The following is a 57,671-nucleotide window of genomic DNA, read 5'->3' as shown; positions in this document are numbered from 1 at the left end:
TCACCTCACAAGCAAGCTTTGGATTTTTACATAAACTTAAAAAATCACCTGCTTTGGCTCGAACCTCACGATATTCAGGAAGATATCGTCCTGCTTGACGCATAATCCAAACTGGGGTTCGTTCAACAGGTTTACGTTGTAAACTCCGGATAAATAACGATTGAGTGATATCAGACATAATAAATCATCATAGATACAATAAAGTGTTTAAATTTTAACATGAATCGTTACAAAATTTAGATTTTTCTGATATCGAACTGACGTTAATTAACGATAAGGTTCTTGTATATCCAACCAGCAAACTATACGATCTTTTTATCCTAAATTCGGCAGTTAAATCGTGGAGGTAGATTTAACTGCTGAATTTAGGTTTATTAACACTTATAAAGGAATTACGATGGATAAGCTCGAAATTAACGCCTTAAGCATTACAACGCATATTGGGGTTCATGCATGGGAGCAAAAAATCTTACAGCAGGTTTTAATTGATTTATCATTCCCTATCGATTGCGCTTCAGTCCATGATGAACTGAAAAATACCATTGATTATGATCAAGTCTGTCAGCGAATTACCGATTTTGTAGAATCCAATTCGTTTCAGCTCATCGAAACGGTTGCTGAAAAGGTAGCTCAACTCGTTAAAAATGAGTTTAAAGTAACCCAATTGAGTATTCGGGTTAGTAAACCAAGTGCTATAAAAAACGCAGCGAACGTTAGTGTACACCTAGAGCGCTAGGATTATGTTTGTTTGTGTCGGTAAACTCACGAGAGGGTTGGTTAGAATGCCATAACACCTCATGAACTGGCGTGGGTTTTAAATCGAAATCACTACTTAGTGAAGGACTTAGTCCGCTTTTAGCCATATACCCATAGCTCTCACCAAAACTAGGTGTTGCTCCGGGCTCGGGGGCACTCATAAAGGACAATGCCTTTTCTTTAATACGATACGCATTGAATAAAATTAAACTGCTCTGCAAAATCATCAGCGCCGCACCCACAGCAGGATTGAGCATAATCCCAAAAGCAAGAAGCAGGCCGCCAGCTATCAACATAGTGGTTAGATTATAACCGAAACTCAGCAGTAAATTTTGTTTGATGTGATTCACGGTTTGTTTTGCAACCGTTAAAGCCGTCAGCACCCCTTTCAATGATCCGTTCTCAATTACAGCACCAGCCTGTTCTTGCGAGACTCGATGTCCAATATCGTCCCCTGTGTTGAGTGCTATGCCGACATCACTGGCGGCCAAGGCAGGTGCATCATTCGGGCCATCACCTACCATGGCTACGCAATGCCCTTCATCTTTTAAGGCTCGGATAAAACTCATTTTAGGATTTTTATCATCCGATTGTGAGCCACGAAGACCAGCACTAATATTGCTTTCTGCAATACCGAGTTCGGCAGCATATCGTTTGGCGGTTGATTCATCTGCCCCAGTACATACACAAACAGTTTTACCATGCGCCTTTAAATAATTAACAACAAAACGTGCATCCTCCCTAAGTGGATCAGTTAAGTGTATATGGCCAATGATCTTATTATCTTTCGCTAAGTAAACCAGACTATCCCCTACTTTTAAGTCTTGGTTTGCCTGTTCGATATCGATACCAGCTTGAGATAAGAGGCTTTTGCTTCCTAGAATAAAAAGGCTTCCGTTAATAGTTGCTGTAATACCAGGGTTCATTTGTCGCAAACCAGCTAGTTTCAAAGATTCATCGAGTCTCACGGGTTTCTTTGCAATGTAGTTACGTATTGCGTTTGCAACTGGGTGAGGAGATTGCTTTTCTAATATTGCCAAATATGACAGAAACTCCGTTTCTGTCGTACCGCTATCAGAACGAATTACAATGGATTTAACTTCAGGCTTACCTTCAGTTAACGTGCCATGAAGATCAAACACAACGGTATCCACTTGATTGGATAGCTCACCGATTTCTTCTAAGATTTTCGTACTTTTATATTCAACCCCGTGCTTCGATGCTTTATCCATTCCAATTTTAACAGCAAGAGGAATGATCATTCCAAGTGTACAAGGACAAGCAGAAACCAATACGGCAATCGCACACTGTATCGCCAATGTTACTGGAAAAAAACAGCTGATAATGGTCAAAGACAATAGAGAAAGCAACAACACAGCGGGAATAAAGTAGTGCAATATTTTTTTGGCTATGGTCTGCAAAGGAGGCTTTTGATTAGCTTCTTGGATTTGTTGATCAAAACGTGCTAGATAAGAATTGACTGGCAGCTTCATTACCCGCATTCTTAGTGGAGCTGAGTCTGCGGCTAAAAACATACCGGCCAATAGACCCTCATCTTTCTTAAGTGATCGAGGCATTCGTGCGCCGGAATCAATGGTATCATAAACGGATACTTCATCAGATAATGCTATCCCATCAACAGGAATTACCTCTCCAGGTCTAATTTCAATAATCTCATTTAAATGAACTTCAGCAAGTTGTTTAAGTTTATTGTCACCTTTTCCAACCACTCGAACGGTACGCGGGATATAATCTTTAATACTGAGTTCGGAAATAACGGATTGTTTAAGCGATTCTTCAATCGCGAGCCCTAAATGCCGGAATCCAAAGATCATGAGACCTGCATCAAAAATCATTGGCAACCAAGGAAAGAAAAATGCACTAATAGATACTAGAAGCACGGTTAATGTGCTGATAGAAAATAAGGTGTTCATGTTTAATTCTTTCGACTGCTTAAACACCTTAAAGGCATTAGAATAAAATTCCCAACCAAGATAGAGAGTAAACACCGTGCTTATCGCAGCAATTGCAATTAAGGCAGGTAAACTGAAATAAACCCCCATTAAAGATAAGCTCATTAATAAGAGTCCACTCGTAGTACCTAAAGCACCAAGTAACCAGCGTTGCCACAAATTTTTTTTAGGAGGTGTTACAGCCTGTGCTTCCTGACAGACAAATCCTATTTCATCGACCGTTGAAATCACTTTGTTACGAATGAAACTGGGATGATAACGAGAATCAGCAATAATGGTTAATTGCTTTGTGATGGGATCACAACTCACTGAGGTAATTTCATCCAGTTCTTTTAAAGCGAGCTCAATACTTGAAGAACATCCCTTACACTTCATGCCTTCAACAGAGAACTCATAGCAAAGGCCATCTAAATTCTGGAATTTATTAGGTTTGGGCATATATAACCTTACTGCATATAAGACACTAGGCATCCATTTTTCGTATCATTCCCATTATGTTTTCACTACGCGCCACAGCAACTTGTGCCTTTTCCGCTTGAATGCGAGACTCATAAGGCCCAATAATGACACGATACCAGGTAATATTATCCCGTTTTACGGGTGTAATGATAGCATGAAAATCTTTCAAAATGAGCGAAGCTTTCATGCGCTCAGCATCTTGTTTTACTTTAAAAGAAGCAATTTGAACGTAAAACGAACCTTTTTTTTCAGCCGGCATATTGTTCAATTTTGCTTGAGTTGAAAGAGGCGTTGAAGACACCTGTGAAGGCATTTTATTATTCAAAGGCTCCGAATTTGTTGAAAGTTGCGCAGTTTTTAAAGGGGTTTTATTAACAGAGCTGGGAGTTGCCGTATGCTCCTTCGCTAATAAAGTGTAAAACTCAAATTTAGGTTTAGGTAGCTCATGATGTTGCACCATTACATGAGCTTGCGGTTTGCTTTGGCTGGGTATCAAATGATGCCCAAGCCAATCTCGAACCTGTTCGATGGTCACAAAAGACGCCATTAAATAACCACAGATAAAAGAAGCCAGAATAAAGCTTACTGATCTAAATATGCCATTAGACTGAGTGGATCTTTTTTTACTGTTATATTCTTTTGCCATCTGATATTCCACAATATTTTGCGCCACCCTCCCCTAAAGAACTTCAACCTTATTCCCCCTCGCTTCGGAAGCGGGGAAAGGGTGCCCGTAGAGAGGGAGGGCTCTCGCCAAGTCCTTTCTTATGTAACTAATAAGCTCCTAAACCAAAACTCCATCTGACGTAACGCATTCAATTTCCCTACATACTTTCTGGTGCCGATACCCCCACAATAGCCATGCCATTTTTTAGCACTTGTTGAACCGCTTTTAATAAGCACAACCGAGCATATCGCAATTCCTCTGGCTCACACAGCAAAGGTACTGCGTTATAGTAACTATGTAAACCGGTTGCTAATTCTCGTAAATAATACGCAAGCTGATGCGGTTCAGAAGCTTTTGCGGATGCTTCTATGACTTCAGGGTAGCGGCTAATGAGCGCGATGAGATCCATTTCATGAACTTGGACCAACAAATCGACCTGTTCAAGCCCTTTTTCTTGATCCCAACTAAGACCTCGTTCTTCTAATTGCCTTAATACACTGCAAATTCGGGCGTGAGCATACTGGATATAATATACTGGATTTTCATTTGATTTTGATTTGGCCAAATCCAAATCAAAATCCATATGCTGTTCAGGTTTTCTAATGACATAAAAAAACCTAGCCGCATCATTACCCACTTCATTTCGCAATTCACGTAGCGTTACAAAGGAACCACTGCGCGTAGACATTTGTAAGCGCTCGCCACCACGGTACAAAATAGCAAACTGCACCAGTAATACGTCTAATGCGCGTTCATCATGACCAAGAGCTGTAACGGCTGCACGCACTCGAGTCAGATAACCATGATGATCGGCACCAAAAATGTCAATCACGCGATCAAAGCCTCGATCATACTTATTCCAGTGATAAGCCACATCCGATGCAAAATACGTAGTCTGGCCGTTAGCGCGAATTAATACGCGATCTTTTTCATCACCAAACTTCGTCGCTTTAAACCATAGGGCGCCAGCTTGCTCATAAGTATGGCCATGATCCACTAAGGCTTGAATGCCTTTGGCAATTGAACCATCGTCCATTAAGGATTGTTCTGAAAACCAACAATCATACTCCACACCAAACTCGGCTAAATCGGCTTTTATATCCTGCAATACATAGTCGAGGGCTGCACGATGAAACACCAGAAAACCAGATTCACCTAAGAGTTTTTGAGCCGATTTGATCATCGCATCGATATAATGTTCTTTATCGCCACCTTGTGGCTCATCAGGGGGCAAATCAGCCGAAAGCGCGTACCAACTATGTACGTAGTCTAATTCATGAAGCTCGAGCATTTGACGAGCAATATCTTTTACGTATTCACCCTTATATCCGTTAGCAGGGAAAATGATGGGTTGCTCAGCTAATTCAAGATAACGTAACCAAACACTCACCGCCAAAATATTCATTTGACGGCCTGCATCATTCACATAATATTCGCGACTCACCTCAAAGCCTGCCGCACTTAAGAGATTTGCAAGGGTTGCGCCAAAAGCAGCACTCCGCCCATGACCAACATGTAAAGGCCCAGTAGGATTGGCAGAGACGTATTCTAAAATGACTTTCTGCCCTTGACCTAACTGAGATTGTCCATAGCGCTCGCCTTCTGATAATATGGTCGCAATAATTTGAGCACGTTCAGCGGCTTTCATAAAGAAATTAATAAATCCAGGTCCGGCAATTTCCACCCGCTCCACAAGCGGATGCTCTGGAATGGCCTTAACCATAATCTCTGCCAATTGCCTAGGCGACTTTCCACTTGGCTTTGCTAAGACCAAAGCAAGATTAGAAGCATAATCCCCATGACTTTTATCTTTGGTGCGCTCAACTTTAATATCCACTGAGACGTCTTGGGGTATTAACTCCGACTGTTTCATGTCGAGAACTACATTGGCCAGAATTTCTTCAACCGTTGCTTTCATGCCTTTTATTCATCTATAAAAAAAGTAGTTATTATGCGCTTTTTTCTAACAGTTGCAAAGGACTTATCCCAGGATTTTTTACATCTTTGCATAACTATTTTTTACGTAACCATCTTGCGATAATAAAATAGCAATGGGTCTGGTTGCTTCGAAATGCGCGAAAACAATCATCATCATAACGGTGATGGGAACCGATAAAAACATGCCTAAAATTCCCCAAATGGCCCCCCATAATCCCAAAGCAAATAAAATCACAAGCGGACTTAGATTTAATGATTTACTTAAATAACGAGGCTCCACAAAATTTCCAATCACAAACTGAATCATTACAATACCCGAGGTTACAATGAAAAATGGCAGCCAAGTTTCGAATTGAATGAGGGCAAGCAGAGCAGGAAAAGCCGTAGCAATAATGGCTCCAATATTCGGAATATAATTAAGAAAAAAGATTAACAAGGCCCAAAACTCTGCAAAATCGAGTCCCACCCATTTCATAATGATCCAACTCGCCGTCGCCGTTAAAAGACTCATGAGCGTTTTAATACCCAGATAGGTTTGAGTATCCTTAACAATGTGGGTAATGATGCTATCCACCACTTGACGGTGAGCGGGTTGTGGAAATAACGCGTGGATTTTTTGGCTAAAGTAATGCTGCTCGATAAATAAAAAGACGATGTATAAGACAATAAGTACCGCAGAGCCTGTAATCGTAGTAAATACCCCATAAATATTAAGTAAAATTCCCTGAACGCTTAAATTTTTGAAATAATTATCCAAACTCGCAAGCAGTTTGACGTGTAAACTCGTATCTAATGAATTCAAAATGTTCGTGAGATTTTCTTGATAACGCGAAGACGCGATAATGACTTCATTGACGTTGTTGGTAATAATGTCAATTAAAATCTTAACAAAAATTATAACCACCATTAAAGACAATACCATGCTCAACCAATAAGGAAGTTTCGCCCCTATTGCTGGTGTTCGCTGGATGGCATTGTGTATGGTGTTTAATAAATTCCAAATAAAAATCGCAATGATTAAAGGAATTAAAAGACCTCGACCGGCCATCAAAAGATAGCCCGTAATCCAGACAATCAAAAGACCCGCCGCAATGGATAACGTGCGATTCATTTCGCAAAACTCCTTTTAAAAAACATCACCACCTAATATCAACTAGGCTCCCTTACTGAGCAGATGAAAATTCTACTCATAAGGTTTGTTGCTGCCCACAATCCTGCTATTATTTTTCTTTTTGCAATGATTCGTATCATACCGTGTTGACATCCCCTTGTGAAACATTACCCGGCGTAGGCCCAACGCTTGGAGCAAAACTCGCTAAATGCGGTATTCATACCGTCCAGGACTTATTATTTCATCTTCCCTTTCGTTATCAAGATAGAACGCGCATAACGCCGATACAAGACCTACGCCCGGACCATTGGTGCGTCATATCGGGGCGTATTTGTAAAACGGAAATCAAGTACGGTAAGCGCATGATGCTTTATTGTTATGTTGAAGATAAAACCGGTGTGTTAATGCTTCGCTTTTTTCACTTTAATAAGCAACAGATTAAACACCTTAATGAAAGCCATACGGTGCGTGCGTTTGGTGAAGTTCGAGAATTTGCGAACCAATTTGAAATGATCCATCCTGAATATCAACTTCTAAAAGAAGGCGAACAATGCTTAGTCGAAGAAACGTTAACCCCCATTTACCCATCGACACAAGGTCTTAGCCAAACAAGGCTTAGACAGTTAGTGAAACTAGCGCTTAACGCATGTCTTCAACAACTAGACCAATTGGAGTGGATGGATGATACACTTTTACACAAGCAAATGATGATGCCCATCGGGCAAGCGATTCAATGTCTACACACTCCACCTCCCGATACGTCTATTCACATGCTCGAAACGGGTAAACACCCTGGTTTGAAGCGACTGGTATTTGATGAGCTGCTCGCACAACGCTTAAGTATGCAATTTGCTCGACAACATCGAAGAAGCTTGGTTGCTCCAAGTTTAGCGTTCAACCAAGACCTTCTAGAGCAATTTATAAAGTTATTACCTTTCTCTTTAACCGGTGCGCAACAGCGAGTTTATGAAGAGATTAAGGAAGACCTTGCTTCCACAAAACCCATGTTGCGATTAGTACAAGGTGATGTTGGCGCAGGAAAAACCGTGGTTGCAGCCCTCGCTGCTTTGCATACGATAGCAAATGGTTTTCAAGTCGCTTTGATGGCCCCTACCGATATTTTGAGTGAACAACATCACGAAAATCTAACACGCTGGTTTACCCAACTTGGATTATCCGTTCGACGTTTAAGTGGAAAAATGAAAGCTAGAGAGCGCAAAGAAGCTTTAGCTGCGCTCCTAAACCATGAATGTCAATTAATTATCGGCACGCACGCCTTGTTTCAATCGGGTGTTGAATTTGCCAAGCTTGGACTTGTCATTATTGACGAACAACATCGTTTTGGGGTTGAACAACGACTGGCTTTACATCAGAAAGGCCTTGATGAAAACCACTGTCCGCATCAACTACTCTTAACTGCCACGCCAATCCCACGCACACTAGCCATGACACAATTTGCCCACATTGATTTATCCATATTAAATGAATTACCCCCAGGACGAACCCCGATAATCACAGCCGTTCTTAACCAAACCAAACGCCAACGAGTTATTGACCGGCTAAAATCGGCAATCGTTGATGGCAAGCAAGCTTACTGGGTCTGCACGCTCATCGAAGATTCTGAAAAACTGCAATGTATGGCTGCAACCAATACCGCAGAAACCCTACAAACTTTGCTGCCTGAAGTTAGGGTTGGCCTTCTACATGGCCGAATGAAATCTAGTGAAAAAGAGGCAACCATGTGCGCCTTTAAAGAAGGTGAGATACAATTACTTGTCGCGACAACTGTAATTGAAGTGGGCGTTGATGTTCCTAATGCCAGTTTGATGATTATAGAAAACGCTGAACGATTAGGATTGTCTCAGCTCCACCAATTACGAGGCCGGGTCGGGCGAGGAAGTAAGCAATCTCACTGTCTTTTGCTATATCAAGCGCCTTTATCAGAAGTTGGCCAAGAACGTTTAAAACTGATGCGTGAAACGACCGATGGTTTTCTTATTGCTGAAAAAGATTTAGAGCTCCGAGGTGCAGGAGAAGTTCTTGGAACACGACAAACAGGTTATCGTCAATTTAAAATTGCTGAATTATCAAGAGACAAAGACCTTCTTCCCATGCTTGCGCCTATCGCAAAACAATTGGTTGAAGAACACCCTGAAACAGCCGACCACATCGCTAAGCGATGGTTAGGTGTATTTGAAGGGTTCTTAGGCGGCTAAGCCTTGTTAAATTCATACTTCTTTTCAGCTCCTTGATTTGAAACATTTCTAGTAGCTTATTTTTTGAATGACCTGACTATCCTTTCTGTGGATAACTTTCGCAGTTATTTTACGTAATAATTCCATAAGATCCATTGACATTCATAAGCTACTGTTTTTTAAGTTAATTTATAAAAAACATACCCTTTGCATGCCGTACATTATCCACAAATTCTGTGGATAATCCTGTGCAAACCATATGAAAATTAATTGCATGCATCATTTATATTTGCCAGTGCGTTCAAAGGAGAACTCGCTGATCCTTGGCTGAGATCTTGAAAACCGCTAAACTAAGTTGAGTTCGGATCATCTGAAATTCGGCAGTTGAATCGTCGCGAGAGCAGCTAATGGGCTGAAAATCTCTTGAAGATTCAGTGCAGTCGCTGTTCGAAGTAGAGTTAACTGGCCGAATTTAGGATTAGGTATCCATGTCTTCTTTGATATTAGAACATCCACGGATGTTCTGATGTTAGACACATTAAACTAACTACAATTTTCTAAAGAGTTCAACGTGACCCACGACGAGCGATATTATCAAGCAAAAAAAGTGACTCTTATTGGTGCTATAGTGAATGCTCTTTTGGGTCTTTTTAAAGTAACTGGCGGCATTCTCTATAACTCGCATGCCTTGATAGCGGACGGAATTCATTCGTTTTCCGATTTAGTGACGGATGTCATGGTTATATTCGCATCAAAATTCGGCAGTCAAGAAGCGGATGAATCCCACCCTTATGGTCATCAACGGATTGAAACCGCAGCGACCTTGTTATTGGCACTCTTTCTTATTTTGGCAGGCACAGGTATTGCTTGGGATGCTTTGATTGAAATTATAACCAAAACGCACGATCAACCCGAATTTTTAGCTATTCCAATCGCCTTGATTTCTATTCTTGCGAATGAAGGGTTATTTCATTACACACTAAATGTGGGCCGTCACATCCAATCGGATTTAGTGACAGCTAATGCCTGGCATCATCGCTCTGATGCCGCTTCTTCTATAGTTGTATTGGTAGGGCTTGCGGGGAGCCTTGCTGGATTTTCGTATCTTGATGCCGTAGCTGCCATTATTGTGGGCGCTATGATCATTAAAATGGGACTAGATTATGGCTGGAATAGCGTGAAAGAATTGGTGGACACGGCCGTTGAGCCGGATACCCTTGAGCGCATTCAAACGATCATTAAAGAAGTCGATGGCGTAAAGCGGATCCATCAACTACGCAGTCGAATGATGGGTAAAGACATCCTCGTGGATGTGCACATTCTTGTAGCACCTAAAATCTCCGTTTCAGAAGGTCACTTCATTGCCCAAAGGGTTCATAATTGCTTGGTAGAGCAATTAGATGAGGTTAAAGACGTGACAGTCCATGTTGATCCCGAAGACGATGAAGTAGTTTGCCCTTCAGTAGATTTGCCTAATCGTCAAATCATTGAAAAAAGCTACTTACTCCCCTGGCAAAAAAAATTTCCTGCCATTCAATCCTGGAAAATCCATTATTTAGATGGAAAACTCGAGATTGAATTGTGCTGTGAGGCACAGTTTACTGATTGGGATTCTTTAAAAAAACAAGTCAAACACGATCTTAAAGACAACCAAGATTTTAGAAGCGTAAGCTTATTAAATAAAGAACATATAATCGAGTTTTAACCTTGCCCTGGCTCTGAAGGATTATTTCACGACAAGAGATTTGCTTTAGAAAAAGCTTGCTAAATACAGTTTGTGAAAATATTATTCACAATTTTATATGCTGTCAAACGCATTGGAGTTCAACGCATGGCGACTGCTTCTTTAAAGCTTTTTTTTGCAATTAGTATTTTTGCTGTCATTCTAATGGCAGGTTGGTATCCTTTAAAAAAACGTCTACTTAAGGAAGAACATTTTGATTTTCCTCTTGGCGAAACACTAGCTACCGGTGTGTTTTTAGGGGCGGCATTAATGCACATGTTGCCCGAGTCCAATGCGATGTTTTTAAAGATGGGTTACGCTTATCCTTACGCGTACATAATAACCGGACTGGTCTTTCTAATTTTTCTATGGTTTGAGCATCTTGGCAAAGAGCTTTATCATCATCATGATGCAGATCATCCAGCATTTGCCTTATTAGCCTGGGTAATGCTGTCTTTTCATTCCCTGGTTCTCGCCACAGCGTTGGGCTTTAGTCATGAGTATCCCGTGGTCATCATGTTATTTTTGGCAATCATTACTCATAAATGGGCTGAAAGTTTTGCCATTGCTGTGCAACTCAGTAAAAGCAGCTTAAGTCCTCGAACCAGTGTGATTTTCTTCCTTTTATTTGCTTTTATGACTCCTCTTGGAATTTTTATTGGTTGGTATTTCAATCAAGGCGTAGAAACCGATTCATTAATTGATCCTATTTTAGTAGCACTCTCTGCTGGAACCTTCTTATATTTAGGCACATTACATGGTTTGGAGCGTTGTGTTATGGTTGAACGGTGCTGTAATTTACGACACTTTAGTTTTGTAATTATTGGATTTTTATTAATGGCATCGGTTGCAGCTTATGTCTGATCTGATTCATCAAGCACAACTCATCTTAGCTTCGGGCTCAGTGCATCGCCATAAACTCTTAAAACAAGTTGGTTTAAGCATTGAGACCCATCCTTCAAAAGTCGATGAAGATGTGATAAAAAAAGCGTTTCGCGGTAATGAGTATAGTGAGTTAGCCCTTCAATTGGCTCGAGAAAAAGGTTTATCGGTTAGCGATTTTTTCCCCAAGGCAGGAGTAATTGCAGCCGATCAATTGTGTCTTTGTGAAAATACCATTCTTGATAAACCGCTTACTCATGAGAGAGCGCACGCACAATTAAGTTTTTTAAGCGGCAAGACCCACCATCTTCTATCTGCCGTTTGTCTTGTTTATCAAAAATCCGTTGTATGGCAACACTTAGACATTATCACGCTCTCCATGCGTTCCTTATCATCTGACGTTATTGACCAATACTTAAAACTAGACAAACCTTATCAAAGCTGTGGATCGTATCATTTTGAAGGATTAGGGAAATGGCTCTTTGAAGAAGCTACTGGTAATGAAGCAGCGATTGTTGGCTTACCCATTTTACCCTTACTCAATGCGTTAATCGAACAAGGGTTTGTTCATTTCAAGACTTAAGAAGCCTTGATTCCTAACTAGGAACACGAATATTTAAGGGCTCAGCGTTTACCCCTTCTTTAATCGCATCATATCCCTCGCGATGATTGGCGATGTAAACTAACGTCCATTCACTCACCATCGAAGCATCTCCAAATACACAAACTCCAGCCTGTCCCAGATGATTGACAAACCCACCGCTGGTGATAAAGGTAATTGAAGCTCCACCGAGGTTTTTACACACATTTGTACCAGGATTACTAAATTCTCCTTTCCATAAAGGAGAATCTATACCGATTTCACCCAAACGCTTAATATAAGTAGCAGCAATACTCGGTTTATCAGAAGAAAACGTTTCAAGCCCGACAGAAGCAAAGTAATTTTCACCATAAAAATTACAAAAATCTTTGGACGCCCCATTCACATAACGTCCTGGCACCAAGTATTGTGCAGGCATCGACTCAACCACCCCACCTTTCTCTTGGCAATACCGCGCGTGGTCATCATAATCATTGGCGAAAACATGCGCTGAATAAACCAACGTAGAAGAGAACAGTACGGCCAGACCGATGTTTTTTACTTGAAACATATTACCTCCAATCAATAGCTGGGTTTATAGCTAAAAACCCGACTTTACCGTCGTTAGATTTAAAAATAAGTTTTTAGGCACGTTAACCTTTCGAAATGATTTGCTTGCCACCCATATAGGGCTGTAATACCTCAGGAATTAAAATATTTCCCTCTTCATCCTGATAATTTTCTAGGATAGCAACCAAAGTTCGCCCCACAGCAAGTCCTGAACCATTTAGCGTATGAACTAATTCAATTTGCTCCGTTTCAGGACTTCGAAAGCGAGCCTGCATTCTGCGAGCTTGAAAAGATTCCATATTACTGCAAGAAGAAATTTCACGATACGTATTTTGACTTGGCAACCACACTTCCAAATCATACGTTTTAGCAGCTCCTGCGCCCAAATCTCCCGTGCATAAGGTCATGACCCGATAGGGCAAATTTAATCGTTGCAAAATAGCTTCAGCATGCGAAGTTAATTGCTCTAAAGCATCATAAGATTGTTCAGGCTTCGTGATCCAAACGAGTTCTACTTTCTCAAATTGATGCTGACGTATCATGCCTTTCGTATCTTTGCCGTAAGAGCCTGCCTCACTACGAAAACAAGGCGAATGACATACCAAACGAAGGGGAAGCTCTTCAGCAGTTAAAATTTTATTACGAACCGTATTGGTGACTGGAATTTCCGCTGTTGAGGTTAAGTAATAACTTTGTTCGCCAGCAAGTTTAAATAAGTCTTCTTCAAATTTAGGTAATTGACCCGTCCCTCGTAAGCTATCTGCATTCACAATATAAGGAACGTAAATTTCAGTATAAGCATGATTCAGGGTATGAACATCGAGCATAAATTGGCTCAGTGCACGATGAAGTCTAGCCAACTCAGCTTTCAATACTACGAAGCGACTTCCTGTAATTTTTGCTGCGAGACTAAAATCCATTTGATCTAGTGCTTCTCCGAGCTCATCATGAGATTTAATCTTAAAATCCATGGTTGGGATAGCACCCCAGCGCCGCATTTCGACATTACCTTCTTCATTTTCGCCAAGAGGAACGGTTTCGTGGGGTAGATTGGGAAGGCTAAGATTAATGGCTTCTAACTTCTCTAACACCTCATCCAACGATTTCTTTTTCTCCTCAAGCTCAGCACTCATTCGGGTGACTTCTTCGCGCATGGGCGTAATATCTTCATTTCGAGCTTTAGCTTGTCCAATGGCTTTTGAACGAAGATTGCGCTCATTCTGCAGAGCTTGGGTCGCAATTTGCAATGATTTTCGTTGCTCTTCCAGTGACTTATACGCTTCCACATCAAACGAAAACCCTCTCGTGGCTAACGCCATAGCAACCTGTTCAGGATTGGTTCGTAATAAATGGGGATCTAACATCTTAACTCACCTCGGCTAGCCATTGTAAAATTCTTCCCTTCTCCAGTTTATCCTTAAAATGCGCAATAACTTCATCCACTCGCTTCGGTTCATCAAAAAACTCAAGAACCATGGGTAGATCAAAATGCAAGTCTAGTAAACTGCTTTCACGCGTTTTGCCACTAAGCCCAAATCCTTTCACTCCACGATAAATCGTAGCCCCTTTAATTTTTTGATCATGAAGATAATTAAATAATTCCGGTAAAAGGGGTGATTCTTCACTTAGATAGACTCTAGTTACTTTAACCTGCATTAGCCTCCTCCTATCATTCTTTCCGCTTGAATCCCTAGGATGACCATGAATAAGCTTCCTAAATTGTTTAAGAATAGATTCATTAATGCACCTACCCACTGCTCGTTATGGTAAAGCGCTAAAGTTTCCCAGGCAAAACTCGAAAAAGTGGTGTAAGAGCCTAAAAAACCGACCACGAGAAAGAGCCGCCAATACTCTGCACCAAACGCCATACGCTCTATTAAAAAACTCATGATAAAACCAATGAGAAAGGAACCTAGACTATTAACAAACAGGGTTCCCCAAGGATATCGTGTTCCTAGGGCTAACTGAATCAGTGAGACCGAACCGTATCTTGATAAAGCGCCTAATGCTCCTCCCACAGCGACAGCGAGTGCAGCCTGAAGCACCGCTTATCTCACAATTCCGCGAGTGGCTTTTTGAAGGGCTTCAATCATAGGCTCCACCTCGATGCAATCTTCTCTTAATATTTGCAATTCTGCTATGGCTTGAGCGACAGTCAGCCCTTTGCGAAAAATAATTTTATAGGCACGTCGTAAACAATCAATGGCTTCGGAAGAAAAACCTCTTCTTCTTAAACCCACTGTGTTTATGCCACAAGCTGAGGTCGAATGGCCAGCAATCATAACATAAGGCACCACATCTTTGGTGACATACGTCGCTCGAGCAATAAAGGCATATGACCCTACATGGCAAAATTGATGAATAGCCGCATAAGCACCAATATTGGCATAGTTTTCGACTGTTACATGACCGGATAAAGCAGAATAATTCACCATGAGGTTATGATTTCCAACCATGCAGTCATGTCCAATGTGCGTGTACGCCATTAGAAAATTATTATTTCCTATGCGAGTTAAGCCCCCTCCTTTAACGGTTCCACGACTAATCATCGTAAACTCGCGGATGATGTTGTTATCGCCAATTTCTAGGCGGGTAGGCTCGCCCTTGTATGTGATGTCTTGCGGTGCATCGCCTACAGATGCGAACTGAAAAATCTTATTATGCTTACCAATGATTGTTGGCCCCTGAATCACCGCATGCGGTCCAATCCACGTGCCTTCGCCAATTTCAACCCCTTCCCCAATAATCGTTCCAGGACCTACCGAGACCCCCTCAGCTAATTTTGCTTTGGGGTGAATAATTGCATGCTCACTTATCACGTTTAATTTCCTTCGCCGCACTCATTAATTCCGCAGAGCAAACCACTTTGTCATCAACATAGGCTTCCCCCTGCATGCGCCAAAAATCTCTTTTTTGTCCAATCAATTTTACTTCTAAACGCAACTGATCCCCTGGTACGACAATTTGTTTAAATTTAGCTTTGTCAATGCCCGCAAAGAAATAAAGAAAATCATGACCATCGGATGGCGTGCGTGATAAATTAGACAATATAGCGCTGGCCTGTGCTAGTGCTTCTAGCATTAATACACCAGGCATAATGGGATTACCAGGAAAGTGGCCTGTGAAAAAAGGTTCATTAATCGTGACGTTTTTCAATCCAACTAAATAATCAAATTCTTTATAATCTAAAACCCTATCCACCAAAATAAATGGATAGCGATGAGGCAATAAATCCAGCACCCTCGTGATATCGATGGGATCTTTCATAAGAATCTCACTCGTTATTTCTCAATAATGGGAGATTGTAAACTCTCTCCGAGTTAGATGCCAGGAGAAGAGCATAAAAAAATCGCCCAGAATCACTGGGCGACTTTTATGACTACTTCATCCGCTAAGGGATACCGATTGTTTCTTACACCGTTTCCCCATAATGAAGGTTATTTAATCTCCTTCATTACCTTATCCGTCACATCAAGCTTATCAGCACTGTAAGGAGCGGCATCTTTTTGTAAGACAATGTCATATTTATCACTTTTCGCTACTTTTACAATCGCATCACGAATCTTATTGTAAAAAGCTTCCATTTGTTCATTGTGCGCTGCACTTAATTCCTGTTGATATTGTTGGCCTTCACGCTCAAATTGTTGCTGTGCCGCAACAATTTTTCTTTCCAGTTCTTTCCGCTGCTTTTCACTCATCACAGCACTTTCACGCTTAAACTTATCCATATCTGCTTTTAGACTTTCTTCAGCAGCTACTAGCTTGTCACGTCTTGGCTTAAATTCTTTTTCAAGCTTTCCTTGAATTTCTTTCATATGAGGTGAATTTTGCATAATTTTTTGTAAATCAACCACGCCAATTTTACTGCTATCAGCAAAGGCAGCTGCGCTAGAAATTGAAAATAATACGGCTAACAACAACCCAAATCGCTTCATGTTTTCACTCCAGATTGAAGAATAAAAAGAATAATTATTACCTAGGAAATATCCCTAGATGTATTATGAAAAACTAAGATTTTAGACACACGAATTTAATTCATACGCCCCTCACCCGTTACTCAATAAATGCTAGCACAATTCTTTCAGGGATGCGATAACCTTTGACCTGCAACTAGGGCAAACGCAAACGTTAACTTTCTAAACCATAATTTCATCATTTAATACATTAAAAACTTGAAGACAAGGTAAATTGAAAGATTTGTTCTTCGTCTGTTGGCTGCTTGTTCAAAGGTTTCGCAACACTAAAGGCTAAGGGTCCAAAAGGAGAGCGCCATTCCACAGAGACACCACTAGAATATCGTAAGGGGCCTGAAGGTGTTCCAGTTAAAGCAGCAGGTGTATCCTTGGCAAACACGTTTCCTGCATCGGCAAAAATGCTGGTTCGAATATTATCGCGGCTTAAAGGATAAGGAAGAATAAGCCCTATACTTCCATTAACCAGTAAATTGGCGCCTAGGGCATTTCCAAATCTATCTTGTGGGCCTAATGAGTAGCTCTCATAACCACGAACCTGCCCTGGTTGCGCAATACCGCCTGCGAAATAGTTTTCAAAAAACGGTAAACCGGTATCTCTTCTAAAGCCATTACCATACCCAACGTTTCCTAAGAGGGTAAATATAAAACCACGAGTAATTGGGTAGTACATTCTTGCTTGATACGACGCCTTGTAATAATTGAGCGAGTGATCATTTGCTGGCAATGACAACATTGCTCCAGCCTGCTGATTTATTCCCTTGGTCGGATAAGGCATTTGATCATAAGAATTGCGATTCCAACCCGCATTTAATCGGATCTGGCTGAAGTTACGGCCATACAAAGTCACAAAGTTTTGAACCTGTTGCACTAGACCTACCGATTGGATATTTAGGCCTTGATACCCATACCCAAATTGAAGACTATCTTTTTCGCTCAAAAGCATGTTGTAGTTGACTTCACCCCCGAATCGATCGGATGAATAACTAGCCACATCAAGATTCTGTGGGTCAACCTTCTGGAAATATAAACTCACACCTCGGCCAACTCCGGTGTTGGTATAAAAAGGATTATAATAATTGAAAGAGTAGTCCTGCCCCCAGTAACTCGCATTAAAAGCCAAACCAACGGTTCTTCCTGTCCCCATAAAATTATATTGGTTAAAGGATGCATTAAATTGAGGCCCTGTAGTGCCGTAACCTAATGAAGCGCTCGCTTCTGCTGATGGGGCTTCTTCAACCGAAATATCTAAATCTACTTGATTGTTTGCACCAGGCACTGGGGTTGTTTTTACATCTATGTTTTTAAGATAGTTTAATAAACGCAATTGCCGTTCAGATTCTTTAATATTATGTAACGACAAAAGCGCGCCTTCATCTTGGCGAATAATATTTCTTAAAACATAATCACCCGTTTTTGTATTGCCGTGAAAATTTATGCGGCGAACGTAAACGTGGCGACCCGGATCCATCACAAAGGCGATAAACACGGTTTTATTTTCTTCATTAATTCTTGGCTCGGCATTGATAGCTGGAAAACCGTAACCCACATCGCCTAAAGCCATACCAATGGCTGAAATACTCTCGGTAACTTTCTTACGGGAAAATACAGCCCCTTTTTGAACTTGAATCAAAGCGCGTAGTTTTTCTTCAGGAAGTACCGTTTTTCCTACAATCTCATATCCAGAAAAGCGATATTGTGGACCTTCTTCGATATGAATATTGATAAACACATCTTTTTTATCTGGCGATAATAGCACTTGCGAAGAAATGATTTTGAATTTCAAATACCCTCGGTCTAAATAAAACGATCGCAGCGCCTCCAAAGATGCATCCATTGCCGCCTTCGAATATTGATCTTTTTTCGTGAAATACGTAAACATGGTGCTGCTGGATAATGCCAACTGCGATAAAAGCTCATTTTCTGGATAATGATGATTGCCAATGATTTTTATTTCTTTAATGCGAGATACACGACCTTCAGAGATAGTCACATTAATGGCCACGCGATTTTCTGTTAACGTTGTGACGTTACTATCAATTCTTGCGTTATATTTACCGCGTGCATTATAAGCCTGTTTTAATTCCTTCTCTAATCGCTCAAGAGAAGCACGCTGATACACATGACCTTTAACTAACCCAAGCTCTTTTAAAATCTCTTTCATTTTATCACTGGGAATTTCTTTATTTCCCACAACATTAATAGAACCTATTGTGGCACGCTCCACAACATTGACGATTAATGTATTACCTTGACGTTCAAGTACAACTGATTGAAAAAAACCAGTGTCATAGAGCGCTCGAATGATTTTAGGGGTTGAAGATGGGCCAACTTCTTCGCCCACTTGTACTGGAATATAATTTAGGACAGTTCCAACGCTAACTCTCTGTAAGCCGGTGATTTTAATATCACGTACAACAAAACTATCGGCGCCAAAGGCTTGGGTTGATACAAATAGCGCGGCTGAACAACAGGCGCTTAATAAAAAATTTTTACTCATTTTATTCATTATTATTATTTAAATCCGGAACATCTTGCCTAGAAGGGCTAATCAACCTACCAGGAGTTAGTGAAATATCCGTCGCACGTTTATGGTTCAAACTAAATTAAATTGAACCCTTTTATAGGAACTCATTGGCTGTGTCAAGAAAAGGTAACCAACCAACAACAATTCTCGCCCCGAAAGTTCAGCGCAGGGAAAGTCTATCTGCTAGGAGTCAAAATAGACGTTATTTATCCCATTAACCTAGAAATATCGTTGCTGAGTGCAACAACCATCAATGCCATCAACAACAACAAGCCAAGATACATACCCGCCGATTTAACCTCTTCTGACAGTGGCTTTCCTCGAATTGCTTCAATGAGATAATAAAGAAGATGGCCACCATCCAGTACAGGAATAGGCAGTAAATTTAACACAGCTAAACTAATACTCACCAGAGCTAAAAACGATAGATAATACGACAACCCTCCACGCGCTGATTCACCTGCGCCTTGTGCAATACCAACTGGGCCACTTAAGCTCTGGATAGGAAGCTTCCCTATCGCTAAGCGCCCAAGCAACACAAAAGTCGCCCCAGTTAGCTCCATGGTCTGGCTAAAAGACTTTCCTACCGCATGAAACGGGTCTTTTTGCTGTACCCTTAACCAACGTTTAGGCCAATCTACGTGCTGTGATTTTACCCCTAAAAAGCCTTCTTTCTCTCCTTGGCGTTCAGTTAGTCCAATCGTAACGGGAATGGTTTTGGTTTTTTGGCCTCGCATAACCTCTAATTGAATCGTCTGGGCGGGGTGTTCTTGAACAAATTCAACCAACTCCAGCCAATCGGTAATTGTTTTTCCATTAATCGCCGTAATCTTATCCCCAACTCTAAGTCCTGCTTTGGAAGCAGGCGCGTCTTTAACTACCTCACCGACCACTGGGGGAATACTCGGAACAAAAGGAACAATACCAAGACTTTTCAAGAGATCAGGTTTTTTAATTCCGACCTGCCAATCTTTTAAAGGGAGCGTTACAGTATTAATCGCGCCATTATTCAATGATTTAACCTTCAGGTTAATGGACGCATCGCTCCCAAGATAAGGCATAATAGCGTACTGAAAGTCGCGCCAACTATCAATGGATTCATCACCCAGCGCTAGGATTTCATAATTGGGTTTTAACCCCGCCAAATACGCAATGCTCCCTGGCTTAACTTCTTCAATCATAGGCGCTAAAGACTTAAAACCAATAACCCACATGAGCCATAAGGCGAAAAACGCAAACAAAAAATTAAAGAACGGGCCTGCAATGACCACGGCTACTTTTTTCCATAAAGGCTTGTTGTTAAACGCTAGATGACGCTCATGCTCTGGAACCTCACCTTCCGTTTCATCGAGCATTTTGACATAACCGCCCAGCGGAAAAACTGACCAAGCGTATTCGGTTCCCTTCTTCCCCTTCCAACTAAACAATATTTTCCCAAACCCAAAGGAAAAGCGAAGTACCTTTACTCCGCAAAGCCGCGCAACAATAAAATGGCCATATTCATGCACGACAATAAGAATGAATAACGCTAATATAAAATAAAATGCGGTCCACATACTAAAAGCCTGTTGTCAGGACTTGAACGCCCCAAAAGAAAAAGGGAGCAGCAGCAATTAAGCTGTCTAAGCGATCTAAAACCCCACCATGACCTGGAAAAATATGCCCAGTATCTTTTAATTGACACCGGCGCTTCAAGATACTAATGAATAAATCACCAAGCACAGAAATGAGCGCAGTAAACCCCGCTAACAAAAACCAAGCCCCTGGATTCATCGGTTTAAAGTAAAAATAAGCAACAGCTCCTACGACCAAAGATAAAAAAACCCCACCCATCACCCCTTCAATTGTTTTTCCAGGACTAACCTGAGGGATTAACTTTCTTTTTCCGAATGCTTTACCAATCAGATACGCACCCACATCGGCAGCCCAAACCAAACACAATAAGTAAACAATTAAATCTTGACCATTGGGTAATAAGTAAATTGCAGAAAGACTCGCTGCAAAAAGAGGAAGTAATAAAAGACAAGCACCCGCAACCACAATAGGAAAACCCCAGTAAGCTTTAGAAGCTGGGAAAGTAACCACGGCGATTAAAATTAAAAACCAGGCAAATAATCCCACATAAAGCCAATCATGAAGCCACCAGAAGGAAGCACCAACCATTCCAACTAAGCCAAAGATAAAAAAGAGCTTAATCCAAATCGATTTAACCGGCATCAGTGGTAACCATTCCCATCCACCAGCCACAACCAGCGCGAGTAAGACGAACCCGAGTAACCAAGGATAGGCAAAATAGATAGCCAGTAAAACTAAAGGAATTAAAACTAGGGTTGTCAACAATCGTTGCTTAAACATGGTTTTGCTCATGTAGTTGCTTTGAGATTTGGCCGAACCTTCGCTCTCTTAAGCTATAATTTTGTAATGCTTTTTCAAACTCCTCTTCTGAGAAGTCTGGCCAATGCACATCGGAAAAATACAACTCGGTATAGGCCAATTGCCACAAGAAAAAATTACTGATTCGTTGTTCTCCACTGGTTCGAATCAATAAATCAGGATCGCTTAGCTCCCCGCTAGATAAATGCCTGGAAAAGAGTGTTTCATCCATCTCATCCAGGGTGATTTTTTTGTCGGCAATTTGCTCATAAATGTGCTTGGCCGCATGTAAAATATCCCATTTACCACTGTAATTCATCGCCACATTTAAAATCAGTTTTTGATTTTGATCGGTTAATGTTTCGGAAGCATGCATCTGTTGTTGCAACGCTTGAGAAAACTGCGACCGATCACCAATAAACCGCAAAGAAACACCATTCTTGTGTAAAGAATGAATTTCTTTTTTTAAGACGTGTATGAATAACTTCATTAAACAATCCACTTCCTTTTCAGGGCGCCTCCAGTTCTCCGTGCTAAAAGCAAAAAGACTTAATATGCCGATGCCCCTAGCTAAACAAAAATGGATAGTCGATTTAACTTTTTCAATACCCGCACTGTGCCCTTCAACACGTGGTAATCCATGACGTTCAGCCCATCGTCCATTTCCATCCATTACAATCGCCACATGATTGGGAATTTTTTGTTTCAAAATGGAATCTTCGCTTATCGATAAATGGCTCATAGTCTACCCTTTTTATTACAAAAGATTAAGCGAATTGGTGCATGAAGTATGGCCAGCGTCGTGATTTGTTCACTCAAAGAACAATGTGTATTAAGCGAGACTTGTGGTCTAGTCTATTTTAGATCTTAGCCCTTTCTTATTTGTAATAATTGTTATCGCTCCTCATTGAGTCCAGAATCGAAAGTCATTAGTATTAGGGTCTATTAGGTTTATTTGGAGAAGTCATGCCCCACAAATCCCCTCTTGTTTTGCTTATTCTAGATGGTTGGGGCTATCGCGAAGATTCTGAATACAATGCCATTGCCAAGGCATCTACCCCGCAATGGGATCAATGGTGGGAAACCTGCCCACATATCATGCTTGAAGCCTCGGGGAAGTGTGTGGGGCTGCCCGATGCCCAAATGGGTAATTCTGAAGTAGGCCATATGCACATTGGTGCAGGCAGAATTATTCCGCAAGATTTCACGCGCATCAATCAAGCGATTGAATCAGGTGCGTTTGCGAGCAATCCTCTCTTTAATCAAATGATTGAAGAGATGAAACAACGCGATAAAGCCATTCATGTGATGGGCCTTTTTTCACCAGGCGGTGTTCACAGTCATGAAGCCCATCTTTTCGAATTTATTAAACTCTGTGCTGCCAAATCGTTTGACCGCGTTTATTTGCATTTATTTTTAGACGGTCGAGACACTCCACCAAAGAGCGCTCTTGAGAGTTTTGAACGGCTCAATGCGGTATTAGAAGCCTTCCCCGTAGCTACGATTGCATCGATTAGTGGTCGTTATTACGCGATGGATCGCGACCAACGCTGGCAACGTGTTGAGCCTGTTTACCGGCTTCTAACCCAAAACGAATCTCAACAACAGTTTAAATCCCCTGAAGAAGCGCTCCACCATTTTTATGAAGAATCGATTTCAGATGAGTTTATTCCCCCAACCAAGATAGGTGAGGGAAAAGCGATTGAATCAGGTGATTCGGTTTTCTTTTTCAACTTCCGCTCCGATCGAGCCAGGCAGCTTTCACATGCTTTTTTAGATGATGAATTCAAGGGATTTAAGCGCGAAAGACACCCATCGCTAACCCATTTTATCAGCATGACGCGATATAGCCGAGCTCTACCTACAGAAAGCGCGTTTCCACCCCCTGAATTAACCAATACCCTTGGAGAAGTTTTAGCAAATCAAGGACTTAGCCAATTGAGAATCGCTGAAACTGAAAAGTACGCGCACGTTACTTTTTTTCTAAATGGTGGCTCTGAGCATGTTTATCCCCAGGAAGAGCGACACTTGATTCCTTCCCCTAAAGTAGCCACGTATGATTTGCAACCTGAAATGAGTGCTCCGGCCTTAACCGATGCCATTGTAAAGGCCATTCATGCCCAACAATATGATGTTATTATCTGTAACTATGCCAATGCCGATATGGTCGGTCATACCGGAAACTTCTCTGCTACGATTAGAGCCATTGAATGTTTGGATCAATGCATGAGTCGAATTTGGGAAGCGCTCCGGTCAGTTAAGGGAATGCTCTTGATTACAGCCGATCATGGCAATGCTGAATTGATGTATGACACAAGTACCCAACAAGTCCAAACCGCCCATACCAACCTACCTGTCCCGCTGGTCTATGTCGGTGGAGGTTGGGCATTTAAAGATACGCATGGGAGTTTAATCGATATCGCGCCCACTATGCTGACGTTGCTTAACATTCGTCCTCCTGAAGAAATGACAGGCCGATCATTAATGGTAAACGCTTATGAAACATCCAATTAAATGGCTATTATTAGGCATTTTTTTTATCGTTCGTTTAAGCTACGCTGAACCCGCCTCGGTTTTAAAAACTAAATCTCAGTTGAAGGTGTTGGAACAAAAAATCAGTCGCCTTGAAAAGGCGTTAACTGAGAGCAAAGATAAAAAATCGATTTTAATTCAAGAGCTGGCTACAACAGAAAAAGCAATCAGCGCCTGCATTCAGGATTTAAGTAAAACGCACATTGCCATTGAAAAAAACCAAGATAAGATTAATCAATTAAGCCAGGAAATCACTACGTTACAGCAAGAGCTTAAAATCGAACAAATTCGTTTAGCTAAACAAGTACGAACTCGCTATAAGGTGGGTGAGTATCAACCTTTAAAATGGATTTTAAATCAAGAAAACCCTGATTCTATCAGTCAATTACTCACTTACTATCAATATTTGATTAAAGCCCATCAACAAAGCATCACAACGGTTAAAACCCTTCAAGCCCAGTTAGCCACTCGTCAAAATGCCTTAAGTCAAGAGCGACAGGAGCAACAAGGCCTAGAAAAAAATTTACTGGCAAGACAAGAGAAACTCGAAGGCGAAAAACTCTATCAAACTAAATTAATTAAAGATTTAAATCAGGATATTAATCATCAACAACAAGCTTTAATCGATGTTCAAAAAAACAAAGAAAACCTATCTCGATTGCTTCGAGATTTAGCGAAAAAGAGCGTCCTGTCAGCTCAAACTGCATTTGCGAAGCATAAATTACCTTTTCCAGTTGCTGTCACCCGAAATCACATCAATCGCATCAACCAAGGGGTGATGTTTTATGCTAAAGAAGGATTATCGGTAGATGCCGTTTACCCCGGGAAAGTCGTGTTTAGCGATTGGTTAAAGGGGTATGGGCTATTGATTATTATTGATCATGGTCGTGGTTACATGACCTTATACGCGCATAACCAAGCCTTGTTTAAACAAAAAGGAGAATCCGTGGAACAAGGTGAGCAAATAGCAACAGTTGGACATAGCGGTGGACTTAAAGAAAACGGTCTATACTTTGAGGTAAGACACCGTGGAAAAGCAATTTCTCCACTAGATTGGTTGTCTTAATTGTTCTCTGGCCTGTTTTTTGCAGCAGAAACAAGAATAACAACATCAAGGCAAAATACCGGCACGGGACGCCGTGATTGCAAGGAGAATTTTATATGTCGGCAAATAAATTATTATCAACTACTATGGCAGGCTTACTTGCAGTCGCCGTTGTTTTACCAATTTCCGCCGCTGCAGAAGCCACGAACAGCCAACGCATTCCTATGGAAGAAGTGCAACGTTTTTCCAATGCGATTAGTCAAATCAAAAAATATTATGTCAAACAAACGGACGATAAAGAACTCTTTGATAACGCAATACGAGGTATGTTAACGGGGCTTGACCCTCACTCAACCTATCTAAATGAAGACGATTTTAAAGAATTACAAACTGCAACCAATGGTGAATTTGGTGGTTTAGGTATTGAAGTCACCTTAGAAGGTGGTGTAGTTAAAGTCGTAACTCCACTGGTGGATACTCCAGCATTTAAAGCAGGCGTTAAAGCGGGTGACTACATCATCAAACTCGGCGATAAATCCGTACAAGGCATGGAATTAAAAGATGCAGTTCAGATTATGCGCGGAAAACCAGGCAGCACCATTGATATTACCGTTCTAAGAAAAGGTGAAAATAAACCTCTAAGCTTTACGTTGGTACGGGAAAAAATTCTTATCAAGAGTGTAAAAAGCAAGTTACTAGATAATAAATTTGGTTACATTCGTCTCACGCAATTCCAAGCGTTGACCAGCAAGGATATGTTGGATGCAATTGCGCAGCTAAAACAAGAATCCGGCGGCAAGCTGCAAGGTTTAGTTTTAGACCTTCGCAATAATCCAGGCGGACTTTTAGATTCAGCTATCCAAATTTCCGATGCCTTTATCAATAATGATAAGCAAGGGGAGGAAGAGAAAATTGTGTATACCGAGGGAAGACTACCGGGTACGCAATTCACCGCATTGGCTAATCCTGGTGATATCTTAAATAATGCACCTATGGTCGTGCTAATTAATAATGGTTCCGCTTCAGCTTCAGAAATTGTAGCGGGTGCGCTTAAAGATAATAAACGAGCCGTCATATTGGGAACACAAAGCTTTGGGAAAGGTTCTGTGCAAACCGTTTTACCATTAGATGATAAACGTGGAATTAAATTAACCACAGCACTCTATTATACTCCTGCTGGAACCTCCATCCAGGCCAAAGGCATTACCCCTGACATTATTGTCGAAGAGGTATCTATACCTAAAGCTGAAGATGAAGCTAAGTTTACAGGATTTACCGAAGCTGATTTAAATGGTCATTTGCTCAACAACAACAGTAATGATCCAAAAGCTAAGGAAAAAATACTATCCTCCGCACCAACGACTGAAGACGAGCAAGATTTGATACACAATGATTATCAATTGTATGCCGCTTTAACCATTCTAAAAGGCTTAGCGATTGCTCATCGCTAAATAATGGTTACAGACTTATTTTTGTAGGCGTAGTTAGATTGTATTGCAACTACGCCTTTTTATTTGCGTCCTAGCAGTATAAAGCTTCGTTGGTGGCGCTATATTGGGATTTAGAAACTCTTAATGAATACGTGTCGTCGGCTAAAATTCCAAGGATACTATTGTACGAAAGCGCAATATTCGATTGACCTAAAACCAGAATGGAAGGTTCATACGCTATAGAGACCACAAGCTCAAACTCCATCAATTCCATTAAAGATTTATTTATTTCAGAAATGAAGACAGGAGCTATGGTTCCTCCCGGAAAGAGGGTTAACGCATATTTCAAACGATGAGGCCCCGTATGTATTTCAATCTTGCTACTGCTATCATAAATATGATCTCCCAATAAGGAATTTTCTCCTAACCTATACTGTTCTCCCAGTGCTTGAACCTCATCTAACCGCACCCAATCTGGAATACACTCCTTAATGTCCCATTTAAATTCAGGCAGGATCATCTGGCAAAGATTTATCATATACCCAAGACTCCCTGTCGCGGCATAAAACGTTTTATCTGCTAAAGTGGGAACTGGTTTTTCTTCTTCTAATCCATGAAGCATTATGTATTGCTTATCTAATCGAAATGCCTGCCAAGACAAATACAAAAGTGCATAAAATCTGTGATTTAAACTATCTAGAAAGGCTTGTATACATGCTCCACCATCACGTTCATTTAAACATAATTCGTTGAAATAAGGCGGTAATGGAGAATCCACTCCATATAAGCCCATAAACTGGCATGCAATAATCACCTCGTTGGGAGTTTCGATAATCTTTGCCACATCACGAACAGGAAATTCTAAGGATGAAACTGTTTTTAACGTCAATCTTTTTTGCGAGATAAAGACTAATTCTTCATCAGGGGGACAGTCATTAAATATAGATAAGAGCGTATGAAAAAAATCATTCGATGTCGCCTCTTTTGCGCTCATGGTATATCCCAAATAAATACCTGGCCAGAGGGTTTAAGTTCGATATGGGTTTCGAGAAAAAAATTGATGGGCTTAAAATAATGTAACAACCTATGCAATTGCTTCCCAAATAAGGCAACTTCTCCCAAAATAGCTTGTTCATAATTCATAATCACTTTAAACAAAACACCTTTTTGCACGATACCCTGTCGGACTCGGTTAAAGAGATTAAAATGAATTGCGCTGATACTCTCGATTAAATGCGTTGCTACGTTACGCTCGTCGTGAAGCGATAATAGCCGCTTTAAAAATAAAACCGATTTAAAGCGCTCCAAATTTGCGTTTATCAACATCAAAATACTGGGGATCCGCTGAGGATCAAGCTTTGGCAGTTGGTATTGGTTGGGTCTAGTTATGTTGCTAGCTTCAAGCTGTAATGAAACACGCTTGTCGTTTAAATACAAATCACCCCCATTGAGGTATTGATTGGGATAATAACCATTACAAGCCAAAGCATCAAAGCTTACCAAAAGGAGATTGTTTAAAGGTCCTGAAAAAACAAATTTACTCTGAATTACCTCTTGCTTTTCATTGGTTTGCATTAAGCGGTAATAGAAACCTTCAGGTTTAACCGCCTCAGTACGGCAGAGATCTTCAAATTCAATCTGAGAAGGGTGATGTTTAGTAATACCTAAAACGCGCGCTATGGCATAGAGTTGCTTGCTTACCGAATGCTCCTGGCTTAACACAATCGGATACTCGCTATGATCATTTCGACACCGAATAGGCTCTCCAGACATTAAGAATAGGTTAATGGCCGGAACACAATGTAATTTGAATAAACCTCGGTGAAGGCGTAATGTAACTGGATTTGAAAACTCAATCTCAACCGTAAACTGTTCTTCCAAAAGCACGGATTCTTTTAGGTCAATCGTTACAAACTGCTCACCTAAAGAAAAATGAAAATAACGACGAAGCGAATGAAACGGATTGTGCTCACTCTCAGATAACCATGCCTCAGATGAACGCTCACATTCCCTCTCTTGGATGATCTCTTGCCCTCCCAAATACGTCTTCTTTCCAGAGGCATAAATGAGGTTCACACGCTCGACTTGCCTTGTTAAAAAATAATACCATTCATAAGCCTGCGTACTGGAGGCATGAATATAAAGCGATAAATGACGGATGGTTAATGTAGAAGGCAGCACCCCATCATGAATGTTAAAGACGAGTTGAAGGCGTTGTTCATGAAGCTCTATGGTACTGAGATGGATAGGATGAACGTCCATAGCATAAAGGGTCTGAAATTCACAGCTGACCTGTTCTTCGCCTACGGGATGGGATATCAATTTAATACCAGAGGGTATATGCTCTGAACTCGTAAGCCGATTATGCGGACTTGTAAATTCTACTATAGTCATGGCGGGTTGAGGCGCTAAATAGACAGGGGCAAGTTGTCTTAAAACAGCCTCACCAATATGGTTCACACCCACATCAATTTGTTGTTTCACCCGAGCTGTTAAATAAGCACATCCCTCCAGCAACCGCTCGATATGAGGATCACGCCCTTGTATTGTATCCAGGTGTAAGTTGGCTGCATTTTGAGGATAGGACTTGGTAAAATGGTGTATCGACTCGTTCAACAATTGAATTTCATTTTGAAAATAATCCTGGATACTTTTGCTCATATATCGCCCATAATCCTAATTTCACCATTTTTTAAAAGCTGTGCCTGAAAATTGATTGCTTCCATTACCTTCAAATCAGCCTGTATAGAGACTTGCAAGACACCGTTTCTAGTGTCATTTGTTATCCCTTCAATGATTAAAGAAGAAACTCTTGGCTCGAAACGCTCAATGACGGTTTTTAAATCATCGACAAATTTTTTTTGCATTTCAGCAAAACCTTGATGAATCGGATATTCCGATAACCCGTAATCAGGAAGATGAAGCAAACTTCCTTTTCGCGCATTCAAAAGGTATTGAATATGACTTAAAATCGACTCTTTGAGACTACATGACTTCCCTAAAAGCCGGTTTATAAAATCGGACATGATTGGATCTCAACGAGGTTGAAACTGGAAACCACTATTTAAAACGGTTAGGGTAAGCTATTGCCTAAGTGTTTAGGCCATGTTTCACGGCCTAAACAACGTCTTCAACTAGCTTCTCACCAACCACGTATCAGAGTGTTCAATATTCCCATCGTGATGTTTGATGGTAATTTTGCCAAACCGTAGATCGATAATATCTTCGTGAACATGCGCATCGTTTTGGTGGTCCTTGGTGTGCAATAATTGTTGGCGATATGAAACCACTTTCACATCATCTAGCACATGAATAAAGTACTCCTCCTCTTTACCGCTCTCATTGATGCGATACCATTTAATAGTCATTTGTTTGAGTGTTTTGCCATCACAGGCTGCTTTAAATAAAACTGGACTTGTGGGATCGTACGGTTTGGTTATGGTCACTGTATCGTGCTGACGTGTACCATTAGTTGCACCGTTAAATTTATCAACAGGCATCGAGACACCATATTTAAATTGAAATATTTCAACACTCCCCTCTCGTTCCTTAACCTTACATTCACCTTTCACTTCATTGCCTTGATCATCAACGATCCACACATACGCGGGACTTGCCATAATATATCTCCTTATTTTTCCCTGATAAAATGCTTATTAGTAACACTCGCTCTCACAAAAGATTACTTATTCGTTGCTATTTGGAATTTGTCCTACTAAGGACAGTCTTACGTCCATTCCTTCCACTTGAAAGTGAGGTACCGCATATAAATTAATGCGGTAATAGCCAGGGTTATCGGATAGCTCTACAACCTCAACCCGTCCATCTCGAAGCGGATGAACTGCTGCCAGTTCAGGACCTGGATTATTCATTTTAGTAATCAACGTTTTTAACCACTGGTTTAATTGCTCTTCTTGTTCACTACGACTGATGGATGAGCCAATATTTTCTCGTTGCAGCACTTTTAAGTAGTGTGCGATTCTAGAGCTTAAAAATATATAAGGTAACCGAGCATTAATTCGACTGTTGGAAGTCGCTTGCTTATCAAGGTAGCTCAAGGGTTTCTGGGTTGAATTCGCTGAAAAAAAGCATGCATAATCGCTATTTTTGTAATAGGACAAAGGAATGAAGCCAAGATTCGCTAAGCTTAATTCTTTGGTTTCGGTAATCATTACCTCAGTAGGAATTTTTGTTTGCAATCCTTGACCAAAATCATATTGATGCAACGGAAGATGTTCTACTTTACCACCCGATTCAGGCCCACGAATATTCACGCACCAACCATACTTTAGAAAGCTCTCACATAAATTTGCAGCAAACGCAAAACTAGCCCGCCCCCACAAATATTGCTCTGCTGAGGCCGTCACAGACTCATGATATTGGAATCGTTTGACTGGGTTATTTTCACCATAAGGCAAGCGAAGCAAAAAGCGTGGCAGGGTTAATCCTATATAACGCGCATCTTCTGATTCACGAAAGGAATTCCAACGAATATATTCTGCCCTTTCCATATAGTTAGGCAAGTCTTCCAATTCAATAACGTCTTGAAGGGATCCTTTATTAAAAAAAGTCTCACCGACTGAGCCAATAAATGGACAATGTGCGACTGCGGCCACTTTAGAGATCTGACGTAAGAGACTCAAGCCCACTGCAGAGGCATCAAACTCATAAGATGAAACCATCGCTGTGAACGGCTCTCCCCCCGGGGTATCATATTCACGCTCATACACTTGTTTGTATAAACCCGACTGAGATGTCTCTGTAACCTCTTCAAAATCTACAATCAGCGTCTCTTTATCAACATCCAGCAATTCAATCTTGATATTGGCATTAAAATCTGTTCGATCCACCACGTATTTCAAGCCCATCCATAGTGATTCAAGTTCTTGAAACATGGGATGATGGAGTATTTCATCGAGCTGTAACGAAAGCAGCTCATCGATTTTACTGATGTAGCGATCCAACAATACTTTATCCACCCGTTCAATAGGTGTATCTTGTGCGATGGCCAAAGACAAAATAACCTGTATCGCTGCTGCCAATCGTTCGTTGAACTGTTTATTCGCGAGTTTTTCTGCTTGAGCAAAATGACTTAAATCCAGTGGCTCAGTAAACGGTTCAACTTCGGCTAAATGACATAACTGTTGATAAGCAGAAAGCACTTCCGTGCCCTGCATTTCTTGATAGGTCGTCTCCATGGGTTCTCCAACTACTTGCTATTTCTCTAGGCGGACTTACTTAATTTCTTTTTCTACGAAATCACTTTAATTCTTAAAGAGTATCTTTAGAAAGATGGGATAAGAGTTTTTGTGCTTCATTGGAATTTTGCATAATTTTTTCCAATGCTTTACGAAAGGCTTGGTTATCAATAACCGACGATTTCAAATCTTTTAATAAATTTCGCATTGCCATTAAACGTTGTAATTTCGGCACCTGCTCTACAATATGTTCTGGCTTAAAATCTTGTAAGGATCGAATTTCCAGCGCTACATTTAAGTCATCAGGCTCATCGCTGAGCTGATTCTTGACCGATAGTTTAAGCTTTGGAGCGAGGCTAGCGAGAATATGATTAAAATTTTGTTTATTAATATTCACTCGCTCACGTCTTGAAATAGGGCCCAGGGCTTGTCCATGACTAAAGTCGCCAAGCATAAGTAATTTCATAGGGAGTTCTTTTTTAGATTTGGAGCCGTTGGATTCAACATCAAGCGTGATATTGACGCGGGCTAAAGGGATTTCATGTTGATAACTTTTGGACATGATCGCTCCATCGTTGGTTGGATTTTTTCCTTAATGGGGCAGAGCGTATCGTAAACTAAAAAAATTTGCACGTATTTTTTAAATTTTTTTCCTTGTGTAGGCAAAATATGAAATAATCGTCTTATTGTCTAGGATTTGTCTATGTTTATGAATTTGATTAAATATTTCGTTTGCAGTGCATTGCTTCTTCCTTCTTTATTAAGAGCCGACGTTCATCAACATTTCGATGCCATAAAATCCGATCCGAATGCGTTATATGCTTTTTTTAAATCGATGCCCAAAGGAGGCGAGCTTCATTATCATTTAGCCGGTGGTGCCTATCCAGAAACGATGATAACTCTGGCCGGTCAAAATCAATATTGTCTTAATAAAAAAGATTTTTCAGTCAAAAAAACTGAAACGGCTTGTTATGAGACCAGCATGGATAAAGTCATGAATCAAACCGAGCTTTATGACCGAACTCTTCGTGCCTGGTCTATGAAAGACTTTATCCCAACACCCAATAAATCAGGTCATGACCATTTCTTTGAAACCTTTCCGAAGTTTCTTTCCATCGTATCGGATTTTAGACCTCAATTATTAGCCGAAGTAATGGAACGCGCTGCTGAACAAAACGAACTTTATCTGGAAATTATGATATTGCCTGATAACGCAAGTTCCGCGGAGTTTGGGCAAGTGGCAGCCAAGCACGATTCTTTTAATGAAAAAAGAAAGGCTTTGCTTGCTGATAAAGCCTTTCAATCCAATATTAAATTAATCGTTTCGGAGACCCATCGAATCTTAAGGGAAGCTAGAAAAGAGCTGGATTGTGATAACGATACCACAAAACCCGCTTGTAACCTTGTGGTGAAATTTCAGTATTACACCTTACGTGAACAATCCCTAGATAATCTATTTGCTCAAGCTTTGTGTGGCTTTGAAGCGGCCTCCCAATCCAACGACTTAGTCGGTATTAACTTAGTGCAGGCAGAAGATGGTATTATTTCTTTACGTGATTACCGTAAACAAATGGCTATCTTTCAATATCTTCACGAACATTATCCCAAAATCCACATTGCGTTGCATGCGGGGGAATTAGCTCCTGAATTGGTAAAACCTGAAGATTTACGCTTTCATATTCACGATGCTATTTTTATCGGTCAAGCCGAACGCATTGGCCATGGAGTAGATATTGCTTATGAACACAACGCAGAAGAATTGGTGAAGACCATGGCTAAAAAGCCAGTCCCTGTGGAAATTAACTTAACCAGTAACAAGAAAATATTGAATATTTATGGCAAATATCATCCTTTAAACTACTACCTACGTCATCAAGTACCAGTGGTGCTCTCCACGGATGATGAAGGTGTATTGCGGACTGATTTAACGAGAGAATATGTAGAAGCCGCTATTCATCATGGGCTGGATTACTCAACGCTCAAAACAATTACTCGGAATGCCTTAACTTATAGCTTTTTACCAGGCCAGAGCTTATGGGAAAATCCTCGTACCGGGTTGGCCGTTCAAGCTTGCCAAAACTTAGACAGCTTAACGTGTAAATCTTTAATCGCTAATAGTGAAAAAGCTCGTTTGCAATGGAACTTGGAGAAAAAATTAGTTGAGTTCGAAAAACGATTTAAGTGAATAAGAAACAAAAGATTACTCGTGCAAAACAATAAAAAAAGGGGGGCTCCTATCCTCTCTTGAAAGCCATTGATGACTTGATTCAGATCACGTATCATCATAGTTTCTTATTGATTTTCTGCGACTTTAACAGGACTCACCATTAGGAGTTACATCATGATTGCCGAACCCTATTCGGCCTCGCTTGTAAGCCGATTTGCAGTTCCTGAGAAGCATCGTGTTCCTCAAGGGTATTATCGTTCAAAATTATTTATTGCCTCTTCGGCAACAAACCCTGTCATCGCAGCAGCCGGCCCTCTTTTTTCTTTACTTGAACGGCTTTGCGTAACTCAAACTATGCCGCCTGTTGAAGAAATTCGAAAGAATATAGAACATGAAATTCATGCCTTTCACAGCCGGCTCCTTGGTCAAGAATATGCCAATGAATTGATTATCATTGCAAAATATCTTTTGTCTGCAACCATTGATGAGTTACTTGGAAAAAACTACTTGCGGGTGTATGGGACTCCGGCGGAATTTAAAGCATTTACTCCTTCCGCTCTGGATGATGAAGGGCCACAGAAACGATTTTTTGAAATTACCCTTTATCTAAAAGATCACGCCAATCAATATTTGGACTTGTTAGAGCTCGCCTACTATTGCCTAATTGCAGGGTTTGAAGGCGAATATCATTTAAAGCCAGATGGCCGGCAAGCCTTAGATAATTTAATTGAAGAAGTCTATCAAGTCATTCAAATACACCGAGTTCATAAACCGTTGCATTTATTTAAAGAGCAAAGTGCAACAACACATACGTCTTCGAATCATAAGTCACTCTTGACCGTGGGAGTTTTAGCCGTAGGTGTTTTGATCGCGGTATATTTATTCAGTAATATTCTTCTTGAACATAAAGCAAAAAATGTAATTAAAGGACACACTTTACTGGCTAGTTTGGATTATTAATGGATCAATCATTAATCGCATTATGTAATGCCCTAAAAAAATTATTTACGCAACTAAAATCACAGGAGCAAGCGTATTCCTTTACCCTGGTGATTGGGAAAGCAGCACAAGGAAAATCAACCCTTCTTCGTCAAAGCAACTTGCAGCATATCTCAGTTGATTCAAGTATTTCATCGGAAATTTATTATAACGAAAACGGAATACTGATTGAACTGAATGAAAACTGGCTTAATCAAAGCAAACATTTATTGCAAAATTCATTAAAACAATTAAATCGTTGTCATCGCCATTTCAAAATAAACGGGATTCTTTTGTGTGTTGATATTAATGAGCTCTTTAACAGCACCCCAGATCATCTTACTGAAATGAGCCAACATCATGTTCAACTCTTAAAACGCTTTGGCAGTAGTTTAGGTTACTCCGTTAGCTTAGCTATTTTATTTACAAAACTAGATAGCCTGGCTGGTTTTTGTGAATTTTATCAAAACGACCATCACAACGAATTGACTAAACCGTTAGGATTTTCGCTGTTCCTGCCTAAAGGACAAACGTTATTTTTAAAACAATACCGTGAGCAATTTGATTATTTAATTGAACGGCTAAATCAACAAGTTATTTCAAAAGTACATCCTGTACGCTCAAGCATTAAGCGCACGTTAATTCGGGAATTTCCCTTACAATTCAGCAGCTTGAAATTGTCGATCCAGCTATTTCTTCAGGCCATTCCGCTTCAATATTTCCAGATCAAAGCGATTTATTTGACAAGTGCTGAACAGGGAGGTTTAAGTCAAGATAGGCTAAACACCAAAATAAAACATGAATATGCGCTTTCTGTTCAAGATAAATACCATCAACCGGTGAACTATAGAGCCTACTTTGTGGATGGAGCTCTTGCAGCATTTCAAAAACTGACGAAACAATCCATACCCGTTCATTATACTGCAACCCGACCGATAATCTTTCTATCTAGTATAATCGGATTAAGTTTAATATGGGTTGGCTACAATCACTTCAAATCATCTAATGTACTTGATGAAGTCAGTAAAGAGCTTTTGATGTTTGAAACGATGGCTCGTGAGCCAGAAAATCACTCTCCTGCCGTGTTTCACCTTGCAAATGCATCGAATGCGTTGGAGCGTATTTCAGTGAATGCCTTTTCTTTTCCAACACTGCAGTATTTAAAAACGAAGCTTAAAGAAAATACCCAACAACGAATACTCGGCAATTTCCTCCCAACTATTTTAAATGAAATAGAGCTTGAAATGCTAAATCCCCAGGGAACAAATGCCAATCGGTATCAAGCATTAAAAGTTTATATCATGCTGTCTGATCCGACTAGGTATTCCCAAACGACGGTAATGGACTGGTTTAACAATAAGTGGCGTGAGACACCGCTTGAGCAGCGCAATAAAAAAATAGCATTACTTCAACAAATATTGCGCGAACCGATGCAGCCTTTTGCCATCAACCCCCAATTCGTTAGTGATACGAGAAATTATCTAAATGCCTTACCAGCCAGTTATTTATTTTACTCATTAACCAAAGAACATTTTACAAAGCAAGTCAGTCCAATCGTTTTTGAAGGGTTTCAGTTATCCAATCAAGAATTGCCGTTTTATCTTACCAAAGCAGGATTCACAGAAACGATACAGCAACTGCCTAAGATTATTCAAACATTACAGTTAGAACATTGGGTATTGGGTCGAAATGACATCACGTCCATGACCAATGCCATCCAACAAGCTTATTGTTATGAATATGTGACTTGGTGGCAGCATTTTATTAATCAAACTCAACCGTTGCATTTTCAAGATTATCAACAAGCACATCAACTCACCAAGATTTTGCAGCAGACTAACTCTCTTCCTCAGCTAATTTCATTTATTCAGCAGCAAACGAGCCCAGATCATGGAGAAAACGCCAGTTTATTTAATCAAGAAATTGCGAGCCAATTTACCCAACTTAACTTGTTGGGACAAACCGCACTCAATGAATTATCTTCCAATCTAAGTGAACTAGAAGCCTTCCTCAATACCTTATCTTTAATTAATGACCAAGGCAAAACGGCTTTTACGTTGGCTAGAGCCCGTTTTAATGGCGATACGTTAGCTAATCCTTTAAGTGCACTTTTTAATCGGGCTAAACATCTACCAGAACCTGTTTCAAACTGGGCTAATCAAATAGCCAGCGAATTATGGTATTTGTTAATTCGTGACACTAGAAATTATATCAACCAACAATGGCAATTGACTGTATTTAATTATTATAAAAATCAAATTGAAGCTAGATTCCCGTTTGATCCTACGCAACAAGATGAGGTTAGCTTAAACGATTTTGAACGTTTTTTTGCAACGCATGGTTTACTCAATCAGTTTATGGATACCTATGTGAAACCATTTTTGGATACCTCTAGGGCAGAATGGCAACCTAAAGAATTAAATAATTACGTTCTTCCCTTCCCCCCTGAAACACTTGAAGAGCTTATGAGGACGAATGTCATCACCAATATGTTCTTCCCCTCGCAAAGTGAGCAATGTAAAATTGAATTCAGCTTGCAAAAAATTGGCCTTGATCCAGTCGTATCCGATTTACAACTGAGTATAGGAAATCTACGATTAAAAGATAATCAAAATACCGAATCCTTTGCTCGTTTTTATTGGCCTGAGCAAAATGCCTCTTTAGCGCTAAATACCATTGAAGGGGAACATTATGAGCTCGATGAAACAGGGATTTGGGGCTTTTTTAGGATGCTACAAAAAGTAAATGTGTTGGTTGATGAACAAGATAGCTCCCGATTACAAATTCTATTTGAACTGAACGGAAACTCAGGACGATATATCTTAAAAACAAGTAACCAAATCAATCCCTTCATTCCTGGAATTTTAAACGGATTTAAGTTACCTGAATATATCGCTTAGTTATACTTCGCGCGGTCACACTCTGCGGCGAAGTATAGCTGCCTGCTAAAATAGCAAACAGCCCTTACTGATCTGAACTTGTAAAACAAACGTTTTTTAGCCTTGCCCTCATGAGCGGACTTTGGCAGGCAAACTCTTACTTTCAGGATCCTTAGCGTAAGCAGCTAAAATATCTTCTACGAGCTCTTCAACGACACTCATTTGTCCCTCTTCTTCGATAAATCCACCTTCTGCTTTTAAGGTATCTAATCTCGCAGACAGCTCCTTAGTGACACTACCACTAGGGAAAAGGGTTGCTAAGAAACGACGGGTTTCAGCGGGTCCAATATGGCGGTAAAGTTGATTACGGACCGCTGCATCCTCTGCTGTGGTACTAAACGCCCACAATTCAATAGGCCCGAGTGTCAGAGTTAATAATTGAACATTTACACCCTGTTTGGTTGCGAATTGGGCAAGAAAGGTCGCGCCCCCCTGCCGTGGGCCGTGGACACGGGTTCTTAAGGCAGTTTTTGCTGTTTCAGATAAACCAAAAATACGAGTGGTTTTTTCAATGGCCTGTGAGGGACCTGCATCCATGATGTATATCGATGTCGCAAAATCAATCATGACTGGATCAAAATCATCCACCGATTGAGACAGCAAGGAAATCTGAACCTTCCACTTTCGTCCCTCACGCATATCAATAATAACCTGATCACGCACAGCAGCCGATTTTGAGGTTCGGTGAAATTCATCATAAACAATTCTTTTTGGATCTTCACGAATTTCAGAAACGCGGTCTTTATGATAACCACGGTATTGTTCAGGAACATTGGTTAAACTTTCTTCGGTTAAGTAATAATGACGCGCTAATACATAACGCGCGAGCATATACATAACGGCTGTTTGGCGATCTGCCGCGTCGCCTCCACTCTTAGCGACTTCATCCAAATCTAAGGACACCACTCTCGCATCGCCAATATCAAACGCTGTGATGCGAGATAAAATTGGATATTCACGAACGGCGCCAGAAATCATACGTGAAAACGCACTAATTAAGGATTCACCGGTTGGTGCGGTCACTTTTCCATACAAGTCTTCAATTGAGGGGGTTCGACAAATAGATGCTGCATCAGCAAGAAGTGGCATCGCATAACGTTGTGCAAGCATTGCTTCGTGAACAAACCCAGCCGAATACAAAGCATCCGTCACTTCCCACCATGTGGTTTTCGAATCACGCACAAAGCCTATTTCTTCTAAAATACTATCAATGAATTCTTCAACGCCTGGCGCATAAGGGGTCGGATTAAACTCATCAGAAAAGCTCTTATAAAGCTCATCCACCACCATTCCGTTCAAATCCGCCATACCATCATAGGCTTTTTCAGCGCCTAATGGCGTCGTTAAAAGCGTTAAAAAATTCACCAAAAATGAACGTTCTAAAGCAGTTGGATAACGACATCCTAACTGTGTATCAAACGGGTTAATAGAATATTCTGGCGACATTCTTAAACGATGATACGCAACATAATGCCTTTTGGAAGAAGGTAATGCTTCTCTTAATAATGAAATTAAACCACTGCTCGAAGGTCCAATATCAATAATCGCAATCCGTGGTAAGCGAGTAATTCCACCGGATAAGCACAAAGCCAAGTTTTGAGCATTGGATAAAACGGATTTACCTGATCCAGGTCGTGCATACACCAAATCAATCCAGGTTGTTTGCTGATTGGAGCCAGGCTGATATGGCCAAGGCTTGCCATCTGGTGAACGATACATCAAGGCACCCGTATGCCAAGGAGATGCTGGCCGCGTGATAGGAAGCATAGCCACCACGTCTGATAATGGTGCAACAGAAGGAACAGCAGGACTTTGTAAGGTAGTTGCGAGCATGCTTGCTACAAATCCAGCAAAAGGATCGCCACAGATCTCAGAAACATCCGTCGAGCCCCAACCCTCTACCGCTTTGACTAACTCAGAACTGCGGCGACGTAATAAAGGAATATTTCCTTCCGGAGCCCAAGTAGAAACCACCACGCGTAAGCGAATAAGCGCTTCATCTGTGTTGATCTGTAGGTATTTTAATAAATTCACCGAATCGCTAATGAGACGATTTTGTGCGGATGAAAAACTTAAAATAGCAGCAAGTAATCCTTTTAACTTGACTGTTTCTAGCCCTTCGCTTTCAAGCAAATAAGAAATTCGCCACGGCACGTGCGTGGGTAAAATTCTCGAAAATAACGTTAGAAACGGCCTGATATCTTTAGGAAATAGATCAATGTATACACACGAATAAAGTTTATCTCCTACTTGAACGGTTCTACGATCAATGATTTCAGCATCACGTGGGATAACTTGTTTCGCTAATGACGGCCATAATAAATCAGATGGGTCGCCTTCAAAATTATTTAACTCGCGCGCGCGAATCATATCGCCTGGAAGCGTTGCCTGCCAGTCATGTGAGGTAAAATCAGGATCAGCCGTCACACGAATCGCGCGAACAGCCTCGTGTACATCCATTAATGAAACCATGATGTTTAGAGAATCTAAATCGTTCATCACTGAGCGTACATAAGCGCTATGGGTATCTCTAAGCTCTGGTATTGCAGCGTATATAGTTTGTGTATTTTTAAAAGAAGGCGCTTTTTTCTCTTGGATCATTTTAAGCTTAGCTTTATTTGCTGCTTTTAATTGATCCTTAGGAAGATTAAAAGGGCGCGTATATAGCACAAAATAAGTGCGCTCTTCAGCACAATATTGAGCTAAATAATTGACACGCTCGTTAAATAAATCATCTAGATTCAGTTCTAAGCGTTTAGCCGTTGCTTCTGCTGGGGCATAAATATCTTTGATTACCTTTTTAATATTCTGCTTATCGTGGCTAAAATATACCTGAAGTGCATGCCCAGGCCGCCCCATGGCAGTCTGCAAGGCATTGGTCAAACCTTCTACCAATCGTTCAAACTCATCCGCACCAACAAGTGCCGTGACACCCTCCACCTGAAGAATTGAAAGCAAAGAACCATCATGATTCACTAATACGGTGGGGCTATCTGCTGTTTCCAGTTCACAATAAGATTCAGTCGTTTGTTTCAAAGAAGTACTTAACCAGGCAAAGAAGGTATCCACGCCCTCAAAAAATGAATCCGCCCATTTCCCCATGCTTGTCCACCCTATTTTTCTGAAATTTCTTCCAATGCACTTGCAGCCCAGTGTTCAATTTGTTTTCGAAATTTTGCCCTCGATGGCAATAAACAAATATTTTTAAAAATTTTGCTTGCTGTGTCATCATCATAATGACCAGAATCAATCATTAAGTGCCCTAAAATGGCAGGGTCGCTTGTTCCTTCACCAAATTTTTCTTCTACTGTTTGCGAACGGAACTTTAAACTACGATAGAGCGTCTGCGCCGTATTTTTATAACCAGTATCATTTGTAATTGCACAAAATAAGACATGACAAAAGCTATTGAGTTCCTCCTGAGATAATTCGGGAAGATAAATCAGAGTGCCACCACCATACCCCCCCACACCGACAGACTCAATAAAAAAACATTGCGAGCAAAAGCAACAGGCTGTGGCCATATTGGATAAGCGATTATTGGTATAATTACCATCGAGATTAATCACCTCTTGATACATCCTGGCCTGAAAACCACAGAACTGACACGTATAACGATCGCGTTGAAAAATTTTTTGCTCATAAGATTTGAAACGTGGATCAGCTTTTCTAGCTGAATAAAGACGCCAGGAGCCGGGACTTGCAGTCAGTTTTAATTCGTAGCGCTCATGCTTACCAGTCATTAAATCAGCTCACGGATGAATGATTATATTTGTAGAGACTTGAGAAACTTTCCCAATCATTAAAATAAAATAAAAAACCCCAGAACGCGAGGTTCTGGGGGAGATAATCCTTATTATTTAAATACAGTACCACCAGGCCCTGCCGTTGTAGCACCTTGGCCAAACATGGTTCCACCTGCGACACCTAAAATCGTCGGTAAGAATAATAAAGCCGCTGCGATAAACACTAAGGCAATTGGTGTACCAATCGGAATTTGAGTTGGATTATCTTTATGTTGTTTAAACTTCATAATCGCGCCAATTGAAAATCCAAGACCTGCTAAATAAGAACTTGCCGTAATTAATTTTGCCAGGTTTTCAAAGGACTTCACAATTTGAGATGCCATAGCGCCAACAGTAGTGGCTGCAGCCATTGCATCTCCTGATGCGATTAATAAACCAATGGGTACCAAGCATAAAATACCAAATTTAAACATGCTTGAACGATTGATCTTAAATTTCACTTTATACCCCCTAAAACAAAATCGTCACCAATAACGATTTTTAACACTTTAAAATCTATATTCATATCTTAAGTATAACAAATTATGACATTATTTTTTATGCCAACTTTTGCCCTGATTTTCATTTTGTAAAATACAGGGCAACCTATCACCTGGATTTCGTGACATGGGAATGTCATATTTAAGAGAAAATCATTCCCGTTGGGCCAGCCACTGTTCCACCACCAAACATAGTGCCACCAGCAACGTGCAATATAGTTGGAAGGAACAACAAGGCACCAGCAATACACACTAAAGCTATTGGAGTACCAATTGGTATCTGGGTAGGATTATCTTTATGTTGCTTAAATTTCATTATAGCACCAATTGCAAAACCAAGCCCCGCAAGATATGACGTTCCAGTGATTAATTTAGCAATATCCTTGAAAGAACCAGAAATTTGCGCAGCCATAGCTCCAACCGATGTTGCTGCTGCAAGCGCATGTTCTGAAAAAAATAATAGCGCGATACAAAGAGAAAAATAATACATCCCCTTATGTAACGCTTCCTTTTGGATACCTTTAACCATCGCCACTCTCCCTTGTTAATAGTAATTTTGTTAGAAATTAGCCATACAATGTATTATTTATAATTTGGATTGTTCCTACAATATTCATTGCAAGAATTCCTCCAAACACATGCATTAATCCTTTTCCGGTCCCACCTGGAGGCTGACCTTGTGCTGCTGATCGCGCAATAAGAACCCACCCACGAATAAAGGCAATCAAACCAATGGTTTGAATCAACATAGATAATGGCCTACCAACGGTACTATTCGGGCCAAATAAAGCATCTAATGTGTTATTACTACTATTAATTGGCGCATAAGCCAACACATTTGTATAACCAAATGCCGTGTTAAGCAGCATTTGAAATGCCGTCGGCATGAACAAAAACACCCCAGCGACCAGCATATACATAACGGGTTCTTTAATGCTTGTATGACTAGACATCATCGTCCGCGCTTCACCATACACTTTCAGCGTGTAAATCGCTTTGAAGGCAAAACTTAACCCAATCAAATATGCGGCCCCAGTCAGCAAGCGATCAACTGGCTCTAAAGACTTTGCAATATTCGTTAAAATATCGACTTGGCCTGTAATCCAGCTGGTCACATTCATATCAGCCATTGCTACCTCAACTGTCGTCTTGACTGAACCTAATAATTTGACCAGAACTGGTCATGACTCTTCCTTGATGTGGGTCAATCAGTTTCACTAAACCATATCCAGGAATGGTTGAACCTTCTCTCACAGTAAGTGTAGCTCCATTTGTGCAAATTAACCACGCCCGACCTGGGATCAATGCTTGAACATAGCATTTTGTAATGGGTTTTACGACACGCCTAACCACTTTACGTACAGGCTTCGGTTTGACACGTAAGCGTTGAATATCTTGAGACTGTTCCTCAATCTTATCATTTAAGGTAGAAATCAACTGATTAAGTTGTGCGATTTGAGAAGCCATCTGATTTACAGTCGAACTCATGCTCGTCATTTGATTACTAATAGTACTTACATCAGAACGCAACGTTTGCTGACTCACTTCCATTGCGGATAGTTTTTGGGTAACTTGGGGTGTATCCACCGTAGGTTGAGTCGTAGCGATTGGCTGAACTACGGTTGGCCTGGGTGGCGCAGGTGGTTGTTTCAAGGCTTGCGTTGGCTGTTGAGTAGTCTTTACCGTTTCTTTTTTTACCGAGAAAAATGAATCTAAGAATTTATAGATAACCATCGCGAGAATAATGAAGGCAATCGCGATAATGGCATTACGTTTAACATTTCTAGGTGCTGCCACGCCAGCGCGACTCTCTGATCCTTCCATTGATGGCGAGTAGATATCTTCTTCAGGAGGTTTAGGACTTCCTGTATCCAAATCACCGAATTGATACTCATCATCATATTGATCATTATCTGCCATTTTCTACCTGCTCGCTCAATTAGATTGATGTAACATCCTGTGTAAACAAGACACCAATGCCAGTGCCCGCGCATATACTGACTGTAGTCGGGCGATTAAATTGCTGTTGCGCAACCTGTCCCCAGGTTTTGCCAAGTGTTGCTAAACCAATCACAGCGTTTTCCAGAATCGATCGTCCAATTCCATTTTGAATCGTCGTCGTTTGCACACCACCTGTACCGCCAATTTGAATCGTTGTATTTGCAGACTGAAACGCATTTCCAAAACCTTCTAAAAAGGTTGAAGCAAATAGTGCTCCATAGCGTTGTAAATAATGATGATTGGTATACGTTGATAAAGCAGTACGAGCTGTATTCGGATCAATTGCATAGGCACTAATGCCTGTCGTATGCGGAGCTCCCGGTACAGACATGGTGTTAAAATTAATAACCAGCTTATCTGCGTTGTTTGGTAGCGTAAAACTACCTATCAGTTTCGTACCCTTTAATTTACCTGAAACAATGGTTGCAAGAATGGGACTTGGTTCATCACTGTTCACAGAGGTGTCTAACACGGCAAACATAACATCACCTGTTTTAATCACGGCTGAATGAGCATGGCCGTGAGCATCTGCTGGCGCGCCCGGTACTGGGGGAATAGCCGCTGTACCTGCTACTGCTGTAGCAGCACCTGGTGCAGGAGTCGGAGGAGGCGATCCTTGTACGAAAACTTGATTAGAAACCGATTTCCAAGATTGCAAAGCTTCATTTGCAGCACTCAACATAAGTGCTTGGCGCTCTTGTAATTTCTGCTGATAACGCTGATCTGCCATTTGGCTTTGTTGCCTTTGAAGTAATTGCTGCAATTGTTGTTGATTCGCAGTGGCTTGAGCAGCAGCAGCCGGCCCTCCGACGGTAGGAATCGCTGAAACTTGTGAAGCATCCGGTGTGGGCTCTCCTACTTCTGGTAACCCTGCCACATCGGTTGGTGCGGGTGTTATCCCAGCATCACGCAATTGTTGATCTGTAAAGCCTGCGTTTTTCAGCTGAGCAGCGCTAAAACCCGCATCCTTTAAGTCATTTGCGGAATAACCGGCGGCTTTCAGCTCAGCTGCGCTAAAACCCGCATCTTTGAGTTGTGCTGCTGTGAATCCCGCATCTTTAAGCTGTGAAGCACTAAATCCGGCTGCTTTGAGTTGAGCGGCACTAAAACCCGCATCTTTTAACTGCGCTGCACTAAAACCAGCATCTTTAAGATCTTGTGCTGAAAAACCCGCATCTTTTAATTCTTTTGCTGAAAAACCTGCGTTTTTCAATTGTGCTGCTGTGAATCCCGCATCCTTCAATTCCGCAGCAGTATACCCTGCTGCTTTCAATTGAGCAGCAGTATAACCTGCATCTTTCATTGCTTTCGCGCTGCAACCTAACGTTTGTTTAATCGTGGCAGCGGAAACACCCATAGCACGTGCTGCTTTTAAAGAGGCAACACTGCAATCAGCCGTTCTACCTGCAGCAATTGCACCAGCAGGATTTAGGCCTGCCTGAGTTAATTGTTGTGGAGTAAAGCCGGCATCCAGAAGTTGCTGTGGAGTAAAGCCGGCATTGGCTAAATCCTTAGCTGAAAAACCTGCTGCTTTAAGTGCTGCCGCACTGCAACCATTCAGTTTTTCAATACGAGCGGCGGATACCCCTTTATCATAGAGCGCCTTTAATTTAGCGGGATCGCATCCCGCATTACGGATGGCTTGATCCGTCATACCATCCGCTGCGTCAACTTGATCCGGGGTGAATCCTGCATCCAGAAGTTCTCTGGGTGTAAACCCTGCATCAGCCAGTTGCTTGGCATCAAAACCCGCAGCCTTCAATGCAGCCGCACTACACCCATTTAAATCACGAATTCGTTTTGCTGATACACCTTGAGCACGTAATACTCTTAATTTAGCCGGATCACATCCCGCCGCCTCGATTGCATTATCGCTGACAGCACGTTGCGCTGCTTCTGCAGCATTTACTTCTGCAGGTGTAAATCCAGCGCCTAATAGCTGCTGAGGAGTAAATCCAGCATCCGCAAGTTGTTTGGCATCAAATCCTGCTGCTTTAAGGGCCGATGCGCTACAGCCATTCAAATCCTTTATCCGTTTTGCAGATACTCCCTGTTCTCTTAATATTTTGAGTTTTTCAGGATCGCAACCCGCGGCTTTTATAGCATCATCCGTTGATGCCTCTGCTGCTTGAACTTGTGCGGGTGTAAAACCAGCATCTAACAATTGCTGAGGAGTAAAACCCGCATTCGCTAATTGCTTCGCATTAAAGCCTGCGGCTTTCAGAGCAGCAGCGCTACAACCATTTAATTCCTTGATTCGTCTAGCCGAAACTCCTTGTTCCATCAATTGATGAAGTTTCGTAGGGTCACAACCTGCCGCTCTTATCGTGTCATCATCTACACCCGCGGCCTTAATTTGCTCAGGGGTAAAGCCTGCATTGGCTAAATCTTGATCGGTAAAACCAGCCGCCTTTAATGCGGCTGCGCTACACCCTGCATCTTTTCTAATTGATTTTGCACTAACCCCTGCCAAGCGCTCTCGCTTTAGCGCTTCAATATTACAGCCAGCTGCTTTAACATCCTGAGCGGTCATCCCAGGCGGAAGCTCGTTTTCTGCTTGTTGGATTTGAGCAGGGGAATAACCAGCCTGAGCTAGCTGATCAGGAGTATATCCAGCATTAAGTAAATCCCTAGCGCTATAACCTGCGGCTTTAAGCTCCTCTGGAGTAAACCCTGCATTCTTCAGATCGGCGGCCGAAAATCCTGCGTTTTTTAAATCGGCTGCTGTATAACCTGCCGCTTTTAACTGAGAAGCACTACAACCACTGATGCGGCGAATCGCTGCTGCAGATACTCCTGCCTCACGTAACTTTCTTAAAGCATCGGCTCCACAGCCTGCTTTTCTAACATCAGCTGCAGTAATGCCATTGGGTAACCCTTCTGCACGAGCTATCTCTTCAGGAGAAAATCCCGCACCTTTTAATTCTCCATCGGAGAACCCTGCGTCCTTAAGTTCTTGCGCCGTAAATCCTGCATTCCTTAATTCACACGCATCAAAATCACAAGCTCTTAGTCGACTTGCACTAAATCCAGCGTTTTTTAATTGTGTAGCATTAAAACCTGCAGCGCGTAACTCTTTACAATTACAAACTTGCTGCAAGTCATTAAGCGAATAACCATTTTCTTTCAACTGAACGCAAGTGCATGCTTCCTTTAATCCACTTAGCGTAGCTCCCTCCTTAACCGCGCTTTCTACAGCAGATTTGCTGCAATTAGCATCTTTTAATGATTGCAACCAAGCGCCTTTTTGTGGCCCGGCAACGTCTTCAAGCGCAAGCGTTGAAAAACCTACCCCACCTTCTCCTTGTTGTGGTCCTACTGCTTGTACTCCTGCACCAAACGCTTGCGTTCGAATAATGGTTGGGATGGCACTTCCACCCGTTTTTGCTGCAGTTTGAGCTTGCTCAATGTTTTGCTGTGCTTGTAATGCCGCATATTGTGCCGTTGGGTCAATCGAACCAGGCACGGATTGAATATCCCCTGCTCCAGGAGCAATAGCCGTTTTTCCCGGGATACGTCCAGGAGAAGTGGCTGTGGTAAACCGGATAACTCCCACTAATACCGCAATGATAAGGACTACCGCAGTAAAAATGATGATGATCCGAGTACGGGTGTTAGTAAATAATGCTTTGAGATTCTCTTTTTTCCCTGCCATGTTGTTATAACCCTTCTACCTTGAGTTGCATTACTTTGCCATGCCAAGAAACCAGCAGGACTGGAGACTTTTGCATTTCATAGGCATGCATTCCATCTGCACTGGTCATGCTTCCAATCCAACCTGGGGATAATATCGTAAGATTAGTTCGCACATACATTTTTTCATGCAAAAGCCAAGCTCTTGCATCACCGCCACTGACCGTAAGACGTGTACTTCCTGGCGGAGGAACACCATCAAGCACGTGTAATAATACATCGTTTGCTGAAGGAGGCAATCCAATCTCGACTGATGCTGTTTTTGCATTCGGGCCATATCCCTGTATTCGTAAATCAACGCGATAATCTACCGCTTTCTGACCAGGGATTAACGTAAGCATGACAGGCGTATTTAATCCTATGAGACGAACTGCAAGATTTCCATAAGTATATAACTTAGTGGATTGAATCATAAGCGTATTACTGGTTTTATCCCACTGAATGTTAAAGGCAGCAGGATCACCCAAATCATATGCGCTAATAGGCCACGGGGCTCCTGTGGAATCGAGAAAAACCAAAGACGACACAAAGCCTTGAGCCAGCCGAATGACGGGGGGCGTTGAGCCAGGCGATAAATTGACCATTTGTGAAGTTGCGGTCGGCTTTGGAGGGGTTCCTGCCGGAGATTCTTTAGCATATTCATTCGTATGATACATTTGCTTCAGTCGTATGATTTCTTCTGGAGACAAAGGAAATAGCTGCTGAGTCATTCCTTCATAAGCGAGCTTATCCAGTGTTTCATTTTCACTAGGGCTAATCGTAACGGGTGCGGCAATTGCACCCGCTTTTTGATTTTGAGCTTGATTTGGATCAGCGGGTTGCTTTTGAGCTGCATCCTGTTTTTGAGCACCCTCAGCCTCTTTCGTGCCAGAATCTGCTGCGAGCCTTTTTTGAAGCATGCGTAGCTGCTCTAAGGCTTGTTGAGCAGAATCCGTCTGTTGCGCAAATACCAAAGACCCAATCCCAAAGCTAATTAGGATGAATAGGGAGCGGGTTAGAATGAATATTCTCATGCTCATCCACCCACCTCACCACTAGCAGGCCCAACAACAAATTGGGAAATACCAATCCCTCTAGGTGAATTTAATGTGGAAACACGCGTGATAAGCATAGTCACCACATTATTTTGCTGGGTAAATTCACTAGCGCTTTGATATGTCACTAATATTGGCATTTGAACACGCCAAGAATATCGATCGTTTAATACACCCTTTTGAAGGATGATAGGTGCTCTGGTTGCAACCGCAGACACGATCAACTTTTTGGCTTTTACCGCTTCTAAATTGTTTGAATCTTGAAGCGCATTCAAAAATTGAGTCCAACCATTCGCGGTAAAAAATCCAGATGCCGCTTGCAATTCACTGCGATAATTCACAAAGTTATAGGAAAACGCTGCGATTGCAGCTTGGTTTGCCCACTGCAATACCGCTGAGTCAGACTGGTTCGGCTCATTTAAGGGAAAGAGCGGCGTAATTCTTCCATTAATGCTGGTAGCAAAATATTTCGGTAAAGGGGGATGCGTAATGATGTAAAACAGAATGGAGCCAAAGACCACATTCGCAATCATTGAAATCAATAAAATCAAAATAATTTTTCTTTGCCCATCACGATAGAAGGCATTTCTTATTGAAACAGCTGTTAAAGCATCCTCAGCCATAATATCCTCGCTATTGCGGTATGACTTTTGCGTCATTAGTGTCATTTACAGGATCACTCGCTAGTAGTGCATCAGACGTATAATTTGGTTCGTCTAAAGGAGTAAGCTCTACAGGCGGTGTAATACCATTTGTTGCATAAAAATCACGTTCGGGCTGGTGAAAATAAGTGTAATAAATTCCAGCGCCTAATAAAACATTAAGAGCAGCAGAAAAAAGTAAGGCTGTACCGGTTTTACGATAGGTCATCACGTAAAAGCGTTTTGACTGTTTAACTATTTCCCAGGTGCCTCGACTCATTTCATCTCCATTTTAGGCAACTTCATCGCGAAATGTAATCTCAATTCTTGAATTAATGGACTGATCACCTTTCTTAACCAGTGCAAGAATAGGTTTATCACTACCCAGTCCGTGTGTAAAGATAAAACGACTATCGATGTTTTGCGACCAGAGATAATCCGCAACAGCACGAGATCGTGCTGCCGTCAGCGCCAAATCTCTTGGCGGTGAAACACATTTTCCCGTAAAGGCATTAACATTTACAGCCACTTTACGAAATTGTTTTAAATAGCACGCCACATCGTTGAGTAACCCGTAAGATTCCCAGCGAACTCTTGGAGAATTGTTTGCAAAAACAGCTGCAGCGGGGATACTTATTAAATAATTTTGTCCAATGGTAATGACTCTAACCCCTTGAGTTTCAAGTCGTTTTTGCATTGTCACTCGATGCGGATCAGAGGCACCTGCTACTTTATATGGCAATGAGGGAGGTGTATTGTCCCCTTTCCTGTAATGCCCGCAACCCAGTACAAGAATTGACAATAAGGAGACCGCCATCCAGTATGAGCAGTTAACAAAAAGGATTTGCAATCGACTCAAGGTAATCCCCATAACAAATTGATGAATGATCTTATGAAATAAAAACATACAAATCATCTTGTTACAAGCAGTACTTTAAATTTTTGATAAACAGAAGAATTTTTGCTCAAATTTAAACTAGTACCGTTTCCATTTAATTTTGTCAGGTAGTGGTGCGCCTGCTACCTGTCAAAATTAAATGGAAACGGTACTAGGATGGGCGCTTAGGATTCGGTGCTCTTCGCTCGCTCTCGCTCTCTGGCAATGTCTTCAAATAAAGAAGCTACAATATCGGTTAGTTCTTGAGCAGTAATATTATCTCGCTCATCAGGAGGATAATGGGTTGCAGCCTGAAAATCTTTAATTAATTCATTGGCGATATTTCCAGCCAACTTATCTTTTTCACCCGATAGTCGTTCAATATTCATCATGTAATCACGAGTTACATTGATGTTTAGGAGTGGCATAGAAAAACGCTCCACATCGGAGACAAGCAATTTAGGGGCAGACTCAGATTGATATAACTTGGTAAAAATAGTCAATGCTCCTGGTGTTTCTTCCTCAAGAATCTCTTCGACAGCCTCCGGTTCGTTATGCCCATGAAATGCTAGCAGTGCTGAAACACCACGTTCTATCGGTTCTTCAATCGTTGATTCACGTAATGTTTTGCTGATTAAGGCAATTTCTTCAGTATGAACCTCTTTATTGATTGAAATATCGCCTGACTCAAGAATTTTGTGAAATCCACTGAGTTGCTTATGCAGTTTTTGGAGATACTCATCCGGTGGTTCTTCTACTTTTACAAATTGGTTAATTTTAAGATGTTTCACAGGCTTCGGATTAGCATAAAACATGCGCGCTCGGACAATTTTTGATTTAAAGAAAATGTGCGCTTCACCTTCGGATTGCTCTTTTAAGTCTAATAAATCAATACGAGCTCGCTTTTCAAATGAGGAGCTTTTTGTATCTAAATAGCTATTAGCTATACTCGTTTCTTTGGTTTGGAAGGAGTCGACTTTTGTGACATAAGCCTCCCCCGCTGTCTTAGTGAAAAAGTCCCAAGTTTCAACGGGGTCTTCTAGTTTCATACAGATTTTAATATTTGTATTTGCTCCAATTGAAGCGGCTTCTTCTTTTGATGCTTTTTGGAATGCAGGCAGATCCTGCCCAGCAAAAATGGCGGAGAACCCTAAAGAACGAGCCTGCGCAGGCACAACAGCAAACCCTTGAACAGCATAGTAACCATATTCATCTAGAACACAAATATAGGGCGTTGGTGCATTCGTGGGCTTTCGCTCAATAACATCCCGATAGTCCCCTTCCACTTCTTCACCAAGCCCTGCTGCCATCATCGCTTTTAATGATGAGACAATAATCTTTCCTAAGTTGGCTAATTCATCTGGAGATTTTTCTAGTGCTGGTAATAATACGACCAAAATTCGACGATTTAATACCACGTCTTTAAAGTCAACTTCAGCAAGATTAGTGCGGACAATATGACCATAAGTATCTGCAAGAGAAGAAAACGCACGAACCAACTGCATGGTAATAAAGCCGTGCTGTTCTAGCACCTGAGACACTTGTTTTCCTTTTTTTTCTTTATTGTAACCTGGCAAGGTGGATAAATAATTTCGTAAAGGATCCGTGACCACTTTAGGAATAGACTCAATATTCACGCTTTCTTGATCATCCCTAGGAAAGATTTTGTCAATCACAATGGTTTCAAGACGTTGCAAATCGAAATAGTTTCGAATGGTGTCTGCATCTAAAAGAATTGCTCCCTCATCACGCATGTAAACCAATAAGCGCATGAGCGCTTCTACGAAGGCAATCGCACGACCTTTCCACATATCACCATCGGAAGACTGGCTTGCACCTCCCATCAGACTCACCACAAGCTGTGTAAGCATGCTGGATGATCCTTGGCAAAAAGGGTTTAACGTATTAGAAAGCCTTCGTTCCTGAGGCCCAATAATATCTCGAGCGCCTGTCATAAAGTTGACTAACAGCAGATCGTCTTCACGCCCCATACTCCGAACCATTGAAAATATTTTAGCGTAAAGCGAGTTATCCCCTTTTCCATCCACGTAAATAAAACCACTTCCTTGGACAAGCGCATTAAATGCTATTGAGACAAGCGTTTCGGTTTTACCACTACCGGTTGATCCAAAGATCAGGGCATGGGTACGCATATCATCATTCGTAAACCAAAGTTCCTCATTGGTCTTGCTGTCGTTACCGAAAAAAGCAATACCACGTGAGATATTGGGTGTTTTGATACCTGGTTTTAAATCATTATAATCTTTAACGTGAGCCGTCTTTGGTAAGCGAAACGGTAAGGTCTGCTTGCGTGTGTAGGTATAGAAAAAGGATAAAACACCAATAGCAAGCAAAAATATCGCCAATTCGGAGAAATAATATAAAATTGCAGCCAAAGAAATTAGAACGATGGATACATTGGTAGGATCGCTAAAAAAATCACTAATTCGCTGCCCAAGCGTTCGAGTGTCCCGTAATAGCTGGGTAGGATCGATTTCATGCCGAGAATCTATACCACGCATCATGGCTCTAACTCCTGCATTTCTTTGGGCGTTAACTTCACCTCTTTTATGGCAATCTCTAAAGCCTTGATTGCTTCATCAATCATAGGTACTAGAGAACGACGCCCCATAGCTTTTTCTGCTTTCCAGTGTGCAAAAGGACCTGCAACCTCCACATAGGGAGTTTGTCGACCAACGCAATTGAGCATATACCATAATCGACGATCCACTGGCTTTAACCATAGAAATTCGGCACTTGGAACAACCCCATCATCACGAGCACTTTGTAAAAGAGAAGCCATCACAGTCAAGAGATATGCATGACGAGCCGGAAGTTCTTTTGCAATCTCTGAGTTTTGATATTTTCTAAGAACGCTGTTAGCAATATTAAAATCAGGCTTTCCTTGTGCATAGCTCTTATTAATGGAATCTAGAATCATTGTCGCTGAACTGCGATCGCGATTGACTCTTGCTAAAAAAACTGCCGCTAAGGCTCGAACATGGGGGGGGCAACGTTCAAACCCATCCCAATAAGGTCCGAGTTGCATGGTAAATACTCGCTTAGCATCAGCCTTGCGTAAGCCTGCTGTCATTTCCTGGCCAGGTATTGGCTTATCCAGCAGAACATCATCTTTTTTGAGTAATTGATTTTTTCTTGCAAATTCCATAGGGGATAGAGCCATGGCCCAAGGTCCCTCATTAATATTGACATCAATAAGGTTTTCTTTGACAACAGGCATAATGGCAGGCCAATTATATTGTTCCTGCTTTCTAAGTGTATTCATGTTATACGTTTTACGGAATTTCAACGTCACATTTGAAGTATAGAGTACAACGGCCAATATCGCTAAAACCACAATGATTGGATAACGGACATAGTTTCCTACACTCCGAGCCAAATCAACCATCTGGCCCCAATCAACCGATTTTGGATCCAGTGTTTCCATTAAATAAATTTCATTAGCTAAGGTCTGTGAGCCAACAAAAAAATTCACTAATCGAGCTTGAAGAATATTTAAATGAAATACGAAAGAAACGATGTATTGATGACCCACTTCCCAAATCACAAAAGCGGTTAAAATAATTAATACCATGATCCAAACTGGAGCCATGGAATTATCACCGCCAGGTTGTTGTTGTGCTTGTTGAGCCATAGGATGTTAAGAAGAGTATTTTAATTAAGTATATACTCCCTAGGAAGGATTTGCGACATTTCAAGTAATGCAAACTGAAATGAAAAAAATGAACATTGAAACATGCTGTTTTCTATCTCTAATTCAATACCTAGGATAGGTATATGACCTTTTGCGGATATTTTACCTATGGTTAAGCGGATTCATTCGAGTTAATTTTGACTAAACGCCCGCCAAGGTATTTGTAAACACCAGAAATATGGACAAAACGATTAATGTTTTCGACTTTAATTGCCTTATCCTTTAACGATAAAAGAGGTTTTCCGAGTTTATCCGTTGGGATTTTATCAGGATGGGTAGGAAGAATATCGTCTTTATTAATATAAATAGCGACATACCCTTCGTTATTTTGATTCTCTTTGGTGCGAATCACTTCTTTAACATCTTGCTCATTTGCATAAATTGGGCGAGAAATAATTTGCCTGGGTAAGTTAGCTAAAATATGAGTCCAAGATTGAATATTACTTCCTGTAGAAGAATAAAGCGCTATAAAAATTTCTCTTTGACCACTTCTTAGTGCAATGCGATTTGCTAAATTTGAGGCAATCTTTTCATCTTGATTCAAGGCTTTCGTTTGACTTGAGAATTTATCACGTAACTGGCGCAAATTTTTACCAATAACCCGTAAAAAATTAGACTCTTCCCAAGGGCCTTCATTTATCGCATTGTCTAACGCCTCCAAAATGGCTTTAGATTGTTCTTCTGTTATTTCATCTTTCATAAAAACCTGATTCTATACCTCCCTCATTCAGCGTTTAAGTCTAGTTTATCATTCATTGAAACTATATATTTATATAAGGGGCTTACTCTGATATTAGACTCCACTGGAGGATTTCTCGAGGATAACCAACGAAATTACATGCGAATTGTTGGTTATTTTAAATTTTCAATGTGAGAAATAATAGCATTTTTTTTTGTCTAGGACATTAAGATTCCAAGGAAGATTATTTATTGGTATGAGGGATGTATATTAAGAACTAACTTAGAGAATCTTCTGTTCTAGTTATTTATGCTTTGCAAGCAAGAAACATTAAGAAATAGGAAAGAAAATCAAATTAAAAGCGCACACGCCAAGCAGCGCTCATTTGATGCATAGAAACCACAATACGGTGCAACCGATTTAAAAATTTGGTGAGGTGGTTGAGGAAAGCGTCTGATTTTCTAACACCGCTTCAATGTGCTCAATAACAGATGCCAATATAGCTTTAGCTTCAGTGGTGCCTTTAGATGGGCGAACAGCATCCATTCTCTCAACACTGTCAAGATTATGTCTTAAGGGAGCTAGGATTTCCTCACCTACATCTAATATTGTAGAAATGGCACGCACTCCTCTTCCAGCATTGCTTTCAGCAAAATATCCAACCTTTCGAAGTACGGAGGCCATGATTAACTCCTAAACACATACATGATAGTAGAATAACAGAAACTACCTTAAAGAAACCTTAAGAAACATTTATTTAAGATAATTACCCCTACTTCCATGTAACCAATCTCGGGGAAAACCGTTAATCATACATTAACTCATCTAACGGTGTGTAATCCCGACTTGGCCCTCCTTGGATCAACTCATTTACTACATCCGTCATACATAATAACCTTAACACATTTGGTGTCACTTCATCAAATATGACTCGACTCCCAAGTAATGCATTCTCTGCATCATCAAACGACACCCCAAGCCCATATCCTAAACACAAAGAACAAAGCTGATCAGCGCGTCTAGCAATAGCTGGTAATAAGCCTGTAGGTGAAAATACTTCCTCAAAACTCACAAAACGATCATTTAAATAAAACTTTGCATTCATGCTTGCCGCTATTACGGCCATACCTTTACTGATATCCGTTTTCATTCATCGCCACCATGGCTGAGATGATTTAACTGAGCCTGCCAAAAAAGTACGTAACCACCGCAAAAATACAGGGACAGTAAACCCATAATGTTCAATTATTCCAAAGAATACAGCCGAAACAATCACTAAAACCCCAGTCCAGACTCGTATATGCATCAAAAATAAAAAAATCGGAAATGCCGCCCGTGCATCGACAATAAAAAATCGAGCGCTGCGGGCAGAATCTCGCCAATGAGCCGTTGGGGAAAATCCAGCCATGCTAATTCAATCCTACAAATTGCTTTACTTAAAGTATATCGTTCCCGAAGCACAATGCAACCTTGTTATAATACTAAGACAAAATCATGCTTTGAGTAAATAATAGCCTGTATACGTCACTCAACTCACTGATGAATTATGTCATGGCATTTAGCTTCGAAAGTTTGTGAGAATAAGTTAATTTGTCAAGTTTTTAACCGATTTAGAATCACTAGCGAGGCTGTTTATCGTTGGTAGTTTTTTTACCAAGACAAGCGGTTAAAATAGCTGTCATCGATGGTGAAGACTCGGGTGTTTGTTTAGGAAAGTTCTCTTTGTCAGAATCGGGAACGGGGTCTTTTATATTCTCTTGTAGCGTTGATTCATCGAAACGAGCAGGAGTATCGTTTTTAGACGTATGATGCTCGCCCAGTAAGTTTTTCATACGATTGTATGATGTACCATGTTTTGCGTTCGCCATACAATATCCATTGAGAACAGTAATAATCAGTATAACGCACCTTTCTTAAGGTTTTATTAAATTGACCTATTTGTCAATCCTACCTCTTTTTTTTGTGCTAGCTAAGAAGCTTCCCTTGATCAAGGTAACGTATCTCATAGCATTAAATAAAACAAACGGTCTACGATCTGTACTTTATGCAAGAGATCTAGATCTGCACTACATTCAAGATCGACTGGATGCCCTACATAAGTAGGGCAAGTGGACAAAAAAACTGTGTTATGTAAAAAAATTAGATGCGTTTTACTTGCTTTCTTGCTTCGATAGATATCCTGTAATAAAGTATCAGCCTATGAAATTTAAGAATATCTGTCTATGAAAAGTTTTTGCATCGCGATAGCGATCGCGGGCTTAGCTTTTGGTGCAACGCTTTTTCCGCAGCAAGTCCCAGCAATGATTAACTGGATTCATGCTTTAGGTTATATAGCTCCCCTCTTTTTTCTATTCTTATATTGTTTTGCAACCCTTTTTTTTCTACCGACCATGGTCGTTACTTTAGCTGGAGGAGCTTTGTTTGGGCCAATTTTCGGTACTTTTTTTAATGTGATTGGTGCAACAATGGGGGCTGCTATTGCTTTTGCGATTAGCCGTTATTGGATCAGTGACTGGGTCCATTCTAAGCAAAATAAGCATATTACCCTTTTAATTCGAGGGGTAGAGCGGCGTGGGTGGCAATTTGTTGCGTTTTTAAGACTGGTACCCATTGTTCCATTTAATTTAGTGAACTATGGATTAGGTTTAACACGAATAAAATTTAGTCATTATATCGTAAGCACCTTTATTTTTCTTGTTCCAATTGAAATTATCTCAACGTATTTTGGTTAT

General features: G+C 41.0%; 52 protein-coding genes (2 of these 52 cut by a window edge). 12 read left to right on the top strand and 40 right to left on the bottom strand.

Annotated features, from left to right (window positions below; translation table 11 throughout):
* A protein-coding gene (gene hemE, locus E1O41_RS09690; protein ID WP_131777125.1) for a uroporphyrinogen decarboxylase crosses the window boundary here: on the bottom strand, positions 1-178 show its 5' portion. The gene continues 893 nt to the left of window position 1, outside the view; the window shows 178 of its 1,071 coding nt (coding positions 1-178); its start codon is at positions 176-178; its stop codon lies beyond the left edge, outside the window.
* 219 nt (positions 179-397) lie between these two features.
* Here hemE and folB point away from each other — a divergent pair, with 219 nt between their 5' ends.
* Complete coding sequence (gene folB / locus E1O41_RS09685) at positions 398-736, top strand: dihydroneopterin aldolase (RefSeq protein WP_131777124.1); 339 nt, start codon at positions 398-400, stop codon at positions 734-736.
* Here the strand turns inward: folB and E1O41_RS09680 are convergent.
* The 4 genes from E1O41_RS09680 to E1O41_RS09665 all read right to left on the bottom strand — a co-directional run bounded on the left by E1O41_RS09680 (position 714) and on the right by E1O41_RS09665 (position 6,904).
* Positions 714-3,167 (bottom strand): heavy metal translocating P-type ATPase, encoded by a 2,454-nt coding sequence (locus tag E1O41_RS09680; protein ID WP_165481168.1) that lies wholly within the window; start codon positions 3,165-3,167, stop codon positions 714-716. The two genes, folB and E1O41_RS09680, sit on opposite strands and share 23 nt — an antisense overlap.
* A 25-nt stretch (positions 3,168-3,192) precedes the next feature.
* On the bottom strand, positions 3,193-3,834 hold the full coding sequence (locus tag E1O41_RS09675) for an SPOR domain-containing protein (RefSeq protein WP_165481167.1): 642 nt from the start codon (positions 3,832-3,834) through the stop codon (positions 3,193-3,195).
* 178 nt (positions 3,835-4,012) lie between these two features.
* Positions 4,013-5,773: an arginine--tRNA ligase gene (gene argS, locus E1O41_RS09670; protein WP_131777121.1), complete on the bottom strand. Its 1,761-nt coding sequence runs from the start codon at positions 5,771-5,773 to the stop codon at positions 4,013-4,015.
* Between the two features lie 78 nt (positions 5,774-5,851).
* Entirely contained in the window at positions 5,852-6,904 is a 1,053-nt protein-coding gene (locus tag E1O41_RS09665; protein WP_131777120.1) for an AI-2E family transporter, read from the bottom strand.
* Between the two features lie 143 nt (positions 6,905-7,047).
* Here E1O41_RS09665 and recG point away from each other — a divergent pair, with 143 nt between their 5' ends.
* The 4 genes from recG (at position 7,048) to E1O41_RS09645 (ending at position 12,287) form a co-directional block, all read left to right on the top strand.
* Complete coding sequence (gene recG, locus E1O41_RS09660) at positions 7,048-9,120, top strand: ATP-dependent DNA helicase RecG (RefSeq protein ID WP_131777119.1); 2,073 nt, start codon at positions 7,048-7,050, stop codon at positions 9,118-9,120.
* Positions 9,121-9,670: 550 nt separating this feature from the next.
* The gene (locus E1O41_RS09655) at positions 9,671-10,804 is read left to right on the top strand and encodes a cation diffusion facilitator family transporter (RefSeq protein ID WP_131777118.1); all 1,134 of its coding nucleotides are present in this window, start codon (positions 9,671-9,673) and stop codon (positions 10,802-10,804) included.
* Between the two features lie 126 nt (positions 10,805-10,930).
* Positions 10,931-11,686, top strand: a complete 756-nt coding sequence (locus E1O41_RS09650) for a ZIP family metal transporter (protein WP_131777117.1) — start codon at positions 10,931-10,933, stop codon at positions 11,684-11,686.
* On the top strand, positions 11,679-12,287 hold the full coding sequence (locus tag E1O41_RS09645; protein ID WP_131777116.1) for a Maf family protein: 609 nt from the start codon (positions 11,679-11,681) through the stop codon (positions 12,285-12,287). The genes E1O41_RS09650 and E1O41_RS09645 overlap by 8 nt, the downstream gene beginning before the upstream one ends.
* A 13-nt stretch (positions 12,288-12,300) precedes the next feature.
* On the opposite strand, the gene E1O41_RS09640 is transcribed toward E1O41_RS09645, so the two are convergent.
* The 11 genes from E1O41_RS09640 to E1O41_RS09590 all read right to left on the bottom strand — a co-directional run bounded on the left by E1O41_RS09640 (position 12,301) and on the right by E1O41_RS09590 (position 22,434).
* Complete coding sequence (locus E1O41_RS09640; protein WP_131777115.1) at positions 12,301-12,855, bottom strand: hypothetical protein; 555 nt, start codon at positions 12,853-12,855, stop codon at positions 12,301-12,303.
* A gap of 82 nt (positions 12,856-12,937) precedes the next feature.
* Positions 12,938-14,218 (bottom strand): serine--tRNA ligase, encoded by a 1,281-nt coding sequence (gene serS, locus E1O41_RS09635; RefSeq protein WP_131777114.1) that lies wholly within the window; start codon positions 14,216-14,218, stop codon positions 12,938-12,940.
* Position 14,219: 1 nt separating this feature from the next.
* On the bottom strand, positions 14,220-14,510 hold the full coding sequence (locus E1O41_RS09630; protein WP_131777113.1) for a DUF190 domain-containing protein: 291 nt from the start codon (positions 14,508-14,510) through the stop codon (positions 14,220-14,222).
* The gene (gene crcB / locus E1O41_RS09625; protein ID WP_131777112.1) at positions 14,510-14,899 is read right to left on the bottom strand and encodes a fluoride efflux transporter CrcB; all 390 of its coding nucleotides are present in this window, start codon (positions 14,897-14,899) and stop codon (positions 14,510-14,512) included. Before crcB ends, E1O41_RS09630 begins: the two co-directional genes overlap by 1 nt.
* Before the next feature lie 3 nt (positions 14,900-14,902).
* Positions 14,903-15,673 carry an acyl-ACP--UDP-N-acetylglucosamine O-acyltransferase gene (lpxA, locus tag E1O41_RS09620; RefSeq protein ID WP_131777111.1) on the bottom strand — a complete coding sequence of 257 codons (771 nt, stop codon included), beginning with the start codon at positions 15,671-15,673 and terminating at the stop codon, positions 14,903-14,905.
* The gene (fabZ, locus tag E1O41_RS09615; protein ID WP_131777110.1) at positions 15,663-16,121 is read right to left on the bottom strand and encodes a 3-hydroxyacyl-ACP dehydratase FabZ; all 459 of its coding nucleotides are present in this window, start codon (positions 16,119-16,121) and stop codon (positions 15,663-15,665) included. The genes lpxA and fabZ overlap by 11 nt, the downstream gene beginning before the upstream one ends.
* Positions 16,122-16,291: 170 nt before the next feature.
* The gene (locus tag E1O41_RS09610; protein WP_131777109.1) at positions 16,292-16,789 is read right to left on the bottom strand and encodes an OmpH/Skp family outer membrane protein; all 498 of its coding nucleotides are present in this window, start codon (positions 16,787-16,789) and stop codon (positions 16,292-16,294) included.
* A gap of 229 nt (positions 16,790-17,018) precedes the next feature.
* Complete coding sequence (gene bamA / locus E1O41_RS09605) at positions 17,019-19,334, bottom strand: outer membrane protein assembly factor BamA (protein WP_131777108.1); 2,316 nt, start codon at positions 19,332-19,334, stop codon at positions 17,019-17,021.
* 224 nt (positions 19,335-19,558) lie between these two features.
* The gene (gene rseP, locus E1O41_RS09600) at positions 19,559-20,908 is read right to left on the bottom strand and encodes an RIP metalloprotease RseP (protein ID WP_131777107.1); all 1,350 of its coding nucleotides are present in this window, start codon (positions 20,906-20,908) and stop codon (positions 19,559-19,561) included.
* A gap of 1 nt (position 20,909) precedes the next feature.
* Positions 20,910-21,707 (bottom strand): phosphatidate cytidylyltransferase, encoded by a 798-nt coding sequence (locus E1O41_RS09595; RefSeq protein WP_131777106.1) that lies wholly within the window; start codon positions 21,705-21,707, stop codon positions 20,910-20,912.
* On the bottom strand, positions 21,700-22,434 hold the full coding sequence (locus tag E1O41_RS09590; RefSeq protein ID WP_131777167.1) for an isoprenyl transferase: 735 nt from the start codon (positions 22,432-22,434) through the stop codon (positions 21,700-21,702). The genes E1O41_RS09595 and E1O41_RS09590 overlap by 8 nt, the downstream gene beginning before the upstream one ends.
* A gap of 257 nt (positions 22,435-22,691) precedes the next feature.
* Here E1O41_RS09590 and gpmI point away from each other — a divergent pair, with 257 nt between their 5' ends.
* The 3 genes from gpmI to E1O41_RS09575 all read left to right on the top strand — a co-directional run bounded on the left by gpmI (position 22,692) and on the right by E1O41_RS09575 (position 26,753).
* Positions 22,692-24,239 (top strand): 2,3-bisphosphoglycerate-independent phosphoglycerate mutase, encoded by a 1,548-nt coding sequence (gpmI, locus tag E1O41_RS09585; RefSeq protein WP_131777105.1) that lies wholly within the window; start codon positions 22,692-22,694, stop codon positions 24,237-24,239.
* The gene (locus E1O41_RS09580; RefSeq protein WP_131777104.1) at positions 24,223-25,323 is read left to right on the top strand and encodes a murein hydrolase activator EnvC family protein; all 1,101 of its coding nucleotides are present in this window, start codon (positions 24,223-24,225) and stop codon (positions 25,321-25,323) included. The genes gpmI and E1O41_RS09580 overlap by 17 nt, the downstream gene beginning before the upstream one ends.
* Before the next feature lie 95 nt (positions 25,324-25,418).
* Positions 25,419-26,753 carry a S41 family peptidase gene (locus E1O41_RS09575; protein ID WP_131777103.1) on the top strand — a complete coding sequence of 445 codons (1,335 nt, stop codon included), beginning with the start codon at positions 25,419-25,421 and terminating at the stop codon, positions 26,751-26,753.
* Positions 26,754-26,823: 70 nt separating this feature from the next.
* Here E1O41_RS09575 and E1O41_RS09570 read toward each other — a convergent pair whose 3' ends face one another.
* The 6 genes from E1O41_RS09570 to tssB form a co-directional block, all read right to left on the bottom strand.
* Complete coding sequence (locus tag E1O41_RS09570; RefSeq protein ID WP_131777102.1) at positions 26,824-27,726, bottom strand: type VI secretion system baseplate subunit TssG; 903 nt, start codon at positions 27,724-27,726, stop codon at positions 26,824-26,826.
* Positions 27,723-29,393: a type VI secretion system baseplate subunit TssF gene (gene tssF / locus E1O41_RS09565; protein WP_131777101.1), complete on the bottom strand. Its 1,671-nt coding sequence runs from the start codon at positions 29,391-29,393 to the stop codon at positions 27,723-27,725. The genes E1O41_RS09570 and tssF overlap by 4 nt, the downstream gene beginning before the upstream one ends.
* Positions 29,390-29,758, bottom strand: a complete 369-nt coding sequence (gene tssE / locus E1O41_RS09560) for a type VI secretion system baseplate subunit TssE (protein ID WP_131777100.1) — start codon at positions 29,756-29,758, stop codon at positions 29,390-29,392. Before tssE ends, tssF begins: the two co-directional genes overlap by 4 nt.
* A gap of 108 nt (positions 29,759-29,866) precedes the next feature.
* Positions 29,867-30,352, bottom strand: a complete 486-nt coding sequence (tssD, locus tag E1O41_RS09555) for a type VI secretion system tube protein TssD (RefSeq protein WP_131777099.1) — start codon at positions 30,350-30,352, stop codon at positions 29,867-29,869.
* A gap of 66 nt (positions 30,353-30,418) precedes the next feature.
* Positions 30,419-31,930: a type VI secretion system contractile sheath large subunit gene (gene tssC / locus E1O41_RS09550; RefSeq protein ID WP_131777098.1), complete on the bottom strand. Its 1,512-nt coding sequence runs from the start codon at positions 31,928-31,930 to the stop codon at positions 30,419-30,421.
* Between the two features lie 73 nt (positions 31,931-32,003).
* Entirely contained in the window at positions 32,004-32,492 is a 489-nt protein-coding gene (gene tssB, locus E1O41_RS09545; protein ID WP_131777097.1) for a type VI secretion system contractile sheath small subunit, read from the bottom strand.
* A gap of 147 nt (positions 32,493-32,639) precedes the next feature.
* Here tssB and E1O41_RS09540 point away from each other — a divergent pair, with 147 nt between their 5' ends.
* From E1O41_RS09540 to icmF, 3 genes are all read left to right on the top strand, one after another.
* A complete protein-coding gene (locus tag E1O41_RS09540; protein ID WP_131777096.1) occupies positions 32,640-34,115 on the top strand; it encodes an adenosine deaminase family protein in 1,476 nt (491 codons plus the stop codon).
* A 156-nt stretch (positions 34,116-34,271) separates the two neighbouring features.
* On the top strand, positions 34,272-35,057 hold the full coding sequence (gene icmH / locus E1O41_RS09535) for a type IVB secretion system protein IcmH/DotU (protein WP_131777095.1): 786 nt from the start codon (positions 34,272-34,274) through the stop codon (positions 35,055-35,057).
* The gene (icmF, locus tag E1O41_RS09530) at positions 35,057-37,975 is read left to right on the top strand and encodes a type IVB secretion system protein IcmF (protein WP_131777094.1); all 2,919 of its coding nucleotides are present in this window, start codon (positions 35,057-35,059) and stop codon (positions 37,973-37,975) included. Before icmH ends, icmF begins: the two co-directional genes overlap by 1 nt.
* Before the next feature lie 108 nt (positions 37,976-38,083).
* On the opposite strand, the gene E1O41_RS09525 is transcribed toward icmF, so the two are convergent.
* The 18 genes from E1O41_RS09525 to E1O41_RS09440 all read right to left on the bottom strand — a co-directional run bounded on the left by E1O41_RS09525 (position 38,084) and on the right by E1O41_RS09440 (position 56,807).
* Positions 38,084-41,116, bottom strand: a complete 3,033-nt coding sequence (locus E1O41_RS09525; RefSeq protein ID WP_131777093.1) for a type IV secretion protein IcmB — start codon at positions 41,114-41,116, stop codon at positions 38,084-38,086.
* A gap of 11 nt (positions 41,117-41,127) precedes the next feature.
* Complete coding sequence (gene icmJ / locus E1O41_RS09520; RefSeq protein WP_131777092.1) at positions 41,128-41,757, bottom strand: type IVB secretion system protein IcmJDotN; 630 nt, start codon at positions 41,755-41,757, stop codon at positions 41,128-41,130.
* A gap of 113 nt (positions 41,758-41,870) precedes the next feature.
* A complete protein-coding gene (locus E1O41_RS09515; protein WP_188668241.1) occupies positions 41,871-42,233 on the bottom strand; it encodes a type IV secretion protein IcmD in 363 nt (120 codons plus the stop codon).
* A 208-nt stretch (positions 42,234-42,441) separates the two neighbouring features.
* Positions 42,442-42,828, bottom strand: coding sequence for a type IV secretion protein IcmD (locus tag E1O41_RS09510; protein WP_165481165.1), 387 nt, complete (start codon positions 42,826-42,828; stop codon positions 42,442-42,444).
* 37 nt (positions 42,829-42,865) lie between these two features.
* Complete coding sequence (locus tag E1O41_RS09505) at positions 42,866-43,429, bottom strand: type IV secretion protein IcmC (protein WP_131777091.1); 564 nt, start codon at positions 43,427-43,429, stop codon at positions 42,866-42,868.
* Between the two features lie 7 nt (positions 43,430-43,436).
* Positions 43,437-44,219 (bottom strand): type IVB secretion system protein IcmG/DotF, encoded by a 783-nt coding sequence (gene icmG, locus E1O41_RS09500; RefSeq protein ID WP_131777090.1) that lies wholly within the window; start codon positions 44,217-44,219, stop codon positions 43,437-43,439.
* Between the two features lie 19 nt (positions 44,220-44,238).
* Complete coding sequence (gene dotG / locus E1O41_RS09495; RefSeq protein ID WP_131777089.1) at positions 44,239-47,955, bottom strand: type IVB secretion system protein DotG/IcmE; 3,717 nt, start codon at positions 47,953-47,955, stop codon at positions 44,239-44,241.
* Positions 47,956-47,959: 4 nt separating this feature from the next.
* Positions 47,960-49,012 carry a DotH/IcmK family type IV secretion protein gene (locus E1O41_RS09490; RefSeq protein ID WP_131777088.1) on the bottom strand — a complete coding sequence of 351 codons (1,053 nt, stop codon included), beginning with the start codon at positions 49,010-49,012 and terminating at the stop codon, positions 47,960-47,962.
* On the bottom strand, positions 49,009-49,650 hold the full coding sequence (locus E1O41_RS09485) for a type IVB secretion system apparatus protein IcmL/DotI (RefSeq protein WP_131777164.1): 642 nt from the start codon (positions 49,648-49,650) through the stop codon (positions 49,009-49,011). Before E1O41_RS09485 ends, E1O41_RS09490 begins: the two co-directional genes overlap by 4 nt.
* A 10-nt stretch (positions 49,651-49,660) precedes the next feature.
* Positions 49,661-49,948, bottom strand: coding sequence for a type IVB secretion system protein IcmM/DotJ (gene icmM / locus E1O41_RS09480; protein ID WP_131777087.1), 288 nt, complete (start codon positions 49,946-49,948; stop codon positions 49,661-49,663).
* A 12-nt stretch (positions 49,949-49,960) separates the two neighbouring features.
* Positions 49,961-50,575: a type IVB secretion system protein IcmN/DotK gene (icmN, locus tag E1O41_RS09475; protein WP_229669371.1), complete on the bottom strand. Its 615-nt coding sequence runs from the start codon at positions 50,573-50,575 to the stop codon at positions 49,961-49,963.
* Positions 50,576-50,730: 155 nt separating this feature from the next.
* Complete coding sequence (locus E1O41_RS09470; protein ID WP_131777086.1) at positions 50,731-53,070, bottom strand: TraM recognition domain-containing protein; 2,340 nt, start codon at positions 53,068-53,070, stop codon at positions 50,731-50,733.
* On the bottom strand, positions 53,067-54,200 hold the full coding sequence (icmP, locus tag E1O41_RS09465; RefSeq protein ID WP_131777085.1) for a type IVB secretion system coupling complex protein DotM/IcmP: 1,134 nt from the start codon (positions 54,198-54,200) through the stop codon (positions 53,067-53,069). Before icmP ends, E1O41_RS09470 begins: the two co-directional genes overlap by 4 nt.
* 172 nt (positions 54,201-54,372) lie before the next feature.
* A complete protein-coding gene (gene icmQ / locus E1O41_RS09460; protein WP_131777084.1) occupies positions 54,373-54,960 on the bottom strand; it encodes a Dot/Icm secretion system protein IcmQ in 588 nt (195 codons plus the stop codon).
* A 399-nt stretch (positions 54,961-55,359) separates the two neighbouring features.
* Positions 55,360-55,623 (bottom strand): hypothetical protein, encoded by a 264-nt coding sequence (locus tag E1O41_RS09455; protein WP_131777083.1) that lies wholly within the window; start codon positions 55,621-55,623, stop codon positions 55,360-55,362.
* 121 nt (positions 55,624-55,744) lie between these two features.
* Complete coding sequence (locus E1O41_RS09450) at positions 55,745-56,089, bottom strand: type IV secretion IcmS family protein (protein ID WP_131777082.1); 345 nt, start codon at positions 56,087-56,089, stop codon at positions 55,745-55,747.
* Positions 56,090-56,347 carry an IcmT/TraK family protein gene (icmT, locus tag E1O41_RS09445; protein WP_131777081.1) on the bottom strand — a complete coding sequence of 86 codons (258 nt, stop codon included), beginning with the start codon at positions 56,345-56,347 and terminating at the stop codon, positions 56,090-56,092. It abuts the gene before it with no gap.
* 211 nt (positions 56,348-56,558) lie between these two features.
* Positions 56,559-56,807 (bottom strand): hypothetical protein, encoded by a 249-nt coding sequence (locus E1O41_RS09440; RefSeq protein WP_131777080.1) that lies wholly within the window; start codon positions 56,805-56,807, stop codon positions 56,559-56,561.
* A 354-nt stretch (positions 56,808-57,161) separates the two neighbouring features.
* Between E1O41_RS09440 and E1O41_RS09435 the strand changes: the two genes are divergently transcribed.
* Positions 57,162-57,671 carry the 5' portion of a TVP38/TMEM64 family protein gene (locus E1O41_RS09435; RefSeq protein ID WP_131777079.1) on the top strand. 129 nt of this gene lie beyond the right edge of the window, so 510 of the gene's 639 nt are visible here — the first part of the coding sequence; it begins with the start codon at positions 57,162-57,164; its stop codon lies off the right edge, out of view.

The organism is Legionella impletisoli (genome assembly GCF_900639875.1).
Classification (GTDB): Bacteria; Pseudomonadota; Gammaproteobacteria; order Legionellales; family Legionellaceae; genus Legionella_A; species Legionella_A impletisoli.
This window is presented reverse-complemented; position numbering and strand designations above follow the sequence as displayed.

Excerpts from the sequence above, each read along its gene's own strand:
- tssE (WP_131777100.1), bottom strand. The coding sequence starts at position 29,758 with ATGTCCGATTTTATAAACCGGCTTTTAGGGAAGTCATGTAGTCTCAAA.
- icmJ (WP_131777092.1), bottom strand. The coding sequence starts at position 41,757 with ATGACTGGTAAGCATGAGCGCTACGAATTAAAACTGACTGCAAGTCCC.
- gpmI (WP_131777105.1), top strand. The coding sequence starts at position 22,692 with ATGCCCCACAAATCCCCTCTTGTTTTGCTTATTCTAGATGGTTGGGGC.
- E1O41_RS09575 (WP_131777103.1), top strand. The coding sequence starts at position 25,419 with ATGTCGGCAAATAAATTATTATCAACTACTATGGCAGGCTTACTTGCA.
- E1O41_RS09650 (WP_131777117.1), top strand. The coding sequence starts at position 10,931 with ATGGCGACTGCTTCTTTAAAGCTTTTTTTTGCAATTAGTATTTTTGCT.
- E1O41_RS09470 (WP_131777086.1), bottom strand. The coding sequence starts at position 53,070 with ATGATGCGTGGTATAGATTCTCGGCATGAAATCGATCCTACCCAGCTA.
- serS (WP_131777114.1), bottom strand. The coding sequence starts at position 14,218 with ATGTTAGATCCCCATTTATTACGAACCAATCCTGAACAGGTTGCTATG.
- E1O41_RS09640 (WP_131777115.1), bottom strand. The coding sequence starts at position 12,855 with ATGTTTCAAGTAAAAAACATCGGTCTGGCCGTACTGTTCTCTTCTACG.
- E1O41_RS09610 (WP_131777109.1), bottom strand. The coding sequence starts at position 16,789 with ATGAAGCGATTTGGGTTGTTGTTAGCCGTATTATTTTCAATTTCTAGC.
- E1O41_RS09455 (WP_131777083.1), bottom strand. The coding sequence starts at position 55,623 with ATGGCCTCCGTACTTCGAAAGGTTGGATATTTTGCTGAAAGCAATGCT.
- E1O41_RS09540 (WP_131777096.1), top strand. The coding sequence starts at position 32,640 with ATGAATTTGATTAAATATTTCGTTTGCAGTGCATTGCTTCTTCCTTCT.
- icmN (WP_229669371.1), bottom strand. The coding sequence starts at position 50,575 with ATGTTTTTATTTCATAAGATCATTCATCAATTTGTTATGGGGATTACC.
- E1O41_RS09630 (WP_131777113.1), bottom strand. The coding sequence starts at position 14,510 with ATGCAGGTTAAAGTAACTAGAGTCTATCTAAGTGAAGAATCACCCCTT.
- E1O41_RS09595 (WP_131777106.1), bottom strand. The coding sequence starts at position 21,707 with ATGTTTAAGCAACGATTGTTGACAACCCTAGTTTTAATTCCTTTAGTT.
- E1O41_RS09645 (WP_131777116.1), top strand. The coding sequence starts at position 11,679 with ATGTCTGATCTGATTCATCAAGCACAACTCATCTTAGCTTCGGGCTCA.
- E1O41_RS09485 (WP_131777164.1), bottom strand. The coding sequence starts at position 49,650 with ATGGCTGAGGATGCTTTAACAGCTGTTTCAATAAGAAATGCCTTCTAT.
- E1O41_RS09510 (WP_165481165.1), bottom strand. The coding sequence starts at position 42,828 with ATGGTTAAAGGTATCCAAAAGGAAGCGTTACATAAGGGGATGTATTAT.
- E1O41_RS09450 (WP_131777082.1), bottom strand. The coding sequence starts at position 56,089 with ATGAAAACGGATATCAGTAAAGGTATGGCCGTAATAGCGGCAAGCATG.
- icmT (WP_131777081.1), bottom strand. The coding sequence starts at position 56,347 with ATGGCTGGATTTTCCCCAACGGCTCATTGGCGAGATTCTGCCCGCAGC.
- icmM (WP_131777087.1), bottom strand. The coding sequence starts at position 49,948 with ATGAGTCGAGGCACCTGGGAAATAGTTAAACAGTCAAAACGCTTTTAC.
- E1O41_RS09570 (WP_131777102.1), bottom strand. The coding sequence starts at position 27,726 with ATGAGCGCAAAAGAGGCGACATCGAATGATTTTTTTCATACGCTCTTA.
- tssF (WP_131777101.1), bottom strand. The coding sequence starts at position 29,393 with ATGAGCAAAAGTATCCAGGATTATTTTCAAAATGAAATTCAATTGTTG.
- folB (WP_131777124.1), top strand. The coding sequence starts at position 398 with ATGGATAAGCTCGAAATTAACGCCTTAAGCATTACAACGCATATTGGG.
- icmH (WP_131777095.1), top strand. The coding sequence starts at position 34,272 with ATGATTGCCGAACCCTATTCGGCCTCGCTTGTAAGCCGATTTGCAGTT.
- E1O41_RS09440 (WP_131777080.1), bottom strand. The coding sequence starts at position 56,807 with ATGGCGAACGCAAAACATGGTACATCATACAATCGTATGAAAAACTTA.
- tssD (WP_131777099.1), bottom strand. The coding sequence starts at position 30,352 with ATGGCAAGTCCCGCGTATGTGTGGATCGTTGATGATCAAGGCAATGAA.
- E1O41_RS09515 (WP_188668241.1), bottom strand. The coding sequence starts at position 42,233 with ATGTTTAAATTTGGTATTTTATGCTTGGTACCCATTGGTTTATTAATC.
- E1O41_RS09490 (WP_131777088.1), bottom strand. The coding sequence starts at position 49,012 with ATGAGCATGAGAATATTCATTCTAACCCGCTCCCTATTCATCCTAATT.
- E1O41_RS09580 (WP_131777104.1), top strand. The coding sequence starts at position 24,223 with ATGAAACATCCAATTAAATGGCTATTATTAGGCATTTTTTTTATCGTT.
- fabZ (WP_131777110.1), bottom strand. The coding sequence starts at position 16,121 with ATGAAAGATCCCATCGATATCACGAGGGTGCTGGATTTATTGCCTCAT.
- E1O41_RS09680 (WP_165481168.1), bottom strand. The coding sequence starts at position 3,167 with ATGCCCAAACCTAATAAATTCCAGAATTTAGATGGCCTTTGCTATGAG.
- E1O41_RS09665 (WP_131777120.1), bottom strand. The coding sequence starts at position 6,904 with ATGAATCGCACGTTATCCATTGCGGCGGGTCTTTTGATTGTCTGGATT.
- E1O41_RS09525 (WP_131777093.1), bottom strand. The coding sequence starts at position 41,116 with ATGGGGAAATGGGCGGATTCATTTTTTGAGGGCGTGGATACCTTCTTT.
- bamA (WP_131777108.1), bottom strand. The coding sequence starts at position 19,334 with ATGAATAAAATGAGTAAAAATTTTTTATTAAGCGCCTGTTGTTCAGCC.
- dotG (WP_131777089.1), bottom strand. The coding sequence starts at position 47,955 with ATGGCAGGGAAAAAAGAGAATCTCAAAGCATTATTTACTAACACCCGT.
- icmP (WP_131777085.1), bottom strand. The coding sequence starts at position 54,200 with ATGGCTCAACAAGCACAACAACAACCTGGCGGTGATAATTCCATGGCT.
- tssB (WP_131777097.1), bottom strand. The coding sequence starts at position 32,492 with ATGTCCAAAAGTTATCAACATGAAATCCCTTTAGCCCGCGTCAATATC.
- icmG (WP_131777090.1), bottom strand. The coding sequence starts at position 44,219 with ATGGCAGATAATGATCAATATGATGATGAGTATCAATTCGGTGATTTG.
- tssC (WP_131777098.1), bottom strand. The coding sequence starts at position 31,930 with ATGGAGACGACCTATCAAGAAATGCAGGGCACGGAAGTGCTTTCTGCT.
- icmQ (WP_131777084.1), bottom strand. The coding sequence starts at position 54,960 with ATGAAAGATGAAATAACAGAAGAACAATCTAAAGCCATTTTGGAGGCG.
- E1O41_RS09505 (WP_131777091.1), bottom strand. The coding sequence starts at position 43,429 with ATGGCTGATATGAATGTGACCAGCTGGATTACAGGCCAAGTCGATATT.
- E1O41_RS09675 (WP_165481167.1), bottom strand. The coding sequence starts at position 3,834 with ATGGCAAAAGAATATAACAGTAAAAAAAGATCCACTCAGTCTAATGGC.
- argS (WP_131777121.1), bottom strand. The coding sequence starts at position 5,773 with ATGAAAGCAACGGTTGAAGAAATTCTGGCCAATGTAGTTCTCGACATG.
- icmF (WP_131777094.1), top strand. The coding sequence starts at position 35,057 with ATGGATCAATCATTAATCGCATTATGTAATGCCCTAAAAAAATTATTT.
- rseP (WP_131777107.1), bottom strand. The coding sequence starts at position 20,908 with ATGTGGACCGCATTTTATTTTATATTAGCGTTATTCATTCTTATTGTC.